Source organism: Acidovorax sp. 106 (assembly GCF_003663825.1).
Taxonomy (GTDB): Bacteria; Pseudomonadota; Gammaproteobacteria; order Burkholderiales; family Burkholderiaceae_C; genus Acidovorax.
In genome coordinates this window covers 897918-954225 of the sequence record NZ_RCCC01000001.1, presented here as the reverse complement: position 1 = coordinate 954225, position 56308 = coordinate 897918, and the positions used below count along the sequence as shown (strand labels likewise).

Sequence of the window (56308 nt, the reverse complement as noted above, 5' to 3'; positions counted from 1 at the left end):
ATGACCGCTGCACCTCCCCAGCTATGAAGCCCCAGAAAAGAGGGTTCTACTTGAGCTGTGAGTGCGTAGTGATGGCTGACCATTACAGCCAGAGCTGCAGCGATGCGGATGCAGTCAAAGTTATTTAATGAATACTCATTTTTCATTGCTGAAATTGGCTGAGTATTTTTGTAGTTCATAAAAAAGATTGTGATTTTAAATTTAATCGATGATTTGTAATCTATTCGGATTTCTTTGTTTTTTTGAAAACGATGTGTTTTGCGGCTACAAAGTTGAAAAATAGACCTCCAAGCGAACCAGCTGCAACGCCAATCAGTGGGGCTGATGTGGATTGAGTGGTGTTTATTGTGAGGATGTAGATGGAAAAATTTACTGCAGCTCCACCAAGCATGGATGCAATGTATTTGAGGTATTCATGAGCTAAAGACTGTTTTATGTCTTTTTCTTGAAATGTTATTTTTCGATTGATCGCCCATGTCGCAGATGCAGCTGTTAAAAATGAGGCGCATCTAGCGCCGTACCATCCAAGGTAGTCCGCCATTGCATAAAGTACGGTGCTGTCTACAACAAATCCGATAGTTCCCGTTATGGCGAAAAACAAAAACTGACGCGTTTGACTCATCTTTTGTCGATTTCTGATAATTTTTTTATTATATTTGCTGGCGTGTAGGATTGTACGAAATACAACGGTCTATTTTTTGTTTCATTAAATATTCTTCCGATATATTCGCCTAGTATTCCGATGAAAAGAAGTTGTATGCCGCCTAGGAATAGCATTGTTACTATCAATGTCGGGTATCCTGCCACCGGCTCGCCCCATGCAATGGTTTTTAATACTGTCCATATGCCAGCGCAAAAAGCCAGAAGTGAAACTAGTACTCCAAGGTAGGTTGCAATTTTGAGGGGTAAGATAGTGAATGAGGTGATTCCTTCTATCGCGAAATTCCATAATTTCCAATAGTTGAATTTTGTTTCTCCTGCGGCACGGGCTTCACGTCGGTAGTCAATTGCTTTTGATGGATAGCCGACCCAGGAAAAAATGCCTTTCATAAATCGATGGTGCTCTCGCAACTGCAGGATGGCATCTACAGTTCTACGACTCATGATTCGGTAGTCGCCGGTGTCTGCCGGGATATGGATATTTGATATCTTTCCCATCAGTTTATAAAACTGCGCCGCTGTATATTTTTTTAGCCAAGTTTCACCGTCACGGTGAGTGCGCCTTGCGTAAGCGATGTCAAAACCATTTTCCCAGGCGGAAATAAAATCAACAATCAGTTCTGGGGGGTCTTGCAAATCTGCGTCAATTACTATGATGGCGTCACCTCGGGCATGCTCCAAACCTGCGGTCATGGCGATCTCTTTGCCAAAGTTGCGTGATAGGTTGACGCTGCTGATGCGCTGATCACAGCTCTGTATATTATCAATGATGTTTTGAGTCGAGTCGCGGCTCCCATCGTTCACAAATACGATTTCCCAATCGTATTTTTCGATCGGCTTTATGATGCTATCAATGCGTGAATGAAAAATCGGCAGAACCAATTCTTCGTTATAAGCGGGGACAACGATGGATATGAGTTTTTTCATTGGGATTCTTTGCAGGAAATCTCAGTGACGCGCAACGTTCCGTAGCTTCGAGTTTCCTTGGAGGTGCAGCCTATGTCTGCCTGTAGTGTGCTAAGTGCGGCTTTCATTTGAGGTTCGAAGGCAGAATGACTGAAGAATATGAGATGCTGTTTTTGATCGGTGGTCTGCTTTAAATGGTTTACAAGTGGTGCGATATCGAAGGCATCCCACGTGTTTTTTTCTAGTTCACTCAGTGGGATGTGTTCTTTCAAGTAATGTTGAAAGTAGGCTTGCAGTATCGGTTGATGGCTAATTGGCATGATAATAATGTCGCCGGCTTGATATGCCTTGGCGACTGCTTCGGATGCTCCCTTCCACTCACCCCAGCCCTGTGGTTTTGGGGATGCGTTCCATACCAGTAGGCCGCCAATTGCAATGAATGGAATTGAAAATAGGCTAATATTCTTAATCCAGTTTGAAGTTTGTGTAAAAATTGCAGTCAGTAAAAGGCATCCCGGGATAATGAATATCATGTATCGTTCGTGCACGAACTCTGCGCGGCGGGTGCCAATGATTTGCACAATAAAGAAAAGGGTGCTAATTCCCAGAACGTATCCTGTAATTAGCTGCAAAGGGTGATTTTCTTTGCGCATTTTTCGATAGGCGAGGTAGCAGGCAATGAGGAGTAGCAGTGCGATCCAAAAATGAACCATTCCTATATGCCCTGGGCTAAAATTACGGATGAATGCAGTAAAGTTGCGTTTGAATGTCATTGCTAGCGACAGCGCATCCGGCGGAGCTGCATTTAGCTTTGTCATGATGCCAATCCACCCCAGTGCGATGTAAGCAAGGGCGGGAAGCAGTGCCAAAGACCATCGCGTAGAAACGCGTGTCAGTGCAGAAATACTGCGTGCTTGCAACGTGGGGACAGCAGTAAATGCTGCAACGCTGAGTACGAAAACCAAGCCGTAATAGTGATTTAATGCAAGTAACCCGCCGAGCGTGAGGAGTGTTACGGTTGGCCTCCCTTGGGCGAGGGTATGCGGAGCGGTTTCTATTTGCTTGATGAGTCGGGCGAACATCCAGGCAGTTAAGCAGGCTGAAAGTGCATAGTTGCGTGCATCTTGGCTGTAGATAATAAGGCAACCCGAGGTGGCCAAAAGCAGCATGTATACGATGCGTGTAGGCCGTGTGATGGTATGTGGCAGCGCGAAGACCGACAGCATTGTGACGATACCCAAGACGGCACTCAAGCTGCGAACAGCGAATTCCGATGTGCCCCACAGGTGGATCCATGGCACGAGCAGCACTTCATACAGAGGTGGATGGGGGTCTGCAAGTTTCCATGTCCAGAAACTGTCGGTAATTTGCAGGTGCGCCATGCTTCGCTCTGGAAGCAGAGGCCCATTCCATGGGCCTGACCGGGTGACTGCGCTTACCGAAAAAAGCTCATCGTCCCAGAAGCTAAATGCGCCCAGTTCGTAAAAGCGCAGCGAGGCCCCTATGACGAGCAATAGAGCCATGGTGAAGTAAAAAATTCCCTGCTTGTGTTTTTGAACTAATGCGGCAATCCGTGAAATTGGCATTTTTTAAATAGATTTGATTTATGTGTTTTTCGGCTTTGTTTGTTTTCACGCTACCGAGTCGAGGCATTCTTTGCAGGGCGGGGTGGTTATGCATTGACCTGCAAAGCCAACCCCGCATGCTCCCGCAGCGGATGAAAGTGAATCTTCGGAAACCGCTCCTGCGCCAACCGCACGTCGTATGGTGATGTGCACAGATAGGCCAGCGTGTCCGCCGCGTCGTGCGCCATACGCAGGGGGTAGGCGTTTTCAAACTCGCGCAGTTCAGCGGCGGTATTTGCGGTGATCCAGCGGGCGCCCGTGTACTGGCAGCCTTCCAGGCGCACGTCGGCGTCGTACTCGGCCTTCAGGCGGTGTTGCACCACTTCAAACTGCAGTTGGCCCACGGCGCCCAGCAGCATGTTGCCGCCCGCGTCGGGTTTGAAGACTTGAATGGCGCCTTCTTCGCCCAGCTGGGCCAGGCCTTGTTGCAGTTGCTTAGTGCGCAGCGGGTTTTTGAGCACCACGGTCATGAACATTTCGGGCGCGAAGAAGGGCAGGCCGGTGAACTGCAGGTTGGCGCCGTCAGTGATGGTGTCGCCCAGCTGCACGCCGCCGTGCGTGGTGAAGCCGATGATGTCGCCCGCGTAGGCTTCTTCCACCGCTTCACGGCGCTGGCTCATGAAGGTGACTACGCTGGTGGGGCGCAGTTCTTTGGCGGTGCGCTGCACCTTGAGCTTCATGCCAGGGGTGTACTTGCCCGAGGCCACGCGCACAAAGGCGATGCGGTCGCGGTGGTTGGCGTCCATGTTGGCCTGCACCTTGAACACGACGCCGGAGAAGCCTTCGTCCTCGGGCTGGATGGTTTTGACCACCGGCTGCTTGTTGACTTCGAGCGTGCTGATGCGGGGGCCGGGGGGCGGGGCCATATCCACCAGGGCATCAAGCACCTCCATCACCCCGAAGTTGTTCACACCGGAGCCAAAGAACACGGGGGTCAGCTTGCCCGCCAGGAAGGCTTCGTGGTCCCAGGCTGGCGATGCGCCCACGGCCAGTTCCATGCTTTCGAGCGCCGCATCGAACTCGGTGCCGAAGCGCGCGCGCAGCGTGGTTTCGTCTGACAAAGGGATGGCCTCAAAGTCCTGCGGGCGGCGCTCACTGCCCGACTCGAACACGGTCATGGTCTTGGTGCGCAGGTTGATGATGCCGCCGAAGGCCTTGCCTTGGCCCACAGGCCAAGTCATGGGGCAGCAGGGCATGCCCAGCTCGCGCTCGACTTCGTCCATGATGTCCAGCGGGTCGCGCACTTCGCGGTCCATCTTGTTCACGAAGGTGATGATGGGCGTGTCACGTTGGCGGCAAACCTCGATCAGGCGGCGGGTCTGCGCTTCCACACCGTTGGCGGCGTCGATCACCATCAGGGCCGAGTCCACGGCCGTGAGCACGCGGTAGGTGTCCTCGGAGAAGTCCTTGTGGCCGGGGGTGTCGAGCAAGTTGACCACATGGTCGCGGTAGGCCATCTGCATCACCGACGATGCGACCGAGATGCCGCGCTGCTTTTCAATCTCCATCCAGTCGGAGGTGGCGTGGCGGCTGGCCTTGCGGCCCTTCACGGCGCCGGCGATTTGGATGGCTCCCGAGAACAGCAGCAGCTTTTCCGTCAGCGTGGTCTTACCCGCGTCAGGGTGGGAGATGATGGCAAAGGTACGGCGGCGCCGGGTTTCTGGGGCGTGGGACACGGAAGTTCCTGGAATGGGAGGGCAAGCGCTGCAGGTTGCAGCATTGCCAGATCAGACTGTGCAAAGGTCTGTCGTTGCGCTGAAGAACAGCGCAGTTAACAATGATTTTACCTATGCGTGAAACTGCGGCTGCGCAGGTGGCTACCTGGTGTGCATGGTCTGCGCAGGCGCTGCAGGCTGAATCGTACCTTGGCCGTCTCCTCGATTTGTGTTCGGATAGTTACCCGTCACAAGCAGTGCCGGTTTGAGGTCTTGCTCCTATAATTCGCCCATCCGAGGAGCGTTGCAGCGTCCCCCAGCACAGGCGGGGCGTGAGGCTCGGAGTCATCAAGCAACGACGCTCATCCACTTTTCGTGTGGTGAGTTGCATCTTTCCCCGTCAAGTGGCTTTTCAAACATGCTTTGGAGCACACCATGAACGCACGCATCAACGCCCCGGTCAACACTGACTGCATCATTGCCGACATCGGCCTAGCTGAATGGGGCCGCAAGGAAATCCGCATCGCCGAAACCGAGATGCCCGGCCTGATGGCCATCCGCGAGGAATTCGCACCCAAACAGTCGCTCAAGGGCGCGCGCATCACGGGCTCGTTGCACATGACGATCCAGACCGCTGTGCTGATCGAGACGCTGCAAGCCCTGGGTGCCGAAGTGCGCTGGGCCTCTTGCAATATTTTCTCCACGCAAGACCATGCTGCTGCTGCCATCGCCGCTGCTGGCACTCCCGTGTTTGCCGTGAAGGGCGAGACGCTGGTCGACTACTGGGACTACACCCACCGCATTTTTGACTTTGGCGCTGCCGGCACAGAGGGCGAAGGCCCCAACCTGATTCTGGACGACGGCGGCGACGCCACGCTGCTGATGCACCTGGGCAAGCAGGCTGAAAAGGACCAGAAGGTACTGGACAACCCTGGCAGCGAAGAAGAGCGCATCTTGTTTGCCGCCATCAAGGCCAAGCTGGCGGTGGATGCCACCTGGTACAGCCGCAAGAGCGCCCAGATCATCGGTGTGACCGAAGAGACCACCACGGGTGTGCACCGCTTGAAGGAGATGTCGGCCAAGGGCAGCCTGATGTTCCGCGCCATCAACGTGAACGACTCGGTGACCAAGAGCAAGTTCGACAACCTGTACGGCTGCCGTGAATCGCTGGTGGACGGCATCAAGCGCGCCACGGACGTGATGATCGCTGGCAAGGTGGCTGTGGTGGCGGGCTACGGCGACGTGGGCAAGGGCTCGGCCCAGGCGCTGCGTGCCTTGAGCGCCCAAGTGTGGGTGACTGAGATCGACCCCATCAACGCCCTGCAAGCCGCCATGGAAGGCTACAAGGTCGTGACCATGGAATATGCCGCCGACAAGGCCGACATCTTCGTGACCACGACGGGCAACCGTGACGTGATCACGTTCGACCACATGAAGGCCATGAAGGACCAGGCCATCGTCTGCAACATCGGCCACTTCGACAACGAAATCCAGGTCGCCAAGCTCGAAGAGCACTGCCAGTGGGAAGAGATCAAGCCCCAGGTGGACCATGTGATTTTTGCCGACGGCAAGCGCATCATCTTGCTGGCCAAGGGCCGTCTGGTGAACCTGGGCTGCGGCACGGGCCACCCCAGCTTTGTGATGTCGTCGAGCTTTGCCAACCAGACGATTGCGCAGATTGAACTCTTCACGCACAGCGACTTCTATGAAAACGGCAAGGTCTATGTGCTGCCCAAGCACCTGGACGAAAAGGTGGCTCGCCTGCACCTGAAGAAGGTGGGCGCCATGCTGTCTGAACTGACGGACGAGCAAGCGGCCTACATCGGCGTGCCTAAGCAAGGCCCTTACAAGCCTGACACCTACCGCTATTGATGGCTAGGTGCGGTGTTTGCTCCTGATTTAGGAGCTGCTAGCGCTTATTGGATAAGCGCTAGCGCCTGTTTTTATTTGAATTGATTTGAATGTTCGTCGAATGACGAGAGAGAACGCATGCGCGCAGACGTATTTTTGGTGGAAGGCGGCCATGCGGCCACGCGCTCGCAAGCGCAGCGCTTGATCGCTTCGGGAGTGGAGTGGCGTCTGACGCCCCTGTCGCCCTGGAACAAAGTGGCCAAGAACGGGGATGACATTCCGTCGGTGGCCGAGGTGCGGCTGCTGGACGATGCCGAGGCCAAATACATCTCGCGTGGCGGGCTCAAGCTCGAAGGCGCTTTGCAGGCCACGGGCCTGGCCGTCCAAGGGCTGCGCTGCCTGGATGTGGGGCAGAGCACCGGGGGGTTCACGGATTGCCTGCTGCAGCACGGTGCGACCCAGGTGGTGGGCGTGGACGTGGGCCATGGGCAGTTGCACGATCGCCTGCGGGGCGATGTGCGCGTGGTGGGCGTGGAAGGGCTCAACGCCCGGGCGATGACGGCCGAGTCGCTGCTGGAAGGCTGCGAGGCGGCCTTGTCCGAAGAGCTGGTGCAAGACCATGAAGACAACGACACCCAGCCGGTGGCCCCCTACAGCTGGATGCGCAATGGCGGCTTGATCGATGAAGAGTACGACGACAGCGACGACGCCAAAGAGCAAGACGTAGAGACCTTCAAGGCCGAGCGAGCCGCCAAGGCCCGCGCGCGGGCTGAGGGCACCTTGCCCGTGGTGCGCCAGCGCCGAGAGGGGCGAGAGGATGTGCAGGTCACGCCCGTGTTCGACCTGGTAACGGGTGACCTGTCGTTCATCTCGCTGACCTTGGTGCTGCCTGCCTTGGTGCCACTGGTGGCGCCGCAGGGCCGTTTGCTCATGCTGGTCAAGCCGCAGTTTGAATTGCAGCCTGGCCAAGTCGGCAAAGGTGGCATTGTGCGTGACGAGGCGTTGTATGCCGTTGTCGAAAAGCGCATCCGAGATTGCTGTGCAGAGCTGGGCCTGCAGGTGCTTGCATGGCTGGAAAGCCCCATCCAAGGCGGCGACGGCAACCGGGAATTTTTTGTGGATGCAAGGAGGACGGCATGAACGCTGCCAAGACGGAAGCCACCGGATTCCCGGTGAGCCTGGAGTTTTTCCCCCCGAAAACGCCCGAAGGGGCCGAAAAGCTGCGCGCTGTGCGCCAGCGGCTGTATGCGCTGCACCCCGAGTTTTGCTCCGTGACCTACGGCGCTGGGGGATCCACGCAGGAGGGCACGTTCACCACGGTGCGTGAAATCCTCGCCGAGGGCGTGAGCGCCGCATCGCACTTTTCGTGCATCGGCGCCACCCGCCAGTCGGTGCGTGAGCAACTGGCTGTGCTCAAGGGCATGGGGGTTCGCCGCTTGGTCGCCTTGCGGGGCGATCTCCCCAGCGGCTACGGTGCGGGCGGAGAGTTCCAGTACGCCAGCGATCTGGTTACCTTCATCCGTGAAGAAACGGGGCGCGACTTCCACATTGAGGTGGCTGCTTACCCAGAAGTGCATCCCCAGGCACGTTCGCCAGAGGCAGACTTGAAGGCCTACGTGGCCAAGGTGCAGGCGGGTGCGGACGCCGCGATCACCCAGTATTTCTACAACAGCGATGCCTACTTCCGGTTTTTGGAAGATACCCAGAAGCTGGGCGCCAACATCCCTGTGGTGCCGGGGATCATGCCCATCTCCAGCTCTACGCAGTTGATGCGCTTCTCCGATGCTTGTGGTGCCGAAATCCCCCGCTGGATTCGCTTGCGCCTGCAAGGCTTTGGCGACGATACCGCCAGCATCAAGGCGTTTGGCCTGGACGTGGTTACGGACCTGTGTGATCAACTGCGCAGTGCTGGCGTGCCTGCCTTGCATTTCTACACCATGAACCAAAGCGCTGCGACTTTGGAAATCTGCCGCCGTCTGGAGCTGTAGGCGTGCCGCTGCGACAGGGCGCCTTCTGGGCGCAGGCACACTGCCGCGCGATGGGATCCCTGCACGCTGCGCTGGCACTGGCGTGGCGGTGTGGTGGCTGCGCAGCCCTTTGGGTCGGCTTGATTGCATCCACAGATGTGCTGGCGCAGGGCCTGGCGCCTGCGGCACTTGTTGCGGCCGGTGTGCCTGCCGTGCCTGCGACGCCAGAGGCCAGTCCCCCCGCTTTGGTGGATGCTCCTGCTCCGCCTCCAGTCTCGGGCGCGCGGCGCGCGGCACAGCGTTCATCCATTGATTTGCTGGCGGATGTAGATGGTGCTGAAGAGGTGGACGACGCCGATGTGCAGCCCAGCGAGACCGGGCTGGCTTCCTGGTATGGGCCAGGCTTTCACAAGCGGCGCACGGCCAGCGGGGAGCGCTTTGACATGCATGCCCTGACGGCCGCCCACCGCACGCTGCCGTTTGGCACGTTGGTCTGCGTGCGCAGCCAGGCCACGGGCCGTGGGGTGGTGGTGCGCATCAACGACCGCGGCCCCCATGTGGCCAACCGGGTGCTGGATTTAAGCCGTGGCGCGGCGTTGGCGCTGGGCATGGGCGGCTTGGGGCTTAAACCGGTGGATGTGTTTCCGCTGGGCTCGGGCGAAGACACTTGCCCGCCCAAGCGCCCTGAGTAGCTTGGAACAGGTTCCCAGGCCCGCCAGAAGGCCGGGCCTGAGCATGGTCAGCCCCCGGATTCCAGCGTATGCGTGGCGTGCTTGTCCTGGGCCAGCAACTCCACCATTTGTGGCAGCGCTTCTTTCAGTGCAGCTTTCAGTGTGAAGGGTGGGTTGATCAGGAACATGCCGCTGGCAGGCAGGCCCGGGCGCTTGACTTCGCCTGCCGCATCTTCCGTGATCTTGCTGGATTTGACGGTCAGCGTGGCATGCAGCCAGCTCTTGCCTGCCTTGGTGGCCATGGTCTTGAGTCGGCGGGGCAGGTCATGGGCCTCAGGGCGCGGAATGATGGGGTACCACACGGCGTACGTGCCAGTGGCAAAACGCTTGAGCGAATCGGCCACCATGTCCAGCACCTTGCCGTAGTCGCTCTTCATTTCATAGCTGGGATCGCACAGCAGCAAAGCACGACGGGCCGGTGGCGGTAAGAATTTTTTGATGCCTTCAAAGCCATCTTCATGCAGCACGGCCACTTGCCTGCCTGCATTGAGCTGGGCTACATTGCCCGCCAGTGCGCGCATGTCGGTGGGGTGCAACTCAAACACTTTGAGCTTGTCGTGTTCGCGCAGCAGCCGTTGGCTGATGAAGGGTGAGCCGGGATACACCTTGGTCTTGGTGCCCTGATTGAAGGCGCGCACCATGTCTACGTAGGCTGCCAGCGCTGGGGTCAGGGGCGGTACTTCCGGAGCGACCAGCCGTAAGATGCCATCGGCGGCTTCGGCGCTGGTGCTGGCGTAGTCGCCGTCCAGGCGGTACAAGCCGGCGCCCGCATGGGTGTCCAGCACGGTCAGTGCCGCATCTTTCTCCGTAAGGTATTGCAAAGTGGCAATCAAAACGGTGTGCTTGAGCACATCGGCATGGTTGCCCGCGTGGAAGGCGTGGCGGTAACTGAACATGTCGCTATGGTAACGATTGCGGGCCGTCTCTTGGGGCGTACCCCGATCTATCTCGGACAGCGGGGCGTCCGTTCAAGGCAAAATCGAGGGCATTCGGGCAGGCTGTGATGTTTTTGGCAGACAGTCTGCTTTTTGTTGCCTTTGTACCTGCGGTGATGCAGCATCATCGCCTTTGTCGGCGGGCTGGCGCTGGGCTGGTGCCCGCTGAATTTTGCTTTAGACGCTGGACTGCCACGCTTTTTTCACCATGACCGAACGTTCCAGTCAAACCTCTGCCAGCGGCGTAAGCCACGTCGATGCGCTGCCCCCTGGCACCCGCTTGGCGGAGTTCGAGATTCTGGCGTTGCTAGGGGTGGGTGGCTTTGGGATGGTCTACAAGGCGTTTGACCACTCGCTGCACCGCGCTGTCGCGATCAAGGAATACATGCCCTCGGCCCTGGCCGGACGTGCGCAGGGACAGTCGTTGTGGGTGCGCTCTTCATCAGACCAGCAGACCTTCCAGGCGGGCTTGGCTTCGTTTGTGGGCGAGGCGCGTCTTCTGGCGCAGTTTGACCACCCCTCCCTGGTGAAGGTGTTCCGGTTCTGGGAGGCGAACAACACGGCCTATATGGTCATGCCCCTGTACAGCGGCATGACGTTCAAGCAAGCCAGGGTGCAAATGCGCACACCGCCGCCAGAGGCTTGGCTGCGCAAGGTGCTGTGGTCGGTGGTCGGTGCCTTGCAGGTGTTGCATGAGGGCAAGACGCTGCACCGCGATATTTCACCGGACAATATTTTCTTGCAGGACTACGGCCCCCCAGTTTTGCTCGACTTGGGTGCTGCACGCCATGCCATCAACGACCAGGGGCGCCAGCACACCGCTGTTCTGAAGGTGAACTACGCGCCCATTGAGCAGTATTCTGAGTCCGATGAGGATCTGCGCCAGGGGCCGTGGAGCGACCTCTATTCTTTGGCGGCAGTGGTGCATGGCTGCCTGTGCAACGACACCCCGTTGCCCGCCACCTTGCGCTCCATCCGTGATCGCATGGTGCCGTTCTCGCGCGTGGCCAAGACTGTCAAGCGCCAATTGGGCGTGGAGTATTCCGCGCCCTTTGTCGCAGCCATCAGCCAGGCATTGGCATTGCGCCCTGAGGATCGGCCGCAGAGCATTGAGGCCTTTTTGCACGCCATGGAGATGGAGTCGCCCCCCGAGGGGGTTGCCGATTTCGACTTCCGGGCCGATTTGGGGGACATCTGGGTAGAGCCTGCCGATCAGCCAGGCCCTGGTTTGGTGACCCCGACGGTGGATGTGACCTCTGCGCCCAAAATCATCGCGGATATCCAGGCGCAGACGGAAAAGGTGTTGGGGGCGCAAGACGCTTCTGCCGCCAATGAAGCGCCCTTGCGTAAAGCCTCTGATGTGGATGCCTCGTATGCAGCCTCTGGGCCCGACACGGTGGTGGTAGATGCTGCAGACACCGTTTTCATGGACCCAGGGGACACCGTGGCGCAAGACGATCATGGGGCAAGCCATGCCGCAGACGCTCGCGCGGCGGCAGCTTCATCGCACAGGGTGCGTACCAGCAAGTCGGGCGGTGTGCAGGATGCGACGCCTCGGCGTGCGCATCGCGCCTCTGGGGCGCGGCGCAGCCGTGGCTTGGGCTGGGGCGTCGTCTTGGTGGCGTCTTTGTTGGTGGTCGGGGCTGCCGCTTGGTGGACCCACGGGCGCAAAGCGCCTGCGCAAGACGACATCATCACAGAGCTGGCACAGCCTGCTGCCGCACCACCGATGCTGGAGGCCTCGGCCCCGGACATGACTGCATCGGAGCCGCTGCTTGTGGCCAGCGAGGTCGTGGCCGCTGCTGCGTCGGCTGCGGCGGTAGATGCCTCCCCGGTCTCGACAGCCTCGGCTGCGGTCCAACCCGCAAAGCCAACGGCGCGCAGTGCTGCGGCCAAAAAAGCCCAACCCGAGCCAGCGCCTGCACCCCAGGTGGTGGAGATTCCACCCCCGCCGCCCCCGCCGCCGCCAGAACCCAAGCCCAGGCCCACCCCCGTACGGGCTCCGAGTCCCCAAGAGGTGTGTGCCAATGCGAGCTTTTTTGCCAAGCCCATGTGCATTCACCAGGAGTGCCAAAAGCCTTCACAGGCTGGGCTGGCCATCTGCGTCGAAACGCGCAAGCGCTACGAAGCGGATGAGCAGCGTGCGCGGCAAATGTCCAACTGAGTCGGTCATCTTGGGCGTTGGCTGCGCCTCGTTTCTTCGCTGAACAGCCTTTCTGACCGGTCGGCGTTCTTTCCGTCGGCAGGTCAGGCTTGTGCTACTTGCATTGAACTTCGTATAATGGCGGGCTTCGCAGCGATTTAGTGGCCCCGCGGCGAACACTTCTTACCACCTAAGAGGCTTCCTTCAGAGAAGCACCGACCGTGGAAAAGGGCCCTCAAACCCCTCTTGAAAAGAGAAACTCATGTCTACATTCAGCGCAAAGCCCGCTGAGGTCGTGCACGAGTGGTTTGTGGTTGACGCGACCAATAAGGTCCTCGGACGAGTAGCCAGCGAAGTTGCTCTCCGTTTGCGCGGCAAACACAAGGCCATTTACACGCCTCACGTCGATACCGGTGATTTCATCGTCGTTATCAACGCAGCACAACTCAAGGTCACTGGCACCAAGTCCCTGGACAAGGTGTATTACCGTCACTCGGGCTATCCCGGCGGTATCACAGCCACCAACTTCCGCGACATGCAAGCCAAGCACCCTGGTCGTGCTCTGGAAAAGGCTGTCAAGGGCATGCTGCCCAAGGGTCCCCTTGGTTACGCAATGATCAAGAAACTCAAGGTGTATGGCGGTGCAGAGCATCCCCACGCCGCCCAGCAGCCCAAAGTGCTGGAAATCTAAGGAGCCTTGAGATGATTGGTGAATGGAACAATGGCACCGGCCGTCGCAAGTCCAGCGTCGCCCGCGTGTTTCTGAAAAAAGGCTCCGGCAAGATCACTGTGAACGGCAAGGACATTCAGTCCTATTTCGGCCGCGAAACATCGATCATGATTGCTAAGCAACCTCTGGTGCTGACTAGCCATGTCGAAACTTTCGACATCCAGATCAATGTCCACGGTGGTGGCGAATCTGGTCAAGCTGGTGCTGCCCGTCACGGTATCACCCGTGCTCTGATTGATTACGACGCAACGCTCAAGCCCGCACTGAGCCAAGCCGGCTTCGTGACGCGTGACGCCCGTGAAGTGGAACGTAAGAAGGTCGGTCTGCGCTCTGCACGTCGTGCAAAGCAGTTCTCGAAGCGTTAATCTTCGCGACCTTGCGAGGCGGGGGCTTGCACCTGTCTCTCAAAAACCGCCTTCGGGCGGTTTTTTCGTTTATGGTGCGCACTTCGCAAAGAGGGATGGACCGTTCATGCGTTTTCGTTTGCTTCGCCGTCGTTTGACGATCAGTGCGCCCCGTGTGGCGGTGCGCAGCGCACTGCCTTGGCCTCTGCGCTGGCTGGTTCTGGCGTTGGTGATGGGGCTCAGTGGCGCAGCGGCGTTGTGGGCGTTCGAGTTTGGAAAATCCATCGCTGGCCTGGAATCCGGGACCCGTGATGACATCGTGCGCCTGCGCGCGGAGGTTGAAGAGCTGCGGGAGCAGTCGCAGCAACGCCAGACCTTGTCGCAGACCGCCGAGAGTCTGCTCACCGCTGACCGTGCGACCCTGGAGCGTTTGACGACCCAAGTGCGGCAACTGGAAACTGAAAACCGCATGCTGCGGGATGATCTGGGCTTTTTTGAAAAACTGATGCCGGTTTCCAATACGGATGGCGTAGCCATCCGGGGATTGCAGGCAGAAGTGGTGGGTGGGGTGCAATTGCGGTGGCAGGTGCTGGTGATCCAGGCTGCTGCCCGCAACGCGTCTGACTTCAAGGGGCGACTGGAGTTGGTGGTGACCGGCACCCGAGAGGGCAAGCCTTGGACGCAGATTTTGCCGCCCGAGGGGCAGCCGCTGCAATTTCGGCAGTACAGGCGTCTGGATGGCTTGCTTCCGTTGCCTGTGAATGTCGTGGTAAAAACCGTGACTGCCCGTGTCTTGGAGGGGCAGACGGTGCGTGCAAGCCAGGCCACTGAGTTGGATTGACATCGACGACGGGGTTTGGCTTCGACCCTGGTGCCCGCAGGCGCGCACGGGACAGTGCCAGCCGCTGCCAAGCATTCAGTAGACCTTGGATCACCTATGTGCGGGGCGCTTTGTGGCTTGCCCTGATCCCTTTCTTCATTGAGTGCCTTGATGTGCACTTCAGGAGTCCCTTTATGTTCTCGCGTAAAAAGCAGCCTCCCATCAAGAGCTTGATTGCCCATGGCACCCGGATTGAGGGCAATGTGCTGTTTGAGGAGGGCATTCGGATTGATGGCGATGTCATCGGTGATATCCGTGCTGCCACGGAGCAGCCCAGCATTCTGGTGATTTCGGAGACGGCGCGGGTGGAGGGGGCGGTGCATGCGGACCATGTCATCGTCAATGGTTCGGTGGTGGGCCCGGTGCATGCTGCCGAGCTGCTGGAGCTGCAGCCTAAGGCTCGCATCACAGGCAACGTGCACTATCGTGCGCTGGAGATGCACCAGGGTGCCATGATTGCCGGCCAGCTCTTCCCTGCCGCTGTGTTGGTGGAAGAAAAGCCCCCACTCAAACTAGCGTCAAACAATTCCTGAGGCGGTGGCGCTGCCGTGTTGCAGTACCATCCCAGCCAAATACTGAACCCGGAGTTCCCCATGAGCGCTGTTGCCGAAAATGTCTCCACCGAGATGCCTGCCCCGATTTTGTTCACGGACAGTGCTGCCGCCAAGGTGGCCGATCTGATTGCTGAAGAGGGCAACCCCGATTTGAAGTTGCGGGTGTTTGTGCAGGGTGGCGGCTGCTCTGGCTTCCAATACGGCTTCACTTTCGATGAGATCACCAACGAAGACGACACTACCATGACCAAAAACGGTGTGTCTTTGTTGATCGACGCCATGAGCTACCAGTACCTAGTGGGTGCAGAGATCGACTACAAGGAAGACCTGCAAGGGGCTCAGTTCGTCATCAAGAACCCGAACGCCACCACGACCTGCGGTTGCGGTTCGAGCTTTTCGACCTGATAAGCAAATGCCTCCCCTTTTGGAGGGGGCTTACGCGGGGTAGATCGCCCCGAGTACACGGGCGCCTTGGGCGCCCGTGACGTTTGGCAGGCTGCCCGTCAGCCCTTGCAGGGTTTGGCGGGCCAGCCAGGCAAATGCGCTGGCTTCGACCTGCATGACAGGCAAGCCCAGTGCGTCCGAGGGTTGTATCAAGACGGGGGCCAATAGGGCCTGCAGTCGCCGCATGAGGTGGGTGTTCAATGCGCCCCCACCGCACACAGCCAGGCGGGTACCGCCTTGCCCGTGCATCGTGGCACTGTCAGCACAGGCGCGGGCCGTGAATTCGGTGAGCGTGGCCTGTACATCTGCAGGTGGGATGTTGGGGTGCGCCTCCAACTTGTCATCCAGCCAGCGCACATTGAAAAGGTCGCGCCCGGTGCTTTTGGGCGGCAACTTCTGCAAAAACGGCTCCTGCAGGAAGTCGGCCAACAGCCCTGGGTGTACCGAGCCGCTCGCAGCCCACTGGCCTTGCGCGTCGTAGGGGTGGCCTGTGTGCAACTGGCACCAGTGGTCCATGAGTGCATTGCCCGGGCCGCAATCAAAGCCGATGACGGGGCCGTGGGCGGGCAGGATGCTGATGTTGGAGATGCCGCCGATGTTCAGCGCCATCACTGTCTCTGTGGTGCTCCCAAAGATGTCTTGGTGGAATGCGGGGACCAGCGGTGCGCCTTGGCCGCCTGCGGCAACGTCCCGGCTGCGAAAGTCGGCCACGACGGCGATGGCGGTGAGCTCTGCCAGCAGGGCGGGGTTTTGCAGCTGCAGGGTGTAGCCCGTGCCGTCAAATTCCTGGGGGCGATGCCGCACCGTCTGGCCATGGGCGCCTATCGCGCGCACTTCGCCCGCCTGGATATGGGTGTCCTGGAGCAGGGTGTTGACCAGCTCGGCGTAGATGCGTGACACCGCATTGCCTGCCAGTGCAGCGCGGTGCAGCTCGTCGTGGCCTGGGGTGTTGAGTGCGAGGAGGTCGCTCTTGAGCCCCTCTGGGAAGGGCTGGGCGCGGTAGCCCAAGACCTGGAGTTGGGGCCCTGCAAAGTCCACCAACACTGCATCGGCACCATCGAGGGAGGTGCCAGACATCAGGCCAATATAAAGCTCGCGCATGGATTGGGCCGTCAAGCGGTGTGAGGCAAGCTGCGGGCCCGCAGGGGCTGGCCGAGTGGGCTTTGCGTTACTGGGCGCTGGCTTGCTGAATCAGCTCTGCCGACGACAGCTGGACGCGCATGGCAGATGCCAGTCGGTCAAATGCAGCGCGGGCGGAGGCCGACACGGGGGCGGCCGCTTCGCTTTGCTGTGCGATGGTTTGCGGATCCTGGTGCTGGCCGTTGATGCGGAATTCGAAATGCAGGTGCGGGCCCGTGGCCCAGCCGGTGGAGCCCACGGCCCCCACGGTTTGCCCTTGCGAAACCGATTGCCCGTTCTTCACGTCGATGCGGCTCAAATGCGCATAGACGGTGACGTGCTGGTTGCGGTGCTTGATGAAGATGACGTTGCCAAAACCGTTTTGCACGCCAGCAAACTCCACCACCCCATCGCCCACCGTGCGCACTGCGGTGCCTGTGGGGGCTGCGTAGTCGGTGCCCAGGTGGGCACGCCAGGTTTGCAAAATGGGGTGCAGTCGCATCTTGAAGCCGCTGGTCACCCGGGAGAACTCGACCGGCGAGGCCAGGTAGGCGCGGCGCATGCTCTCACCTTCTAGGGTGTAGTAGGCTCCCTTGGAGGCTTCGGTCTCCTGGAACCAGACGGCTTGGTGGGTCTTGCCGTTGTTGCGGAACTCGGTGCTCAGCACGCGGCCGCTGCGCAGGGGCTCGCCATCGGCCTCCAGCGTTTCGTACACCACGGCAAAGCGGTCTTCCTTGCGCAGTGAGCGGTGAAAGTCGATGTTGCCCGAGAAGATCTCGGCGACCTGCACAGCCACGCCATCGGGGATGTTGGCGGCGTCGGTGGCGGCAAAGAGGGAGCTGCGGATCACGCCCCCGGCCAGGCGCGTGCCTTTGGTCAGTGGTGCGGTTTCGATGCGCGAGGAAAAACGCTCGTCCTGGCGCTCTACCACCAGGCGGCGGAAGGTGCCGCTGTCATCGGGGGCCCAGCGTGCGGTCAGACGCACCAGGCGGTGGTCGTCGGTGGTCTCGGCCGAAATCAGCCGGCCCGCTCGTCCCAGCAAATTTTGTCGCACAGCATTGTCAGAACGCAAAAAAGCGGCCGCTGCCGGGTCTGCCACGCCCATGCGCTGCAGCAGAGACTCTGCGGTGTCGCTGCTGCGGGTTTGTTCAGAGCGGTACAGCGAAAAACCGGGGGCGTCGAGCGATTCCAGGGCCAGGTTTTCTGCCAGGGATTCAACGGGGTAGCTCACCGTCTTGGTGGGCAGCTCAGAGGCATCGGGCCCCAGCGAGGCCACGGCGAATGCGCCACCGCCGCCTGTGAGCAGCAGGGCTGCGATGGCGGCAGTGATACGTCGGGGGTGTTTTTGAGCGGTCTGGGACAGTCGATCAAGCAAAGCCAAGCTGGCGGTGGTCAAGCCGTGAATCAATGTTCTATCCCCAGAGGTGAGTGTGTCTTCGCTCAGGACCTGAGCCAAAGGCCCAGCGGAAGTCGAAGGCACAGCAATGCAAACAAGGCAGTTTTCAGCGGGTGAAACCCTGGCTGAAACGGCGGGCCTACTAGAATCCGCCTTTGCAATGGAGCCCGAGTATAGCGGCGCGTCATGCTCAGACATCGAAAAAAACCCTTATGAATCAATCAGCTGTTACAACAAGCCCGCTGTCCGATGGTGTACGCCAGGCCCTCGAAATTTCGCTGCGTGGCGTGGAAGAATTGCTGCCACAGGATGAGTGGACCAAGAAGCTGGTGCGCTCGGAATCCACCGGTCAACCCCTGCGCATCAAGCTGGGCCTGGACCCCACGGCCCCCGACATTCATATCGGCCACACCGTGGTGCTCAACAAGATGCGGCAGTTGCAAGATCTGGGCCACCAGGTGATCTTCCTGATCGGTGACTTCACCACCTTGATCGGTGACCCTTCCGGGCGCAACAGCACGCGCCCGCCGCTCACGCCCGAGCAAATCAAGTTCAACGCAGAGACCTACTACACGCAGGCAGCCAAGGTGCTGGACCCTGCGCGCACGGAGATCCGCTACAACAGCGAGTGGTGTGATGCCCTGGGTTCGCGGGGCATGATTCAGCTGTCGGCCAAGTACACGGTGGCGCGCATGATGGAGCGCAACGATTTTCACCAGCGTTTTACCGATGGCAGTTCCATCAGCCTGCACGAATTTTTGTACCCGCTGCTCCAGGGTTACGACTCGGTCGCCTTGAAGAGTGACCTGGAACTGGGCGGCACGGACCAGAAGTTCAATTTGCTGATGGGGCGCCACCTTCAGCAGGAGTATGGACAAGAGCCGCAGTGCGTGCTCACCATGCCACTCTTGGTGGGGTTGGATGGCGTGGACAAGATGTCCAAGTCCAAGAACAACTACATCGGCATCACAGAAGCGCCCAACACCATGTTTGCCAAGGTGCTGTCGATTTCGGACACGCTGATGTGGGACTGGTACACGCTGCTGTCGTTCAAGAGCCTGGCCGAGATCGCCGCGCTCAAGGCCGAGATCGCCGGTGGGCGCAACCCCAAGGACGCCAAGGTGATGCTGGCCAAAGAGATCACCACGCGTTTTCACAGCGCAGCGGCGGCCGATGCGGCGGAGCAGGATTTCATCAACCGCAGCAAGGGCGGCGTGCCAGACAACATCCCCGAAGTGGCGCTGACGGGCGCGCCACTGGGCATTGGCGCTTTGCTCAAGCAGGCCAACCTGGCCCCCTCGGGCAGCGAGGCCAACCGCCTGATCGATGGCGGCGGTGTGCGTGTGGACGGCAACGTGGTCAGCGACAAGGGCCTTAAGCTGGATGCTGGCACCTACGTGGTGCAGGTGGGCAAGCGCAAGTTTGCGCGTGTGCAGTTGGGCTGATTCGGATTTAGGTAAAAAAGGGCGCTAGCGCCCTTGAAATAAGCGCAAAAAGCTATCAAAAGTGTAGCGTTTTGCGCTTTTTTTATGGGCCCCACGGCTTGGCACAACCACAGCGTCAACGGCTTTGGACTCCTGAAGCGGGCTTTTTGCTGCCCGTTCCTATTTCTGCCAGCGCAAAGGGGGCTCTGCCGCCGCCGGGCGGGCTGCTGGTGGGAGGCTGCTGACCACCTGGTTGCGGCCCTGCTGCTTGCCCCGGTACAGCGCCTCGTCGGCACGGTGCACTGCGTCCAGCAAGCCTTCGTACGCCTGCACGGTGGCCACGCCGATCGTGACGGTGACCTGCAAAGGCTGCGTATGGCCAGGTTTGAACAGGTCTGCGCTGATGGCCTGGCGCAGTCGCTCTGCCAGGTGGTCGGCGCCCGGAGCGTCGGTGTCGGGCAGCAGGATCAGGAATTCCTCACCGCCCCAGCGGCAAATGCTGTCGCTGGCGCGTGTCACCCCCAGCGCTCGGCGGTAAAAGTCCTGCAGCACTTGATCGCCCGCCTTGTGCCCCAGGGTGTCGTTGATGCGCTTGAAATGATCAATGTCGCACAGCAGCAGGGCAATGGTTTGTGCTTGCCGGGGCTGGCGGGCCAGCTCTGCGCGGCCTATTTCCATGAGCCTGCGGCGGTTGATGGCGCCGGTGAGGGGGTCGGTCGATGCCTGTCGGGTCAACACCGCTTGCGCCTGGGTCACCACGTTGTAGTAGCCCCGTGACAAGATGATGAACGCCAGCAGCAAGGTGACGATGTTCTGGTAGCGCAGCAGGCTTTCCAGCGTGTTGCCCAGGGCGTGGATGGGCTCGTTCTGGCTGCTCCAGCCGTCCAGCCCCAGGTAGATGAACGACAGGCACACCGCAATCGTGTACTTGAGGGTTTTGTGGTCGCTCGACGACAGTATGGCCACCGGGATGACCGGCAGCATCAGGTAGTGAAACCCGCTGCCCCAGCCGACAAACACCGTGGCAGCCACGGCGTGCACGGTGATTTCACCAATCAGCAGTAACGTGGCCGACCGCAGGTGCCCTTCGGGGCGGGCCAGCCAGAACGCCAGCGCATGCGTGGCCACGCTCAGCAAATTCAGCGCCGCCAGGGCATCGACGCTGGCCCAGGCAAACAGCGCGATGTACAGGCTGTGCACCAGCACGCACAGCGCAGACGCATGCCGGATCAGCAGGCGAAAGTTGTCTGGTGGGGGCTCGATGGTGTGCATGGTGCCAATGGGGCTGGTGTGGCGTGTGTGGCGGGTGGTTGTGGATGCGGTGTCTGGCGTGGCTGCAGGCTCTTAGGCCCCAGTGTCCACCTGCGTGGCCGGGTTGTGGCTGGTGTTTTCACGGGGGCCTTGGCGCCGGTTGACGGTGCCCTGCGAGATCGCCCACAGGGCTCCTCCTTGAACAGGTTCTCAGTCCAGGTGGTCTTGCGTATCGGGGTCGGGCACATCGCCAATGGCGGCGCGGGTGGCGGCGGCCTGGGTCTCCAGCCAGGCGCTGAAGGCCTGCACCTCGGGCCGGTGCCCGCTGCGCGGGCCCACCAGCATCCAGTAGGCCAGCGGCGAATCCAGCCGGTGTCCCGGCAGCACCTCGATCAGGTCGCCCGAGGCCAGCGCGTCGGCAATCAGCGGCATGCGGGCCAGCGCCAGGCCCTGGCCGCTGAGCGTGGCCTGCACGATCTGGTGCGCGTAGTTGAAGTACAGCCAGCGCTGGGGCTGCAGCTTGGGGCACTGCTGCACATCAAACCAGCGCCGCCAGCTCAGCCACTCCAGGTGCTGGGTGCGGTGCGCGTCGCCTGCTTCAATCAGGGTGAACTGCGCCAGGTCGGCCGGTTTGCGGATGGGGGGCGCTGTTTTCAGCAGCCAGGGGCTGGCCACCACGGCCAGTTGCTCGCCACACAGGCGGCGTGCGCCCTGCATGCCGGGGCCGGGCAGGGCGTAGCGCAGGGCAATGTCCACGTCCGAGGTGTCCAGGTCCACGCTCACGTCGCTGGCATCAATGCGCAGGTCAATGCCCGGGTGCTGGTGCTGAAACTCTTCCATGCGCGGAATCAACCACATCGACGCAAAGCTGGCCCAGGTGGTGATGGCCACGCTTTTGCGCCCGGCGGTCTGGCGCACCAGGCGCACGGCGGCGTCCATGCGCTCCAGGGCGGGCACCACGGCGCGCTGCAGTTGCGCGCCCGCGCTGGTCAGCTCCACCGCACGGGTGTGGCGCAGAAACAGGGGCACGCCCACTTCTTCCTCCAACGCCTGGATCTGGCGGCTCACGGCCGATTGGGTCAATGCCATCTCGTCGGCAGCGGCCCGAAAGTTCAGGTGCCGGGCCACTGCCAGGAAGGCGCGCCAGTGCCCCACGGCGACGGGGCGGGTGCGTTGGATGGCGGGGGCATTGGGGTCGTTGGGCATGGCGCGGCGGTGGGTGTATTCATGCGGTCTTCGCATCAATAGCGTAGCGCGTTTTCATTGGACGCAAAGGGTTTGGAGCCGGATCATTGGGCCTCATTACAGCCCTTCGTGGCAGAAAGGAGTCCCACATGCCAAGCCATGTCGTTCCCGCATCGCAATCCTCCGTGAGTCCCGCCAGCCTCACCCGCCCTGCCGCCTCGTTGGCAGGATGCTGGAAGCTGGAGGCGCGCCGCGCCCTCTCACTGCACCCGCGTGAGCCTGGCGTGTTGGAGATCGCCCAAGGGCGGGCCTGGGTCACGCTGACCGGGGCGGCGCAGGCGCTGCCCGCAGACCATGTGCTGCACGCCGGAGACCGCCTCAGTCTGGCGCCCGGTCAGCACGCGGTGGTCGAGGCCTGGGGGCCGCCCGGCGCGGTGGATGCCGCTGCTGCACTGGCCTTTCGTTGGGACTGTGCCCCGCCCGTGGCGTCCCCTGCAGCATCTGCGCCTGTGCACGCTGAGGGGGTAGCCGCCGTTGCCGCGGGGGTGTGCTGGGACCGGGCCGTGGTGCAACCCTTGCGCGATCTGCGGCTGGCCCTGGGGCAGGGCAGCCGTGCTGTGGTGGGTGCAGCGGCCGATGCGGCGGGCGCGGTCGGTCGGCTGCTGCTGGGCTTGGCGCGGTTTGCAACCTACCGCCTGGCAGGAGCGTGGCCGCGCAGGCTGGCCTGACTGTACAAAGACGGTTATTTCAATGAAATAGGCTGCCAGCGCTTATCAATAAAGCGCTGGCAGCTTCTATTTTGATAGCATTTGATGGGCGGGCCGTGGGCACTTGCTCGCAGCCATTGGCGCCGATAATGGGGGCAGGCCTGCGCAGTGGCGGCACTGCGGGCCACTCCATACACCCCATTCCATGACGCAACTCGACATCCTCATCATGGCGGCCGGCAAGGGCACGCGCATGAAAAGCCGCACCCCCAAAGTGCTGCAACGCCTGGCTGGGCGCCCGCTGCTGCACCATGTGCTGGACCAGGCGGCCCACTTGCAGGCCCGCAGCGCCATCGTCATCACGGGGCACGGTGCTACAGAAGTAGAAGCAGCTACCGCTGGTGCAGCAAGCGCTGCAGGCAGTTTTGACCTTAAGTTTGTGCGGCAAGAACCGCAGCTGGGCACGGGCCACGCGGTGCAGCAGGCGGTGCCCCACCTGCGTGACGACGGCACAGCGGTCGTCCTCTCGGGCGATGTGCCCCTGACCCAGGCCGACACCCTGCGCGCCCTGGTGGCTGCCAGCGAAGGTGGCAAGCTGGCGCTGCTGACGGTGACACTGCCCGACCCCACAGGCTATGGCCGCATCGTGCGCAATGCCGACGGCGCCGTGCAAGGCATCGTCGAGCACAAGGACGCCACCGACGCCCAGCGCGCCATCACCGAGGTGTACAGCGGCATCATGGCCGTGCCCGCAAGGCTGCTCACGCCCTGGCTGGCGCGTCTGACCAATAACAATGCCCAGGGCGAGTACTACCTCACCGACATCGTCGCCATGGCCGTGGCCGACGGCGTGCCCGTGGTGGCCCACCGCATCACCGACGCGCTGCAGGTGGCGGGCGTGAACAGCCCGCTGCAACTGGCCGAGCTGGAGCGCGCGCACCAGCTGCGCCGGGCTCGCGCCTTGATGGAGCAGGGCGTGCGCCTGGCCGACCCCGCCCGCTTTGACCTGCGCGACGACGCCCGCACCGGTGTGCGTGGCGAGCTGGTCTGCGGGCAGGACGTGGAGATCGACGTGAACTGCGTCTTCACCGGCCGCGTGGAGCTGGGCGAGGGCGTGAGCATTGGCGCGAACTGTTGCATTGCCAACGCACGCATCGCGGCGGGCGCAGTCATCCACCCCTACACCCACATCGACGGTGAAAAGGCCGGTGCCACCGTGGGCGAGGGCGCCTTGATCGGCCCCTTTGCCCGCCTGCGCCCCGGCGCACAGCTGGGCCGCGAAGTGCACATCGGCAACTTTGTGGAAGTGAAGAACAGCACGCTGGCCGACGGCGCCAAGGCCAACCACCTCGCCTACCTGGGCGACGCGACGGTGGGCGAGCGCGTGAACTACGGCGCGGGCAGCATCACCGCCAACTACGACGGCGCCAACAAGCACCGCACGGTGATCGAGGCCGATGTGCACGTGGGCAGCAACTGTGTGCTGGTGGCCCCGGTGACGATTGGCGCGGGTGGCACGGTGGGCGGCGGCAGCACCATCACCAAGAGCACCGAGCCTGGCGCGCTGAGCGTGGCGCGGGGCAAGCAGGTCAGCATTGCCCACTGGCCCCGCCCAAAAAAATGAGGTATCCCCTGAGGCGCTTTGCGCCTTCCCCCTCAAGGAGGACGACAGCCTTTGCTGCGGGGCGGCCCTTGCTGGCTGTCCTCGCCTGTCATGTCGTGCACGGTGCGGTGGTTGCTCGTTGCGCCGTGCACGCTTCTGTGGTCTATGGGGGAGGATGAAGTGACCGGTGCAGACCTGACCCCCGACCTCACCCCTGACCCGTTGCGCGCCGCACTGGCCGCCAGCCAGCAGCAGGTGGCCGACATGGCGGCTGCGCAAGAGGCGTTCTTGCGCGTGGTCTCGCACGACCTGCGTGCGCCGCTGCGCCACATCACGTCCTACGGCAAGCTGGTGCGCGAGGTGCTGGGCGACCTGCCTGCCGACGTGCTGCAAAGCCCGCCGCTGCAAGAGGCGCAAGAGTTCGTCGGCACCATGGAGCAATCGGCCCGCCGCATGGCGCTGATGCTGGACGGGCTGCAGGCCCTGTCGCGTGTGGGCCGTGCGCCGCTGCAACTGCAGCCGGTAGACCTGGCTGCGGCGGTGGCCAAGGCGCGGGCCGCACTGCCAGCGTTGGCGGGTGCCAATGCCGCGCCATGGAACGTGGCTGCCGACCTGCCCGCCCTGCACGCCGACCCGGCCCTGCTGCACGAATTGCTGGTGCAGGTGCTGGGCAATGCCCTCAAGTTCAGCCAACACCAGCCAAACGCCACCATTGCTGTGCGCGCCGTGCCCGCAGAACGCGGCGCTGGCTGGGTGGCGTGGGAGGTGCAAGACAACGGCGTGGGCTTCAACCCCGAGCGCGCTGCGGGCCTGTTCGGCATCTTCCAGCGCCTGCACCGCGAAACTGAATTTGACGGCGTGGGCGCAGGCCTGGCCGTGTGCCGTGCCATTGCCGAGCGCCATGGCGCCCACATCACCGCCACGGCGGCCGTGGGGCAGGGGTGCACCGTGCGGCTGGAGTGGCCAGCGATGGTGGTCTAATTTGCTATTAAAAATATAGCAGCTAGCGCTTATTTATCAAGCGCTAGAGGCACTTTTGTCTCAAACTTCGCGCGCTTGGTGCTGAAGAACGCCTTCACATTGCGCACGTTCGCATCGGTGGTGAACAGCCGCTGCGACAGCGCCAGGTAGCCCGGCATGTCGCGCGTGTGCACCACCAGCACAAAGTCGGGCCCCGGCGACACGCGCCAGCATTGCTGCACCTCGGCATCGGCCACGGCGCGGGCTTCGAAGGCGTCTAGCGCCTCGGTGCTTTGGTGGTCCAGGCTCACCTCCACAATGCAGGCCAGCCCATGGCCCTGCACGGCGGCCAGCCGGTCGGGCTGTAGCAGGGCCACCTGCCGCTCGATCAGCCCCACATCGTGCAGCCGCTTCACGCGCCGCAGGCAGGTGGGGGGCGACACGTGTACCCGTTCTGCCAAGGCCTGGTTGCTTTGGGCGGCATCGTGCTGCAGCAGGTCCAGCAGCTGCAGGTCGATGGCATCTAGTGATATGGGTTCCATAATTGATTGATTTTTGAAATTTAATTTCTCTGTATTGAATTGTAGAAATTAAATTTCAAAATTAATGATATTTTGAGTGCATATTTCTTTTTTGCCTGCCTACCATCGCCCCATCGGTTTTAACGGAGGCATCCACCATGTGCGGCATCGTCGGCGCGGTATCCACGCGCAACATCGTTCCTATCCTTGTGCAGGGCCTGCAACGGCTCGAATACCGCGGCTATGACTCGTGCGGCGTGGCGGTGCATGCCGCCAGCCTCGATGCCTCGCGCAACGGCACCCCCCAGGGCGGCTTGCAGCGCGCCCGCAGCACCGCCCGCGTGGCCGAGCTGCTGGAGCAGGTGGCCACCGAGCACATCGACGGCGCCACCGGCATCGCCCACACCCGCTGGGCCACGCACGGCGCGCCCGCCATGCATAACGCTCACCCCCACTTCAGCCACGGCACGGGCGATGCCGCCACGCAGCCCGGCCAAGCGGGTCGTGTTGCCCTTGTCCACAACGGCATCATCGAAAACCACGAAGAACTGCGCGCCGCCCTGCAGGCACGCGGCTACGTGTTTGTGAGCCAGACCGACACCGAAGTCATTGCCCACCTGGTCGACAGCCTCTACCAAGGCGATTTGTTTGAGGCCGTGCAGGCCGCCGTGGCCCAGTTGCACGGCGCCTACGCCATCGCCGTCATCCACAAAGACGAACCCCACCGCGTGGTGGGCGCGCGCGCAGGCTCGCCGCTGATCTTGGGTGTGGGCAAGGACGGAGCAGAACACTTCCTGGCCAGCGACGCCATGGCCCTGGCGGGTGTCACCGACCAGATCGTGTACCTGGAAGAAGGCGACTTGGTGGACCTGCAACTGGGCCGCTACTGGATCGTGGGCAAGGACGGCAATGCGTTGACGCCCGCACAGCGCCCCGTGCGCACTGTGTTGGCCCACAGCGGCGCGGCCGAGCTGGGTCCGTATCGCCACTACATGCAAAAAGAAATCTTCGAGCAGCCCCGTGCCATTGCCGACACGCTTGAAGGCGTGGAAGGCATCGTGCCCGAGCTGTTCGACGGCGCAGGCCTGCACGGCGAGCCCGGTGCCGCAGCCTGGCGCGTGTTCAAGGAGATCGACAACGTCCTCATCCTGGCCTGCGGCACCAGCTACTACAGCGGCTGCGCCGCCAAATACTGGCTCGAAGACATTGCGGGCATCCCCACCCAGGTGGAAGTGGCCAGCGAATACCGCTACCGCACCAGCGTGCCCAACCCGCGCACCTTGGTCGTCACCATCAGCCAAAGCGGCGAAACCGCCGACACCCTGGCCGCGCTGCGCCATGCGCAAAGCCTGGGCATGCAACACACGCTCACCATCTGCAACGTCGCCACCAGCGCCATGGTGCGCGAATGCAAGCTCGCCTACATCACCCGTGCGGGCGTGGAGATTGGCGTGGCCAGCACCAAGGCCTTCACCACCCAGCTGGCAGGCCTTTTCTTGCTGACGCTGGCCCTCGCCCAAAGCAAGGGCCGCCTGACCGAGGCGCAAGAGGCCGAGCACCTCAAAGCCATGCGCCACCTGCCCGTGGCCCTGCAAGCCGTGCTGGCCCTGGAGCCACAAATCATCAGCTGGGCCGAAGACTTTGCGCGCATGGAAAACGCCCTCTTCTTGGGCCGGGGCCTGCACTATCCCATCGCGCTCGAAGGCGCACTCAAGCTCAAGGAAATCAGCTACATCCACGCCGAGGCCTACCCGGCGGGTGAACTCAAGCACGGCCCGCTGGCCCTGGTGACCAGCGCCATGCCGGTGGTGACCGTGGCGCCCAACGACGCACTGCTGGAAAAGCTCAAGAGCAACATGCAAGAAGTGCGCGCCCGCGCCGGTGTGCTCTACGTGCTTGCCGACGCCGACACCCACATCGAAAGCGCCGAAGGCCTGCACGTGATCCGCATGCCCGAGCACTACGGCCCCCTGAGCCCGCTGCTGCACGTGGTGCCGCTGCAGCTGCTGGCCTACCACACCGCCTGCGCACGCGGCACCGATGTGGACAAGCCGCGCAACCTGGCAAAAAGCGTGACGGTGGAGTGAGGCTTAGAAACGGTGGGTGACGCTTGATCGTAAAAATAAACTCTGTAACCTGAAAATAAAACCTGTAGGGGTGCTGCGCACCGATATGTATGGTTTCCAAGCGCCTCAGTTGAGGCGCTTTTTTGTTTCCTGATCTCAAAGGTCTACAGGGAGTTGGATGGGCTATTTCAGGCTGGTTGCCGTCGTTCAGACCGCAGTCATGGAGCGACTGCTGCGAACAAGAGCCGTCGGCGGGGAGATCCGTGCACTATGCTGACACTCAGGAGCCGCCTTAGCTAAGGAGTCAATCGCTTCTGCCAGTGCCCGATCGGTTTCATCCAGAGGATCACGTACGGCTATTTTTGCCCAATAGAGTCATGCTGCATTCACCTTCGCACTTGCGCGCAAGGTAGTCAGAGTGGTCCAAGAAGCCTTCGCAGTAGTGCGAGCAGGCTGAAGCACGGTGGGTAGGCAACGACTCTCCACCCCAGAGTTACCGCTTCATTCCCAAAGGCGGTACTCTCTACATCTCCCTTGCCTTCAAAGCCGCATTTCGTTGCGCAAACCGCACCGTCCACTCAGCCATCGGCATAAAGCTGGGGTCAGAACGCACAACGCGCTCTGTCTGGGCCCAGATGGCTTCGTCGGTCTGATCCAGGTCCAAGGGGTCGCCATGTGGTTGACTCACGTACCAAGGGGTGTCCAGGTAAATCTCGACCGTGTTGTCTTCCGGGTCCATGCAGTAGAGGGATATCGCATTGCCGTGATTGAGGCCGCGCATCTTTGTTGCACCCAGCCCCAGTGCGCGGTGGCGGGCCTCGCGCAGGTGGTCGAGGGTCTGGACTTTGAAGGACAGTTGCATCACCGTGCTGGGTGCGTCCGCTCCGCGGCCTCCAGCCAGTGCCAACTGGTGGTGCTGGTCGTCACGCCCGCTCAGGAACACGATCTCGAACCGGAAGGTCACGCCTTCGCCACGGTCGGTTTCCTGCATGTCGAACACACCGGTGTAGAAGGTCTTCATCACCTCCAGGTCGCGGCAGAAGATGCCGCAGTGGGACAGGTTGGCGGTATAGGGTGGGTTCACGGTGTCTGACTCCATGGGTTCAGGGGATGAGGACCAGCTTGCCGAGCGTGCCACCGCTGTCCAGAAGCTCGTGGGCCCGGCGGGCCTCAGCCAGCGGCATGCGCGTGGCGCGCGGCGTACGCACCTGTCCGCTGGCCATGAGGGCGATGGCCTGCTCCATCAATCCACGGCGTTGCGCCACATCGGCGTCCACTGCGTGGATGGAGAAGGTACGAATGGCGAGGCTTTTGGCAAGCAGCTTGCGCAACTCGTCGAACACGTCGGCGGTGGGCGGGCCGCCCAGGATGTTGTACGACACGGCCATGCCAGACGGCGCGAGCGAGCGCAGGCACGCAATGAAGAGGGCGCCGCCCACGTGATCGAACGCCAGGTCCACGCCTCGGCCATCGGTCAGCTCCATCACCCGCTTCGGCAGCGCCTGCACGTCGCCGTCCACCAGGTCCGTCACACCGTTTTCCAGTGCGAACGTGCGCTTTTCGGGCGTGGAGGCGGTGCCGATCACCCGCAGGCCGCGCGAGCGCGCCACCTGCGCGAGCGCTGTAGCCACTCCACCGGCAGCGCCAGGCACCAGAATGGCCTGGGCCGGCAGATTGCCATTGCTGGCCAGCAGTGCGAGGGCCAGCTGGAAATTACCCAGGTTTACCGCGTCTTCCCAAGCGATGCTGGCTGGCAGCACAAAAGGCACCGACTCAGGCACACAGATTGCCTGCACATAGCAGCCACCGCGCTGGGGCAGCTCGCGCGCGCTCACCAGCACCCGATCCCCCACCTGCAGCCGCACCACGCCTGGTCCCACCGCGTCCACCACGCCAGCCAGCTCGTTGCCGGGGATGGCGGGCAGCGGAGGCATCCACTTGTAGGTTCCGTTGCGGATCAACACGTCCGGGCCGCCAGCACCGATGGCATGCGCTCGCACGCGTACCTGGCCGGGGCCGGGCTGGGGCATCGGCAGATCGACCCAGGAAAGTACTTCCGGGCCGCCTGTGACCCGCAATTGCACGGCTTTCATCGTGCCTTCAGAAGAGATCGCCATCTTGACCCTCAGCGCTGGCCGTCGTGCACGGAGACCTGCTCGCGCGTGAGCCCGCCAAGGCGCGCATGGATGCGACCGCCATCGGCCATCACCAGCGCAAAGAGGATCTCGTCGGGCCGCGGTGCGTCCTGGATGCCGACCTCGGCACTGTTGAAATGGCTACGGACATAGGCCGCATGGATGTAGTGCAGCGGTACCATCAATCGGTAGCCCGTCGCCGCGACGACCTTGGCCGACGGCACGATGGCCTTGGGCTCGCCCAGCACATGTCGCATCGCCCAGCCGCCGGCTTCGTGCCAGACGGCGCCGTGTTCTAGCTCGCCGTTGGCACCAACAATCGCGGCCTTGCTGTAGGCCTGTACGTTGTCCTTGCCCAGCACCGAGACAAGTTCTTCGGCAAGCGTCGTGCCCAGGCTGCGCAGCTCGGCCATGAAAGGCAGGAGGTCCGGCTCATACCGGCCCGCATAGGGATTGCGAATCACGGCACAGGCAGAGGCGACACGCAATGGTGTCTCCGGCGGTGGCCCGCCCTCGTGGTACACCGTTTCAATGGTCAAGCTGCGCTTGCGGATAGCGATCAAAGTCATGCAATAAGTCCTTCGATGAAATGGGTGGCAATCATTGTTTGGGTATCTTGGCGTCGGCCACCACCTGCTGCCATTTTTCGATTTCGTGGCTCACCATGGTTTTCATTTCTTCGGGGGTGCTGCCTCGTGCCTCGCCCCCCATGTCTTCCAGGCGCTGGCGCACGGCAGGCGCTTGCAGTGCGCGGAGAACCTCGGCATGAAGGCGATCCACGACCGCGCGGGGCGTGCCGGCCGGGGCCATCAAACCCGCCCACGACCGCACGTCGTACCCTGCCACGCCTTGTTCCGCCACGGTAGGAACGTTGGGCAGGCCAGACCACCGCTGTAGCCCCGTGGTGGCGATGGCCCGCAGTTTGCCCGCCTGGATGTTGGTCAACACCGCTGTGGGGGGCGCGATGATGAAAGGCACATCGCCGGCCAGTAGGGCGGTGATCGATGCGGCGTCGCCCCGATAGGGCACGTGCAGCAGGCTGACGCGTGCCATCTTGGCCAGCAGCTCGCCCGCTAGATGGTGGGTTGAGCCCACACCTGCAGTGCCGTACCCCACAGTTCCAGGCGCTGCCTGTGCATTGGCGATCACCTCGCGCAAATTCTGAATTTTTGAGCTTGCGTTGACCACAACCAAGAAGGGGAAGAAGGTGATGGTGGACACCATCTCGAAGTCAGCCACCGATTTGTAGGGCAGCGTGTTGTACAGGGCGCCCGCCACGGCATGACCACCGGTGGCCAATAGCAGCGTGGACCCGTCAGGTTTGGCGCGTGCCACCGTGGTGGCCGCGATGGTTCCGCCGGCGCCCGACTGCGCTTCCACCACGACTGGCTGGCCCAAGGCTTTGGCCATTTCCGTTCCAACGGCGCGCGCGATGGCGTCAGCGTTGCCCCCGGGGGCAAACCCTTGGTAGAGCTTGATGGCTCGCTCGGGGTACACCTGGGCCCAGGCCGGCAAAGCCGGCCATCCAAGGACGGCCGTGCCACAGGCGGCCAGGACATGTCTTCTATGCATCGCTTTTGTCTCCTTGGGCGGCGGCCGCATGGGGCCTGACTCTGCCCTTGCAGGGGTTGTGTGGAAGATCGAAAAGGGTCGGCGGACGGCGGGTATCAGCCCTGCGCAACCACTGGGTTGCGCAGTACGCCAATGGCTTCGATTTCCACTTCCACCACGTCACCTGGCTTCATGAAATGCTGCGGCTTCTTGCTCCAGCCCACGCCAGCTGGAGTGCCGGTGATGATCACGTCACCGGGTACCAGCGTGAAGATGGTGGAGGCGTAGGCAATCAGTCGGGGGATGGAGAAGATCATGTGTCCGGTGTGGCTGGACTGCACCACGGCACCGTTCAGGCGTGTCTCCAGCTTGAGTTCCCGGCCTGGCGCGATCTCGTCGGCCGTCACCATCCAGGGGCCGAAGGCACCGGTGGATTCAAAGTTCTTCCCAGACGCGATCTGCTTGGCGTGAAACTGCCACTCGCGCACGCTGGCGTCGTTGTAGCAGCTGTAGCCGGCAATGTGAGACCAGGCGTCTGCTTCGCAGATGTCGCGACCTTCCTTGCCGATCACCACGGCCAGCTCGCCTTCCCAGTCCAGCGAATCCGAAACATGCGGGCGGACGATGGGGCCCTGGTGGGGCGTCTGCGAACGCCACACGCGCAAGAAGATCGGTGGCTGCTCGGACAACTCGCGCTGCATGCCTGCGGCGAGCACTTCCTGGTGGTGGTCCATGTAGTTGCGTACCGCGCAGACGATTTTTTCTGGGCGGGGAATCACAGGCAAGAAGGTCACTTCAGCCAGCTTCACGTCAGCCTTGAGCCCCTCTACCAGCGCATCACGGCTCTGGAAGTCCGGGCTGGCAATGAAGTCGGCCAAGGTGGCGTGACCAGTGCGGCCTGCCAGTTCGGCCACGCCATCGCCGAGGACGACTCCCCAGGTTTCGCGGCCGCCGATTGAGTAGGACATCAGTTTCATGGGTTTCCTTAGAGAGGGATGGAAAAGAGGTGCTGAGAGGATCGATTCAACAAATCCTGCATCTCTCAGGTAAATGCATGAAGTTATTTTTATGCATAAAACATGTTTAATGCATAGTGGTTTTTACCGAGCAATTTCCGGGAACTTGTGTAAAACAGGCCGCAGAAGCCTGCGCAGCCAACGTCAGGAACAGGTGCATCCAGAAGCAAAAAAGCCCGCTGGCGTTAGGCCTGCGGGCTTTTTTTGCGGGAGCGGAGTGCGTTGACGAATGAGAGGATCGTGCGAGGAAAGACGGTCTCTATTGGCGCGCCCAAACACAGGCCTGGTGCGCAATGGCGCGGGGCCTCTTAGAATTTTTTGAGTTGCGCTTAGCCGCCGCGATCAGGTTCCATCTTGCTCAGCACTGCCAGCACATTGCGCTCTGTGCCCAAGATATGCTCTCGCAGCAGCGCGCAAGCGGTGTCCGCGTCACGTCGCAAAGTGGCATCCATGAGCTTGCGGTGCTCACTGGATTTGTTCTTGAAGGTTTTCCGATAGCGTGCAGAAAAACGCCGGTAGCGCTCAGCCTGGTCAAAGAGGCTGGCACTCCAGGTGCGCAGGCGCTCCGAGGGACCCGCCGATATCAGGGCCATGTGAAAGGCCGTGTGTACGTCGGTCCATCCCTGATCCAAAACAACCGGCCCGTCGCTGAGTCGGCCTTCCGCCTTTTCCAATCGGTGGAAGGCTGCTACGACCTGTGCTTCCCAAGCGTCATCCCCGTGCTCGATGGACTCGCGCAGCGCCTGCACATCGAGCATGACTCGCATGCGGGTGATATCAATCAAATCTTCTGCAGAGATCGCGGTGACACGAAAACCCCGGCGCTCGTCAGCGCGGATCAACCCTTCCTGGGCTAAGCGGCTCAGGGCTTCCCGCAGGGGGCTGCTGGAAAAACCGTAGGCGGCTTGCAACTCATCGAGCTTGAGTTTGGACCCAGGGCTGTAGGTGCCGCTCAACACATCCCTGCGCAGTTGTGCAAAGGCTTGATCCACCAGGGGCGGGGTGCGCTGAGGCGCGTCATTTTTATACATGTTTTGAATTTTATGCATAAACTTGGGCCATTGAAATATGGAGAAAACCTCAGTGACCACCGCTTCGTCCCCCTCCCCCGTGCGCCTTTTGGCCATCTCGGGCAGCATCCGCCGCGCCTCGCATTGCACCGCCGTACTGCGCAGCCTGCAGCCTCTGCTGCCGCCTGAGGCGACCTTGGAGTTGTTCCCACTCGACGAGATTCCCTTGTACAACGCCGATCTGGATGGGGATCAACCGCCCGTTGCAGTAGCTCAGCTCAAGCGGGCGATCGAGAGCGCCGACGGCCTGGTTTTCTGCTCGCCAGAATACAACTACGGCATACCGGGCGTACTCAAGAATGCCATTGACTGGGCATCGCGCCCGGGCTTCGCATCGCCGCTCAAGGGCAAGCCTGCGCTCATCATGACTGCATCCCCAGGCACAGCTGGGGGCGTGCGCGCACAAGCCCAGATTCGTGATGCACTGGCAGCTACGTTAGCGCGGCCATTGGTGCGTCAACATATCGCCATTGCTGGTGTGGCGACGCGTATCCAAGAAGGTCAGTTGGTGGACAAACCAACCTTGGACATTATCCAGGCAGGCTTACACGAACTGATTGAAGAGAGCCGCTGGATTGCGACTCGCTCCACCCAAACCTGAATCCACGCGGTGCGCCGCCCCATCTTCTTTCTGGTCGCGACGGTGGATATGGCGCAGCAGGGTTTGAACTACGGGCGTTTTGCGATTGACCCTGTCGAGTGTCCAGAGTGCGGAGGTATTTTTAGGGTCAAGGTTGTTGGCCACAGAACCAGATCGTCACTCAGCACCCCCTGTAGTGAAGCCACGATGCTGTCGGCCTCCTCCTCGTGCACAACCCCTGGTCCGTGAGGGTGGGTGTCCATAAGGGTGCAGGCAACTTGCCCCTTGGGATCCGTGTAGCCAAAGCAGCTGTGATGGAGCCCTATGGAGAAAGTGATTCGATTGTTCAGGATTGGTCCGTCTGCGCTGCTCGCCTGTGCAACGGCCTTTGCGCCAATTGCATGCCCGCTCGTAGGCTTCATGTGAACAAACTGAAGATGACTCAAGTACCAGACTGGCGTCTTGAACTCAGGATTCACCTTCGTGAGCCTGTACGCCAGGCATTGGCGTTCAACCAAGTGGGATTTAAGATTTATTTGACCAGAGTCCCGGGCCGCTTTGAACTTGATCTCGGCTTGTCGCAATGCTTCTATGAGGCCGCTATTTGACCGCGAATCTTGCAAGTCAGATGCGCACCAGATCCGGATCTTCTTTTGAAGTTGTGCGGACGCCTTGGCATGCTGGCGTGCCGAGTGAAGGTGTCTCTCTGCGGAATGCGGAGTATCAGCGCAGATGGCACCCCAAGGTAACAAGAAGAGCACGCCCAGAAGGGCCTGCCTAAGAGCCTGCCCCTCGGAGTAGGCAGCGTGCACTAGACGATCTTCTGTCATCAACGAACGTGATTTATTGGTTGAGAGCGACAGATGCCGAGCTTTGTAGCTGGACCTGAGTACTGGTCCGCGTCCCGACGAACTGGGCAGTAGCAATACCGCCCTGTGTCGGTTGAGTTGTCAGGAAAGCGCAGGAAGCGACGCCTGCAGCATCTGTGGTTGCAGTACAGCTATCGCTTCCGACCGACAGGCTGAGCTTGACCATTGCGTTCGCGACAGGCCCATAAGGGTCCGAGACGCGAATCAGTCCTGCCACGTTGCTGGTGCCGTTCGAACCGGTGCGCTTGCTAGCAGCTACTTCAGTGGTCGTCGTGAGCCACACAGGATTTATCACTGTGGCGTCAAGCGCGTTAACCTTCGCTGCTGAGCACTCACGAAGAATCGACAAAGAACGAAGCGTGCTGGCGTTTCCGACGAGGAATGGGTTCTTTACCCCCGTTGTGCCTTTGTTGATGGCATCGAGCTTGGCCAGCGATCCGTCTGCAAACGGATGGGTGTGGATTGTTCCATCCACGTTCTCGGTGACGGCCAACTGATAAAGCCGCTCTGAGCCATCGAGATATGCCTTGGCGAGCGGTAGCGTGGTTGGCGTTCCGGTGCCACCCCAAAAGATGAGCTTGTAGGTCTTACCGCTCAGTTGCGCCGGCAATATGCCCGAGAACGTTCCGGGAGTGTGGCCGGGAGTAGACAGCACCGTTAAGTTCAAGCCATCTACTGCCAGTGTCTGGGGTGTCATAGTCCCGGTGCTCAGCGAGGTGGTGACGATAGACCCAGAAAACACTGCTGCGTTGCGCGCGTTGGCCGCGGTAAGTGCCGCAGCGTCTTCCGAGCCAATGTACACAGGGCCGCCATAGGTGTCCTGCATGAATTTTGCGCCGTTGTAATGGTCTCCGTGACCGTGTGTCGGCATGATTCCTTTGAGCGAGGCGGGATTGATGCCAGCAGATACCAGACCAGGGATCGTCAGAGTCTTGGCGTCATCCGTACTGTTCTGCGCATCCAAAAGGAAATAGCCATTGGGTGTCTTCAGGATGTACTGCCCCACCCAGCGGCGTCCCGTGTAATAGAGGTTGTCAAACATCTTGGTCATAGGAACGACCGTTGTGTCCTGAAGCTCAGGCGGGGCACCTGCGTTCTCGACGGAGTAACACCATTGGCGACGCTGTTCTCCCGCGAATTCCTTTCCGGCATTGGCCGTTGCAGCGTCGAGATGTCGCTGATATTCACTCGTGCCTGCGGGAGATTGAGTTGCCACCGGTGCTGCAGCTGCAGGCAATGTGAGCGTAGCGTCGAGAAAGGGAGCCGTGAATGAATTGTCAGATCCACCACAAGCAGTGATGAGCGCGCTGGTGCCAATGCACGCAGCCAAAGAGAGCTTGGCAGTGCCGAGCGAGAGGGGATTGAATCGCCGCATTGATGAATGTCTCCAGAGTTTTTTCTACTTCGCCCTTTGCGCGCTCCGGACATCGACATGGACGTCCAGGGACCCTCTGCACAAATCACCGCGTCGTGTGCATCTGCGGTCTCGGGCGGTCTGCGGCGTTGCAAATACTCGCAATAGCTACGGCTATTGCTGCGTTTTGCGCCTTGCAGCCCATCCCGATCCGCAGCGCCCACTTTCCGCTCGATTCGTGCAGATGATCCCTAGGGTCAAGCGAGCAAAGTGGTCGAAGTCTGATTCGTGGTGATCAAAAATCCAATCGACAAATTCTTATCAACTCGTTAGCGTTCCTTCGGAATGAATCGCCCCGGCGTCGCCGAGGCTGTTTGGTCTAAGTCAGATCACCATCTCAATGTTCTGACTGGCGAGTTGCCGGTATTTGGTTGCCTCAGCCCCAGCAGGCGGGATGTACCCTTTGGGGCGAGCAGGCGATGATGGTTAAACCACGATACGCCTTTGAGCGTAGCGAACTCAGCTAAGTCGTTGGTTTTTTATAGCGCCCGGTGGAAATTCAATTCGGCTTTGGACATGCCGTTGACTGTCACTCCCAAACGCAAAGCGTGTTGACAAAGTGCAATCACCAGGAATTCATTTGCTGAGGAATTCTGATGAGTGGGCAAGTATTGATTGCTTGCGGTTGTAGGTCTGCCTCAAACAAACTGAGGTGGAGTTCAAACCAAAGGAGATCGTCTATGGGCCAACTTGTTTACGCCGCCAAAGTCACGCACATTCCCCGACTCATCATGTCGGAGCAGCCAGGGCCGCTGCACGGCTGCCGCCGTGATGCCACAGATGGATTATTGGAGGTGGGCCGCCAAATCACCGAAGCTGAGGCAGACACCGTCGTTATCTTGGACACGCACTGGCTGAGCAATGCTGCTTACCATGTCAACGGAGCGGCGCAATTTGACGGGGTTTTCACAAGCAGTGAGTTCCCGACGCAGTTGAGCGAGCTTCCCTACTCGTACCCGGGCAACCCTGGGTTGGCATTTGCCATGGCCCACTGCGCCAGTGCGGCGGGCGTCAAGACGATTGCGCATCAAAAGTCACACCTCGGGCTGGAGTACGGAACGCTTGTGCCGCTGCACTTCATGCAGCTCGACAAGAGCATCCGCATCATTTCGGTGTCTGGCTGGTGCGCATTCGCGACGATCGACGAAAGCCGCCGGGTGGGCGCCGCGTTTCGCCAAGCCATTGAAGCATCGGAAAACCGCGTTGCCCTGATCGCCAGCGGCTCGCTCTCCCACAGGATTCACGACAATCAGGACGTTCTGGACCGACCATACGAGATCAGCGACGAATTCAATCGGCAATGCGATCTGCGCACCCTGGAATTGTGGCAGGCCGGCCGCTGGGCCGAGTTCTCAGCAATGCTCCCGAGCTATGCCAAGGCGTGCACTGGCGAGGGATGGATGCACGACACGGCGATGCTGCTGGGCTCCCTGGGCTGGGCGAACTACAAGGCGCACGCCAACCTGGTCACGCCGTATTTTGTGGCTTCAGGGACGGGACAGGTTATCGCGCAGTTGCCCGTGGAGCCCGTGTCTGCCGAGCTTGAACAGCTTGCCACTGCTGAAGCCATTCTTTGAGAAACTCGGCAAACGCCTCTGCCGCCGGAGGCGATGCGCGCACCGTGGACCGGTAAATGCAGACCTGCCGGATCGCTTCTGGCTCTTTGACTCGCCGCATGACCAGGCCCAACGGCATGGCCATGACGGAGATATAGGCGGGCGCCAACGTCGCCGCCAGCCCTTGGGCCGCAATACCCAGGGCGGTGGAAACGTTGTCCACCACATCCACCGGAAACACCCGCGAACCCTCCGGGGCGTTGAGGCGCATTTGCGCAACGCTTCGCTCATGGTCGCGTCCGGCGGAAACGATGTGGGCGTTGCGCAGATCCGCCCATTTCAGGGACTTGCGCTGCGCCAAAGGGTGCGCAGGCGAGCACCACAGTACCCAGGGACTGTCAAAGACGGGGATGGCCTCAACGTGTTCGATGCCGCTGCGATCTGGCCCCACAGCCAAGTCCAGGTCGCCGCTGGCGACGCGATCCAAGAGGTCATCGACCGGGGTATCCCTGATGCGAATGACGACCTTCGGACGGGCTTCGCAGAAGGCTTTGATGGCGGCAGGAAGAATGGCCCCCGCAAGCACCAGGGGCGCGCCAACGCGCACGACCCCGGAGGCCCTGTTTCTGACGTCAGAGGCTGCAGATTCGGCCATGTGAACGTGTCTCAGCACTGATTTGACCGAGCCCAGAAAGTCTCTGCCAGCACTGGACAGCTCTACGCGCCTCGTGCTGCGATCAAACACACGAAAACCAATGGTGGACTCCAGCTCCGCAACGAGTTGACTGACCGCAGATGAAGACAGGCCCATCTGCTCGCTTGCAGCCGCAAAGCTGCGCATTTCAGCAACGCTGGAGAAGGCTTCGAACTGCCTGAGGGTGAACCGTGTGAGAGCCATGCGTGAATTTTGCGGCTTGCGCCTTGCGCTAGGTCAGATCAATTGGACACTTTTACTTATTAATTCACCACTATTTGTCGATTGTCAATCGCAATTCACAGCCAGATACTCCGGGCCTGCCATCAGCACCGACCAGGCCCATACCGTGAACCTCAGCCCCGCATTGCATGCATCGCTGGCGCGTCAGCTGCACGAGTCGCAGCGCACACGCTCCCAGCTTGAACAGTTCTCTCGTCTTCATCCCACCATGGATATCGAAGACAGCTATGCCATCCAGAGCGCCTGGATGGAACTGCGCAAACAGGATGGCCGCAAGGTCATCGGCCACAAGATCGGCTTGACCTCCCGGGCCATGCAGATCTCGTCCCAGATCACGGAGCCTGACTACGGGACGCTGCTCGACGACATGCTGATCGCTGACGGATCGGAAATTCGGACCGACCGCTTCATCCTGCCCCGCCTGGAGGTGGAGTTCGCGTTCATCCTCTCCAAGCCCCTCCAAGGGCCGGAGATCACCATGTTTGATGTTCTCAATGCGACCGACTATGTTGTCCCGGCGCTGGAACTCATTGATGCGCGCATCGAGCAGTTTGACCGGCACACCCGCTCGCCGCGCAAGGTGCTGGACACGATCGCGGACAACGCGGCCAATGGCGCCATCATTCTGGGTAGTCGCCCGATGCGCCCAAATGAGGTGGACTGGCGTTGGGCCGGTGCCCTGTTGTTCAAGAACGGGGTGATCGAGGAGTCGGGCCTCGGTGCGGCCGTACTCAACCACCCCGCCAACGGTGTCGCATGGCTGGCCAACCGGCTCGCGCCCTACGGGCAATCGCTCGCGGCTGGCGAAATCGTTCTGGGCGGCTCCTTCACGAGACCTGTCGCCTACGCAGTCGGCGATGTGTTCCATGCGGACTACGGTTCCCTGGGCTCGATCTCTGGGAGATTTGTATGACCCAGACGCCACGCAATACGTTCAAGGACGCACTTCAGGCGGGTCGCCAGCTTGCAGGCCTGTGGCTTGGGCTCGCAGATCCCTACGCAACGGAGGTGTGCGCGGGACTTGGCTACGACTGGCTGCTGATCGATGGAGAGCACGGCCCGAACGACCTGCGTTCTATGCTGGGCGGGCTTCAGGCGGCGGCGCCCTACGACACGGAGGCGGTCGTGCGTATTCCGCACGGCGATTCCGCGCTCATCAAACAAGTGCTGGAAATCGGCGCGCGCACCCTGCTGGTTCCGATGGTGGAGACCGCAGAAGCTGCAAGCGCGCTGGCGTCAGCGATGCGCTATCCGCCGCAGGGTATTCGCGGCGTGGGCAGCGGCCTGGCCCGGTCCTCTCGCTGGAGCCGGTATCCCAATTATCTGCACGAAGCCAATGACCGGGTCTGCCTCCTGGTTCAGGTCGAGACGGCGGATGCCCTCGCACAGCTGGATGCCATTGCGCAGGTCGAAGGTGTGGACGGCGTGTTCATCGGCCCTGCCGATCTGTCTGCGTCCATGGGCTACCTGGGGCAGCCATCGCACCCTGATGTCAAGGCTGCCATCGAGAAGGCCATTCAGACCATACGCTCGCACGGCAAGGCGGCCGGCATCCTCTGCACCGACGAAGCCCTGGCGCGCCACTACACCTCGGCGGGTGCGCAGTTTGTCGCCATCGGGGTCGATACGACGCTGCTTTCGCAGGCTGCCCGGGCCTTGCTGCAACGCTATCGCAACGACCTTGCGCCTACCGGCCCCGAGGTGCGCAATGGGTACTGAGCTGCACACGGCGCTGCGTGCCGCATTTGCCGGACGCCTCTTCATGGAGGCGGGGGAGATGGCGCCGTTCCTCACGGACTGGCGTGGCAAATGGACCGGGACTGCGTTGGCGGTGGTGCAACCCGACAGCCCCCAGGACGTAGCGCACGTCATGCGGTGGTGCCATGAACGGCGCATTCCGGTGGTGCCCCAAGGCGGCAACACCGGACTGTCCGGCGGGGCCACGCCCGACGCATCGGGCCGCTCCGTTGTTCTGTCGCTGTCTCGGCTCCAGAGCGTCCGCTCGGTTGATCTCCAGAACAACACCGTCACCGTCGATGCGGGCGTCACACTGCTGGCGCTCCAGGAGGCCGCACAGGCACAAGGCCGGATGTTCCCGCTGAGCCTGGCCGCCGAGGGGAGCTGCACCATCGGCGGCAACCTGGCCAGCAACGCCGGGGGCGTGCAGGTGCTCCGCTACGGCAACGCGCGAGAGCTTTGCCTGGGGCTGGAGGTGGTGACGGCAGAGGGTGAGCTGTGGAACGGCCTTCGGGGTCTGCGCAAGGACAACACCGGCTATGACCTGCGCGATCTGTACATCGGTAGCGAAGGCACGCTCGGCATCATCACGGGCGCAACCCTGAAGCTCTTCCCCCCGCCAAGGTCTCAGGTCGTCGCATGCATGGCAGTGCCTGCCCCCGCACAAGCGGTCGAGCTGCTGACCTTCGCGCAGGCGCGCCTGGGTGCCGCGCTCACCGCGTTCGAGTTGATGAGCGACACCTGCCTGCAACTGGTCGAGAAGCATGTTCCGGGAAGCCGCATTCCGTTTGCAGAGCGCAGTCCGTGGTACGTGCTGCTGGAGCTGTCCGGGGAGCTGGATGACGCGCAGGCCACCTCCAGCATGGAGTCGCTGCTGGAGGCTGCGTTCGACCAGTCTTTGATCACAGACGCAGCGCTGTCTTCCAACTTGTCGCAGTTGCAGACCCTGTGGGCGCTGCGCGAGAACATCTCCGAGGCGCAAGGAGCCGAAGGCAAAACCATCAAGCACGACATTTCGCTGCCTGCGTCGCGCATTGCCGAGTTCATTGGGTCCACCGATGCGGCCATCCGGGCGCAGTCCAGTGGGGTCCGCCTCGTGGTCTTTGGCCATTTGGGCGACGGAAACCTGCACTACAACCTGTCTCCTGTCGAGGGTGCCTCCCCCGCAGAATTTCTGGCACTGGAGCCAGCGATGAATCGATTGGTTCACGACGCAGTGCATGCGCGTGGCGGCTCCATCTCTGCAGAGCACGGGCTCGGCGTGCTCCGCCGCGACGAGTCGGCTCGCTACAAGTCGCCCGTGGAGATCGACCTGATGCGCCGCATCAAAGCTGCGCTCGATCCGCATGGCTTGCTCAACCCCGGCAAGTTGCTGCCCTGATCGTCTTCTTCTTTTTCCAACATGGATGGGAATCCCAATGAATAGCGCACCCCTGGTCGTGGCCGGCATCCCCGTTTCACCAGACCACTACATCGACGGCCAAAGAATAGGTTCTACCGAAACCTTCGAGCTGCATTGCCCGATTGACCAACACTTGCTGGGCCAAGTGTCGGAAGGTCTTGCCGAGCATGTGGACCAGGCGATTCAGGCGGCGCAACGCGCATTTTCGGCCTGGGCAGCGCTGGGGGCCGAGGGCCGCAAGCCCTATCTGGACCGGTTTGCTGAAGAGATTGGCAAGCGAGCAGACGCCTTGTGCCAGCTGGAAAGCAACGATGCAGGGGTGCTCCTCTCGCGCATGCGCCACGGCGTGGCCCCACGCGCCATGCTGAATATCAAGTGGTTTGCGGAACGTGCGCTGGGGCTGCAAGATCGCACGCTGGAAACGGAGCAAGCCACCCATCTGGTTCGGCATGACCCGGCGGGCGTGGTTGCCATCATCACCCCGTGGAACGCGCCGCTCATGCTGTCCACCTGGAAGTTGGGCCCCGCACTGGCATCGGGCAATACCTGTGTGCTCAAGCCACCAGAGTGGGCGCCCTTGACCTGTTCGCTGCTGGCCGATGCGGCCCACGCTGCGGGCCTGCCCCCTGGTGTGTTCAACGTGGTGCAAGGAAGCGGCGCAAAGACCGGCGCCAAGCTGGTCAGCGACCCGCGCCTTGCTCGGATCTCGTTCACGGGCTCGGTGCCTACCGCAAAATGGATCGCGGGGGCTGCCGGTGCCAACTTGGTGCCGTGCAGCCTGGAGTTGGGGGGCAAGAGCGCCTTCATCGTGCTGGAAGACGCCGATATCGACAGCGCTGCAGCCACCGGGGCTCTCATGTACCGAAACGCCGGCCAGGTGTGTCTGGCTGGCACCCGCTTCCTGGTGCACCAGACGATCGCCGACCGCTACATCGCGGCGCTGCGCGGCTATGTGGAGAAGCTCAACATTGGCGACCCGCGTGACGAAGCGACGGAGGTGGGGCCGCTGATTCATCCCCGGCAGCTGGAACGTGTCGCCGCGTTTGTGGACCGGGCCGTGGCCGGTGGCGCACGCGTGCTGTGGGGCGGCGCTCGCCATCCATTCGGCGCGCAGTACTACCAGCCCACCATGCTGACCGACCTGCGCCAGGACGACGAGATCGTGCAGAACGAGGTGTTTGGTCCAGTGCTCACGCTGCAGACCTTCAGCTCCGATGAAGAAGCCATCGAGATGGCGAACGGCACCGACTACGGCCTTGGGGGCGTGTGCTACGGCGAGCAGGGGCACGCCGTGGCTGTGGCCGAGCGAGTCCGCACCGGCTTTATCTGGGTCAACAGCTTCGGCATCCGCGATCTGGCGGCGCCGTTTGGTGGGATCAAGCGCTCAGGGGTCGGCCGTGAAGGCGGCGAGTGGAGCTTCGAGTTCTTCTGCGATGTCAAGGACGTGGTCATTCCTAAAAGGCCTTTCAAGGCCAGCTTCAGCCACCGTTGAGTTTCAGCCGGGTTTGTCGCATCACAAGGAGACAACAATGAACAACGAGAACACATCCCGGCGCCAGCTTCTCATGGGTTGCGCAGCGCTTGGCTTTGGCGGCATAGCGCTCAGCGGATGCGCGTCATCGACGGCCACGGCGATTGCCAATGCCACGGGAGATACCCCCATCGCGACCGTGGCACAGGGGAAGCTGGCCGGCCGGAGGCAAGGGCCAGTGCTGTCTTTCCAGCGCATCCCTTACGCAGCCAATCCGTACCTGGAGGCCAACCGGTTCAAGGCACCCCAGCCTGTGACCGCATGGACGGGCGTTCGCGATGCGTCCAGCGCAGGGCCCATGCCTCCCCAGCCTTCTCGCGGAGCCGATGGAGGCATGTCGGGCGCTGCTGACGATTTGACGCTGAACATCTGGGCCCCCGCCGACGCCCGGGGCGCGCCGGTCCTGGTCTGGTTGCCTGGTGGCGCCTTCTATCGCGTGGACGCTGGTGAGTCGTGGTACGACGGCAGCGCCTATGCCCGCGCAGGTGTGGTGGTGGTGACCGTCAATTACCGCGTGGGCATCGACGGATTCATGTGGGTCGAAGGCATGCCGCCCAACCGGGGCTTTCTGGACCAGATAGCTGCCCTCCAATGGGTGCGGCAGAACATCGCGGCCTTCGGGGGGGATGCCGCCAACGTCACCCTGGCCGGGCAGTCTGCCGGAGCCCAGAGTGTGATGGCCCTGATGGGCATGCCTGCAGCAAAAGGGCTGTTCCACAAAGCCATCGCACAGAGCCCACCACAGAACCACTTGACCCCTGAGCAGGCCCGCCGTATCGCGGTGGCGACCGCCGCAACGCTGGGTGTAGAGCCCACGGCCAAAGCGCTGGCCGGTGTGCCACTGGCCGCGCTCGTCGCGGGCGCGGAGCGCATGGTGGCCGACTTGCGCGACCGGGCCAAGTGGGGCGGTATCGGCGGTCAGCCCCCCTACCTGCCCGTGGTGGACGGCACGCTGCTCACAGACCCTCCGCTGGCCTCGCTAACCCGGCATGCGCACACAGCAATTCCGCTGCTGATCGGCAGCACCGACGACGAAGCCCGCTTGTACCTGGTGCCTGGCGGCGCCATTGATCGGATCTCAGTACAGGCATTCGCGGGTGTGCTGGGAGGGGCTGGTCTGACTTCCAACGCGCCGAATGTCTACGCCCAAGTGCGTACCAGCGCATCACCCGGCGACATGCTGGCGGCGCTGGAGTCCGACAGCACGTTCCGCATGCCAGCGCAGCGCTACGCAGAAAACCGGGTCGCAGCAGGCGCTCCGACCTGGAACTACCAGTTTGCGTGGCAATCGCCGGGTTTTGGCGGCCGGCTGGGCGCCGCCCATGTGGTGGATGTGCCTTACGTCTTCAACACCCTGGCCAGCACGCAGGCCGGCCCCTTCCTGGGAGGTCAGGGCCACCAGCCGCTGGCAGACACCATGTTTGGGCACTGGCTGCGATTCGTCAAAACCGGCGATCCTGGATGGGCACGCTACGACCTCGCCACCCGCCCGACCATGCGTTTTGACACCCGCTCTGCGGTGGTTGCCGATCCCCTGGCGGACCGGCGGCAACTGTGGGCAGGCAAGAAATTCAACTGATCTGCTGCCTGGATGGCCGCTTCTAGGAGACTCTCGATGGGAAAAATCGTTGGCGCCGCCGTGGTGTCGCACCACCCTGGCCTGATGCAGTGCGAAGAGTTTCGCGTGCTGCAAGGTGCAGGGTCAGACTCCGACCTGATCTCGGGATATGCCCGACTTCGGGAGCGGATCAAGGCAGTGAAACCAGATGCCGTACTGATCTTCGATTCGCACTGGTTCACCACAGGCTACCACCTAGTGGATGGGGGTGAGAAGTTCGAGGGTAGCTATATCTCGGACGAAATGCCCTGGTATCTGAATGGCATTCCCTACAGCTACCTGGGCTGCCCTGACCTCGCCGTCCAGGTGGAAGCTGTTTCGCGGGAACGGAAAGGTTACGTGCGTAACATCCGCCATCCCGAACTGGGAAAGCAGTACGCAACGATCAACCTGGTCAAGCACCTGCACATGGAATTGAGCAAGACCCCGGTCCTGACCGTCAGCTCTTGCCAGAACTGCGAGTGGCCTCAGTTCCTCCAATCGGGCGAAGACATCGGCGAAGCCATTCGCCGAAGCGACCTCAATGTGGTGCTGCTCGCCTCGGGGGCGCTCAGCCACAAGTTCAACGGCATTGATTGGCGCCCGAACCACCCACGCATCTTCCACGAAAGCAATGTGTCTCGTCCCGAGAACATTGAAAGCGACAAGGCGGCCATTGAACTCATGCGCCAGGGGCGCCATGACGAGATCCTCGCGCGTTGGGACGACGACTACCGTCGCAAACCATGGGAGGCGTTTGGAGCGCACTACCTGCAGATGCTCGGAGCCATGGGCGGTGCCGCCTGCCGCGCCAAAGGCGAGCCGCTGTCAGCCTACGAAAACGCTCGCGGCACCGGAAACATTCACGTCTGGTTCGATGTCTCGGAGGCAGCAAGCCAAGGCGATGCCGATGCAGCGGGCCAGCTCGCTGCCGCCTGATGCCTCCCGCCCCGTCACCACCACCAACACATTGAGCACCATGAATTTCGAGTTTCCCATCTCCGATGTACCCTCCGTCATGCGCGGCCCCCGGGTTGAGCGCCGTCGCGCTTTGGTGGGCGGCAGCGCATTTTGGGGAACCCTGATCGAGGGTGGTCCCGATGCAGGCCGCTTGCAGCTTGACGACGGCCGGGTGCTGGACGCCCAGGCGCTGAACTACCTGCCGCCCGTCAACCCCAGTAAGATCATTGCCGTCCATATCTCGTACAGCTCGCGCAGCTACGAGACGCGCCAAAAAAACAAGCCAACAGAGTCGCCGACGTATTTCACCAAGCCGCCCACTTCGCTGAACGGGCATAGGGGTCAAATCCTCAAACCGGCCGATTGCCAGTACCTGAACTACGAGGGCGAATACGGCGTGGTGATCGGCAAGACCTGCCGCAACGTCACACCTGATGAGGCATGGGGCTACATCGAAGGTTTCTGCCCCGCACTCGACATGGGTCTGCAGAACTTTCGCGATACCGACCAGGGATCGATGCTGCGTGTGAAGGGCGCGGACACGCTGTTGCCCATCGGCCCTGGATTGGTGCGCGGGGTCAACCTGTTTGAGCAAACCCTTCGAACCTATGTGAACGGCCTGGTCGTTCAGGAAGCCCACATCGGCGAAGAAACCATCTGGGGCCCCCATTACGTCATCGCCGATCTTGCGCGTCACATCACGCTGGTGGCTGGCGACGTGATCCTGATGGGAACCCCTTGCCACTCGCGATCCGTAGATCCCGGCGATTTCGTCGAGTGCGAGATCACCGGTATCGGCCGGGTGGCAGGAACGGTGGTGGAAATTGCGGCTCCTCGCGCCAGCGCACTGGGCGTGGGGCATCAACCCACCGATACGGCAGAGGTTCGGCGCGTGGCGCTGGGATTCGACGAGCGTGTACCAGACCGCTTCAAGCAGAACCTCGCCGAGGCCAGAAAGAGCAAGAAGGGCTGAGCTCTTGCATCCACTCAACGCCTTACGCAAGGAGACATATCCAATGAAAACACGTCGACAACTGATCTCGCAGATGGCATGGGGCCTGGCCGCCACCGCCGTACCTTTTGCAGCCCGTGCGAACACGCTGGAGAGCGCCAAGATCATTGCCGGTTTCGCGCCCGGCGGAACGATCGATACTGAAGCCCGCCGTGTCGCCGCTCACCTGGCCGGAACCTATGCCAAGGCGGTCGTCGTTGACAACCGCCCGGGTGCCGGGGGGCAAATTGCGATCTCCGCCTTGAAGGCCTCGCCCGCCGATGGCAGCACCTTGCTGGTGACGCCGATGTCGATGCTCGGCATCTACCCCCATACCTACAAGAAGCTGCCTTACGACCCGCTTGTGGATCTGACGCCAGTGTCAACGGCCGTGCAGGTGGACATGGGTTTTGCCGTGGGCCCCCTGGTTCCCGCCTCCGTCACCACGGTCCCCGAATTTCTTGCCTGGTGCAATGCCAATCCGACACAGGCGAACTTCGGCTCCCCCGCGCCCGGCTCTGTCCCCCACTTCGTCGGGGTGCTCATCGGACGTGCGGGCAAGGTGGATCTGCGCCACATCGGCTTCCGTGGCACGCAGCCAGCCATCATGGATCTGGTGGGTGGGCAGATTGCAGCCGTGTCAGCGCCCGTGGGCGAGTTTCTGCCCCACCTGCCTGGCGGCAAGTTGCGAGTCCTTGCGACCAGTGGCGCCGCGCGCAACAAGTTCGTCCCGCAAGTCGCCACTCTGGCCGAGCAAGGGTACAAGTCGCTGGTCTATGGCGAGTGGCACGGTTTCTTCCTGCCCGGCAAGGCCAGCGCGGCTGTGGTCAACCAGGCCAACGCCGAAATCCGCAAGGCGCTTGGTGCGAAAGACGTTGTGGACGGGCTCGCGGCCATGGGCCTCGAAGTCCGCGCCTCCTCGCCCGAGGAACTCGCGGCAGCGTTGAAGGCCGATCTGGAGCGTTGGGGCCCCATCGTCAAATCCATCGGTTTCACGGCCGATGCTTGAGTCGCCATCGCACCTCGCCTCCAGTCTCTACGCCCTGAAACTGCAAACGGTTTGCATCGTCGGGGCGGGGGCGATTGGCAGTCTCATTGGTGCATCCACGGGGCCACGGGGAATGTGCGGGTAGGCACGGAACAGCAGTAACACTTCGCGCCGTCGCGGTGGGAACTTTTCCATGGTTTCTCCCCCCCCGCGTCAGCACGCGCGGCTGTGCCAGGATGAATTCACTGGACGGCGCAGTCAGAGGTGTGCCGATGGTGGCGGGCGTGCGGACCCATTCCTGCGCCACCTTGCGGCGGCGTGCTTCGTCGAAGCACAGGTTGCGGGCCACGCGAAGGAGCAGGGTGCGGGGCGATTCGATGCTGCCGTTGTTCTTGGCCTCATCCGATACTGCATCGCTGGTGGAGCCGGTACGGCCGGCGCCCAGCGACTTCCTGGCCTGTGCGAACACCTGCTTGAAGCTCGTCTGTGCGATGTCGGCCGCATAGTGAGAGTCCCTCAAGTCGCGAGTGAGCTGCCGACGCAAGTCCGCATAGTGAGCTACCAGTTCCTGAACGAGGTCACTCATCCGGCCGCCTTCTCGCAAGCATGGACGATAGGCCCTGGAAATCGGCCGCGGGTCATGCAGGCAAGTCATCGCCTTCTACGGAGAAGGAACGATGAAGCTGCGTTGCTGGCACTGCGCTTCGGTGATTTTGGGGTATTAATAAGAATTGTTCCTATTAAGTGTGTCGCCAAGCCTGTGTCCAGGGAGCAAAGAACAGCCGTCGCGCGCGGCACGCGCTGGGCCGCCCGCGTTGGCTGACCCGGCAGCCGCGCAATCGCATTCTCCAGCGCCTGGGCGATCTCTTCAGAACCTCTGTTCAAGATTTTTCATGGTCTCATAAGCATCCCGATTGCGTTCCAAAGCGATGATCCCCTGGAAGATCGCAAACAGGCTCTTGGAGCCGTACCTTGCGACGTCTTTGCTCCCCACTCCTTTCATCTTGCAGAGCCAAAGAAACGGGAAGAAGGCCATCTGGCAGGTTGTTGGGAGGTACGGTAAGCAAGTACCAGCAGCGGTGATGACGCGCCTTGCACTGGACCGTGCACTGCCAGCCAGAGGATAGACAGGGTGTGTGAGGCGCATCGGCAACGGCAGTGCCCACGCGAGTTGCTGTTTTCCAGCGTGATGATGCTGGTTACGCTGGGGCTGCCGCCTTCGCTGCATGCCGCTGCACTCAAGATGACCGATCGCCTGCTGGTGTCTCTGGCGGCGCTGTAAACCAAGGTCAAACACATGGAACCCGCCCTGCTGCAGGCATTGGTACGGGGCAGTGCCCAGCGCTTTTGAGATGCCGTGCTCACCGCCGTGCTCCCTCTCCTTCGCTTTGATTAGGGAACCATCGGTGGTGCAAGCGGCCCAATAGCTTGCGCAATTCGCTGTACCACAGCACACCACTGGCCATTGCTATGCAAGTCAGCCATTGGTTGGCCGAAAGTGGCGTCGTTCCAAACGCCACGTTGAGTATTCCCACGTGTACCACAGCAACCTGCAATGCGGCCGATAGCGAGACTGCGCCCCATAGCCATACGTTCGTGAACAGCCCCTCGAAGGCGCTAGCGGTAGCTGAACGGGCGTTGAAGCAGTTGAACAAGTGCGCTATCACAAGCACCGTGAAACCCGCCGTCCGAGAGGTGGTGATGTCCAGTGACCCCGCGATCAGACCACCGGGCAGGTACAGGTCCATCGTCAGTAGCACCAGCATGGCGACCACTAAGCCGATCCCGCAGATGTCGATCCACATGCGGCCAGCAATCACGCGCTCGCTGCGTGGGCGCGGCTTGCTTGCCATCACATTGCTGTTGGCCGGGTCCAGTCCCATGGCCATTGCAGGCCATGAATCGGTGACCAGGTTGAGCCACAGGATTTGTGTGGCAAGCAGTGGCAAGACCATGGCGCTGCCCGGGTCTACGAGACCGATCACGCCCGCGCCCACCACGCCCAGGAACACCGTGAGAACCTCTCCCATGTTGGAAGACAGCAGGTAACGCAGGAACTTGCGGATGTTCTCGAAAATCGTACGGCCTTCGCGCACGGCCTGCACGATGGTGGCGAAGTTGTCGTCGGCCAGCACCATGCGAGCCGCCTGTTTGGTCACGTCGGTGCCAGTCAGACCCATGGCGATGCCGATGTCGGCAGCCTTGAGCGCGGGGGCGTCGTTCACCCCGTCGCCCGTCATGGCCACGATCTCGCCGCTGGCTTGCAAGGCCGCTACCACGCTCAGTTTGTGCCGCGGTGAAACGCGTGCGTACACGTTGGTCACGCGGACTGCGGCAGCCAACGCCTTGGCATCCAGAGCGTCCAGGTCCAGCCCTGTAAGCACCCGTTCGCCGGTCTTGGCGATGCCCAGGTCGGTGGCAATGCGCGCCGCCGTGCGTGGGTGGTCACCGGTGATCATGACGACCCGGATGCCAGCGCGGTGGGCCTCTCGGATAGCGAGCATGGCCTCCTCGCGTGGTGGGTCGATCATGCCCACGGTGCCGACGTAAACCAGTCCCACCTCGAGCGCATCGCCGGACTGGGCATCTTCTTGCGGCGCGAGCGGGCGGTATGCCACCCCCAGCGGGCGCAACGCGGCGTCTGACAACCCATCCACATCAGCCAGAATTTTCATACGGGCGGCAGCGTTCAGGGCTTGCAGCCCCGTGCCTACGCGCTGGTGTGTGCAGTGTGCCAGCAGCACGTCCGGCGCGCCCTTGCTGAGTAGCCGCAGGCCTGTGCCTGGTGGGGCATCTCGCACAATGACCGACATCATCTTGCGCTCCGATGTGAACGGGATCTCGGTGACGCGTTGCGCGGGTTGCTCGCTGACGGTCGTTCCGGGAACCAGCTTGCGCTCCGCCACTAGGAAGGCCGCATCGGTGGGGTCACCCTGGATTTGCCAGGCACCGTCTTGTGCCTGTAGCAGCGAGGCGTTGCCCGCCTGACTTCCGCCCTGAAGCACCATGGCCTGCTCATCGTAAAGGGTGCCTGCTGTCAACGCAGTGCCCTGCCATTGCACCTGGCCCGTTGGGGCATAGCCCGCGCCTGTGACCTGTGTGGCGCCCGAAGCCGTCACGATGCGCTCGATGCTCATTTCTGCGCGGGTCAGGGTGCCGGTCTTGTCCGAGCATATGACCGATGCGCAGCCCAGTGTCTCTACGGAAGAGAGGTTTCGCACGATGGCCTTGCGCCGCGCCATGCGCTGCACGCCCAGCGCCAACACCACCGAGAGAATGGCTGGCAGCCCCTCAGGCACCGCAGCCACCGCCAGCGAAACGCCGAGCAATAGCACCTCTATCCAGCTGGCCAGGTCGGTAGGCGGTGTCATCAGGACGATGGTGAGCACCACTACCGCCGCGATGGCCAGCACCCCGATGCCCAGCACGCGTCCGATGTGGGAGATCTCCGTTTGCAGTGGCGTGGGCTTTTCTTGCGTGGTGTCCAGCAGGTGGGCGATGTGGCCGATCTCGGTGTCCATGGCGGTGGCGGTGACCACCGCACGGCCTGTGCCTTGCGCGACCGTGGTGCCTTTGAAGACCATACACAGCCGGTCGCCCAGGGGCGCGTCGGCCTGCAGGGCAGCTGGGTCTTTGAGAACCGCCTGGCTCTCGCCGGTGAGCGAGGACTCCTGCGTGCGCAGGGCTGCTGCCCAGGTCAAGCGTGCATCGGCACCCACAGCATCGCCTTCGCCCAACACCAGCAGGTCGCCGCACACCAGATCCTCGCTGCGCACGCGCTGCAGTCGGCCGTCGCGCAGGACGTTGGCGCTCACCGCCGTCATGTTCACCAGTGCTGCGACGGCTTGGCGCGCCCTGGCCTGCTGCACGAAGCCCAGCACGCCGTTGAGCAAAGCCACCAGCGCCACCACCAGCGCATCCACGGGCCATCCCGTTGCGCCATCGATCCTCCATGCCGCCAGCGCAACAACGATGGCGCCCAGCAGCAGGTAAATGAGCGGGTCGTTGAACTGAGACAGCAATAGGCGCCAGGCGGGCTGCGGTGGCGTAGCGCGCAACTGGTTCGGCCCGTCCTGGCGCAGGCGCTCCGATGCATCCTGTGCGCTCAAGCCTTTGTCTGCGTCGCTGGCCAGGGCCTGGAGTACTGCGGCGGCCGACAGTCGGGACGGATCGCGCAAGGGGCGCTGTGTGGGAGCTTTCATGAGGGCGGGTGTGTACGTCCTCGCGGCTGCATCACATACGGCTTTCGGTGACTTTCATGCCCTCGATCGATGCACCAAATTCCAGCCCAGCGTTTGCCAGCACGAAGCCCACCACCGGCGCGCGCATGGTGGCGGTATCGACGTGACCGTTGGCGCCGATGCTGGCCAGAGCCACGGTGGCATCCAGGCCCACGGTCCATCCCTGGCTAGCCAGGAACTTTTCCAGCGCCTGCTGGGTAGTAAACAGGTAGATGATCGCCTTGGACTGCGCGCCGAACTGTGGGCCTAGCGAACCACCAGCGATGCTGTAGTAGCGCTGGGTTTGGCCATTGATTTGCAGTGCACCGCGTCCGTATTCGGCACCGATCACAAAGCTGCCGCCGACTACGGATGGGAAGATGAGCATGCCCTTGGAGGTATCGACCATCTCACGCGCACCCGGCACGGTGCTGTATAGCTTGGACAACGTGGCGTCGATCTGCGCATCCACCGAGGCATTTGAGGATGCGGTGCTAGCGTGGTCCTGCGGGCCGCTGGTGGTGCAACCGATGAGGGCGATGCCGCAGATGGCCAGGGCAGCCGCCGCAGCGAAGGGGCGAAATTGGAGGGTTGTCATAACGAAGTTCCTTAGAGGGCACATGGCGAGAGGCTGGCGCGCTGGCCTTGTGAGCAGTGCGCACTGTGCTCCAGCTTGGCGGCTCTGGCGCCCTGCGTCTGTCCGTCAGCGCACAGACGCCCGCTGGTCCAGCCGCCAAGCTAGGGCGATGGACTACGCCGCGCTATGAAATACAAGGACTACTACGCTACGCTCGGCGTTGCGCGCGATGCGGAACTCGATCAGATCAAACAGGCCTACCGCAAGCTTGCAAGACGCTACCACCCGGACATGTCAAAGGCGCCCAATGCTGAGGCCTTGTTCAAAGAGGCCGCCGAAGCCTATGCCACCTTGAAGAACCCTGCCAAGCGCGCTGCCTATGACGCGCTGGGACAGCACTCTTCGGGAGAGGAGTTCGCGCCGTCGCCGCCGTGGAAACAGGCGCACGCTTCTGAGGAGCCTGACGTTGATGAAATGAATTTGGCTGACTTGTTCGCTGCGATGGCGAGCAGACAGGGGCACGGGTATGCGCAGGAGACCGTGCGGGGGCAAGACCACGAAACCCATGCCCGGATCAGCCTACAGGATGCTCACCGTGGCACCACCTTGCACCTGGACCTTGCCGATGCCCAGGGGCGGCGCACGCTGGAGGTGACGATCCCGCCTGGCGTGCACGACGGCCAGACACTGCGGCTGCGCGGAAAAGGGGGGCGTGGCCGCCATGGTGGGCTCGACGGGGACATCTACTTGCACCTCACGCTGGCGCCTGACAGGCAGTTCCGTGCAGAGCGTCATGACCTGTACTTCGAGCTTGCGCTGACACCCTGGGAGGCCACGCTGGGGGCTGAGATCCAGGTGCCGACGCTGGATGCCCCAGTGCTGCTGACCGTGCCGGCAGGAACGCGCGGCGGAGCGCGACTGCGCTTGCGTGGCCGTGGCTTGGCCGATGGCCGTGGTGGGCGCGGTGACTTGTATGCCACGGTGCGGATCGAGGTACCCACCACACTGACTGAGCGTGAGCGTCAATTGTTCACCGAGCTTGCCCAAGCCTCGCGCTTTGATCCGCGAGTGGCTGCATCACAGGAGTCGCCGCATGCACGAAACGTCTGAAATAGTCTGGCTTGATGCGCACGGAGTGCTGACCCTGCCCGAGTTGGCTGAGGTCTGCGCTCTGCAAGTAGGAGAGCTTCAGGAACTGGTGGAGGTCGGTGCGCTGAAACCGTTGCAGCGGGACGAGACGGCCTGCGTCTTCAGTGCCGAGGTCGTGATGCCGCTGCGCAAGGCCAGTCAGCTTCGCTGTGACTTCGACCTAGATCTGTTCACCGTGGGCTTGTTGCTAGAGCACCTTCTTCGCATTGACGCGCTGGAAATTCAGGTGCGAGCGCTCCAAACGCGCTTACCGTATCGTCCCTGAAGGCGTGCTGCGGCGCGTGTTCAGCATCGAGCAGACAAGCAGCACTGTAGGCGCCAGCAGTGTTTTCCATGCAATCCACTCTTGCATTCAGTGCATGCCTCGGGCGCGTAGGGTCATATGGCTAAAAGACTGAACGCAGGGATCAGCGATTGCAGCTTCGACTCCAGCTTTTTTCTGATGCGACGACAGCCCATGAGGGTGTAGATATTGTCCGAAAAGCAGGCGGAATTTGAGGCCGTATCAGCAGCCCCGTCTGCCAGAGGCTTGGGGCCTCAGTTAGGGCGGCAGCGCTTGCAGCGTGAGATCACTGGCCCATAGCAAGCACGGGACGTGTGGTGGGTCGCAAAGTCGGGTAACTTCGGTGCTGCACCTTCCTTGACCCGGGCATTTGCCCATCATCCATCCCTAATGCACATGACCCGCGCCGCCGCAGCCCTTGCCACTATGGTCCATGGCCCACTGACTCCCCCCGATACCAGCATCGCAGACTTGCTTTCACACTGCGCGCGCTTGACCCCTCTGGGAGAGCCCGCATGAGCGCGATCCAACCCCTGGCCGCCAGCGACACCCTTGGCGAGGCCGCACCTGTGCCGCGCACCTACGGGTTGGTGGCGCACCGGCGGCACCGCACCGCGCATAGCAGCGCGCACACCTGCGCCTTGGCGCATTGGGCCCACGCAAGCGAGCCCGCTGTGCGGGCCCTGCAACTGCGCATTGCCGCTGTGGGTGGGGCTGCCGATGCGCTGGAGCGGCTGGGCTTGCTGCAGACCTTGCCCGCACCGCACCGCCTGCCGTATGGGCACGAGGGCGGGCTGATGAAGCTGGTCTCCCGCGTGGCTGGGGGCATCCGGCCTGAGGATGAGCTGGCCGGTGTGGTCTACCTGATGGACCCGCTGGACCCATCATCGCTGTACCCCGAGGCGCAGGCGCTCAAGCGCCAGTGCGTCACCCACCGCAAGCCGCTGCTGCTCACCGTGGCTGCGGCCATTGAATGGATGGCGGTGGAGTGGGCCAACGCCGGTGGCCCTGCGCTGCGTGGCGACACGGCAGGCAGCATCCGGCCCCTGGCGCAGCAGGCGCTGGCCTTGATTGCGCACGACTCCATGAAAGCGCGCATGGTGGAGTTTGCGGACCAGCATTTCGAAGTGCTGTCGCGCACGCCGGTGCGCTACGCCACGGGCACCACGGGGCGCAAGCTCAATGAACTGGCCTGGGCCCGGGGTTGGCCTGCCGAAACGCCCTGGGTCCACCCGTTTCGCAGCGGCCCCATGGGCGGCGATGCCCAGATTGCCGAGCTGGTGCTGGACCGCCGCTGCCAGAAGGTGATCTTTTTTGAAGACGTGCACGTGGCCCGCCAGCACGAGGCGGATATCCAGCTGCTGGAGCGCGCCGTGTGCTCGGTGGGCGATGAGGCCGCCTGCCTGCACACCTTTGACATGGCCGACGCTTGGGCGAAGGCCTGGCGGTAGCGTGGGGCCTTGGGCTTTCGGCTGCCCTTGGTTGGCCCGTGCGGCAGGGGCGGCACTGGCGGCCACGCCGGGTGCGTTCAGGTCCTTGGTGCCGCCCGGCTCAGTGCAACGTGCGTATTTGCGCGGGGCCGAATCCATGCAATGGAATTTCAATGAAATAGGCCTGTAAGGCTATTGGATAAAGCGCTGGCAGCTATATTTTTGGTAGCGATTGCCACATGGTGGATGACGCTCTTTCAAATTGAAATATCCGTTCGGGCTGAGCTTGTCGAGACCTCGCGCAGCGCTCGGACAAGCCCCGCGCAAACGGTTCACGTGAGTGCATGCCGAACCCATCATGCAGCCGCCCTGAGGGGGCAAGGCGCGTGTTTGGCCCCTCCCCGTTAGGGCTGCATCCCCTGCCATACGAGGGCCATTGGCAATGCCTGTGGTGCACAGCTCACCCGCTTGCAACGCACGTGCCGTGCTTGCCGCAGGATCTGTGGACTGCACGGATTGGTTTTGTAGGCACCTGTCCCGTCTGCGTTCGTTGCCGAACAGACGGGTATGCAGGCGCGTCACACACTGACTCCTCTACAACGAATGGAGTAGTGAACATGAAGACCGATTCGCAACTGCAGCAGGACGTGATGGCAGA

Annotated in this window: 51 protein-coding genes, 2 pseudogenes and 1 riboswitch (2 of these 54 only partly in view); of the genes and pseudogenes, 30 read left to right on the top strand and 23 right to left on the bottom strand. The window is 61.8% G+C overall.

Annotation, left to right across the window (positions count from 1 at the left end):
• The 5 genes from C8C98_RS04230 to C8C98_RS04210 form a co-directional block, all read right to left on the bottom strand.
• On the bottom strand, positions 1-179 hold the beginning of the coding sequence (locus tag C8C98_RS04230; protein ID WP_121453266.1) for an acyltransferase. 859 nt of this gene lie to the left of the window's left edge; 179 of the gene's 1038 nt are visible here — the first part of the coding sequence; it begins with the start codon at positions 177-179; its stop codon lies beyond the left edge, outside the window.
• Positions 180-220: 41 nt separating this feature from the next.
• The gene (locus C8C98_RS04225) at positions 221-622 is read right to left on the bottom strand and encodes a GtrA family protein (protein WP_121453265.1); all 402 of its coding nucleotides are present in this window, start codon (positions 620-622) and stop codon (positions 221-223) included.
• Positions 619-1587 carry a glycosyltransferase family 2 protein gene (locus tag C8C98_RS04220; protein ID WP_121453264.1) on the bottom strand — a complete coding sequence of 323 codons (969 nt, stop codon included), beginning with the start codon at positions 1585-1587 and terminating at the stop codon, positions 619-621. The genes C8C98_RS04225 and C8C98_RS04220 overlap by 4 nt, the downstream gene beginning before the upstream one ends.
• On the bottom strand, positions 1584-3152 hold the full coding sequence (locus tag C8C98_RS04215; protein WP_121453263.1) for a hypothetical protein: 1569 nt from the start codon (positions 3150-3152) through the stop codon (positions 1584-1586). The genes C8C98_RS04220 and C8C98_RS04215 overlap by 4 nt, the downstream gene beginning before the upstream one ends.
• Positions 3153-3238: 86 nt before the next feature.
• Positions 3239-4867 carry a peptide chain release factor 3 gene (locus tag C8C98_RS04210; protein ID WP_121453262.1) on the bottom strand — a complete coding sequence of 543 codons (1629 nt, stop codon included), beginning with the start codon at positions 4865-4867 and terminating at the stop codon, positions 3239-3241.
• Positions 4868-5136: 269 nt separating this feature from the next.
• Positions 5137-5217, top strand: a riboswitch (S-adenosyl-L-homocysteine riboswitch).
• Positions 5218-5281: 64 nt separating this feature from the next.
• On the opposite strand from C8C98_RS04210, the gene ahcY reads away from it, so the two are divergent.
• From ahcY to C8C98_RS21985, 4 genes are all read left to right on the top strand, one after another.
• Positions 5282-6718 carry an adenosylhomocysteinase gene (ahcY, locus tag C8C98_RS04205; protein WP_121453261.1) on the top strand — a complete coding sequence of 479 codons (1437 nt, stop codon included), beginning with the start codon at positions 5282-5284 and terminating at the stop codon, positions 6716-6718.
• A 117-nt stretch (positions 6719-6835) separates the two neighbouring features.
• Positions 6836-7837, top strand: a complete 1002-nt coding sequence (locus tag C8C98_RS04200; protein WP_121453260.1) for a TlyA family RNA methyltransferase — start codon at positions 6836-6838, stop codon at positions 7835-7837.
• On the top strand, positions 7834-8685 hold the full coding sequence (metF, locus tag C8C98_RS04195; RefSeq protein WP_121453259.1) for a methylenetetrahydrofolate reductase [NAD(P)H]: 852 nt from the start codon (positions 7834-7836) through the stop codon (positions 8683-8685). The genes C8C98_RS04200 and metF overlap by 4 nt, the downstream gene beginning before the upstream one ends.
• Positions 8686-8735: 50 nt before the next feature.
• Positions 8736-9356, top strand: a complete 621-nt coding sequence (locus C8C98_RS21985; protein WP_233574448.1) for a septal ring lytic transglycosylase RlpA family protein — start codon at positions 8736-8738, stop codon at positions 9354-9356.
• 47 nt (positions 9357-9403) lie between these two features.
• On the opposite strand, the gene C8C98_RS04185 is transcribed toward C8C98_RS21985, so the two are convergent.
• On the bottom strand, positions 9404-10291 hold the full coding sequence (locus C8C98_RS04185) for a 23S rRNA (adenine(2030)-N(6))-methyltransferase RlmJ (RefSeq protein WP_099656681.1): 888 nt from the start codon (positions 10289-10291) through the stop codon (positions 9404-9406).
• A 247-nt stretch (positions 10292-10538) separates the two neighbouring features.
• Between C8C98_RS04185 and C8C98_RS04180 the strand changes: the two genes are divergently transcribed.
• From C8C98_RS04180 to erpA, 6 genes are all read left to right on the top strand, one after another.
• The gene (locus tag C8C98_RS04180) at positions 10539-12494 is read left to right on the top strand and encodes a serine/threonine-protein kinase (RefSeq protein ID WP_121453258.1); all 1956 of its coding nucleotides are present in this window, start codon (positions 10539-10541) and stop codon (positions 12492-12494) included.
• Positions 12495-12735: 241 nt separating this feature from the next.
• On the top strand, positions 12736-13164 hold the full coding sequence (rplM, locus tag C8C98_RS04175; RefSeq protein WP_099656679.1) for a 50S ribosomal protein L13: 429 nt from the start codon (positions 12736-12738) through the stop codon (positions 13162-13164).
• 11 nt (positions 13165-13175) lie between these two features.
• Positions 13176-13568, top strand: a complete 393-nt coding sequence (gene rpsI / locus C8C98_RS04170; RefSeq protein WP_121453257.1) for a 30S ribosomal protein S9 — start codon at positions 13176-13178, stop codon at positions 13566-13568.
• A gap of 106 nt (positions 13569-13674) precedes the next feature.
• Positions 13675-14388, top strand: a complete 714-nt coding sequence (locus C8C98_RS04165) for a DUF6776 family protein (protein WP_121453256.1) — start codon at positions 13675-13677, stop codon at positions 14386-14388.
• A gap of 173 nt (positions 14389-14561) precedes the next feature.
• Positions 14562-14960, top strand: a complete 399-nt coding sequence (locus C8C98_RS04160) for a polymer-forming cytoskeletal protein (RefSeq protein WP_121453255.1) — start codon at positions 14562-14564, stop codon at positions 14958-14960.
• A 60-nt stretch (positions 14961-15020) separates the two neighbouring features.
• The gene (gene erpA / locus C8C98_RS04155) at positions 15021-15386 is read left to right on the top strand and encodes an iron-sulfur cluster insertion protein ErpA (RefSeq protein WP_099656675.1); all 366 of its coding nucleotides are present in this window, start codon (positions 15021-15023) and stop codon (positions 15384-15386) included.
• A 30-nt stretch (positions 15387-15416) separates the two neighbouring features.
• Here erpA and C8C98_RS04150 read toward each other — a convergent pair whose 3' ends face one another.
• Positions 15417-16526 carry an anhydro-N-acetylmuramic acid kinase gene (locus C8C98_RS04150; RefSeq protein ID WP_121453254.1) on the bottom strand — a complete coding sequence of 370 codons (1110 nt, stop codon included), beginning with the start codon at positions 16524-16526 and terminating at the stop codon, positions 15417-15419.
• A 67-nt stretch (positions 16527-16593) separates the two neighbouring features.
• Positions 16594-17952, bottom strand: coding sequence for a M23 family metallopeptidase (locus C8C98_RS04145; protein WP_121453253.1), 1359 nt, complete (start codon positions 17950-17952; stop codon positions 16594-16596).
• 200 nt (positions 17953-18152) lie between these two features.
• On the opposite strand from C8C98_RS04145, the gene tyrS reads away from it, so the two are divergent.
• Positions 18153-19385: a tyrosine--tRNA ligase gene (tyrS, locus tag C8C98_RS04140; protein WP_121453252.1), complete on the top strand. Its 1233-nt coding sequence runs from the start codon at positions 18153-18155 to the stop codon at positions 19383-19385.
• Between the two features lie 159 nt (positions 19386-19544).
• Here tyrS and C8C98_RS04135 read toward each other — a convergent pair whose 3' ends face one another.
• Together C8C98_RS04135 and C8C98_RS04130 are read right to left on the bottom strand one after the other, a co-directional pair.
• Positions 19545-20636, bottom strand: a complete 1092-nt coding sequence (locus C8C98_RS04135) for a diguanylate cyclase (protein ID WP_121453251.1) — start codon at positions 20634-20636, stop codon at positions 19545-19547.
• A gap of 189 nt (positions 20637-20825) precedes the next feature.
• Positions 20826-21821: a LysR substrate-binding domain-containing protein gene (locus C8C98_RS04130; RefSeq protein ID WP_121453250.1), complete on the bottom strand. Its 996-nt coding sequence runs from the start codon at positions 21819-21821 to the stop codon at positions 20826-20828.
• A gap of 128 nt (positions 21822-21949) precedes the next feature.
• Here C8C98_RS04130 and C8C98_RS04125 point away from each other — a divergent pair, with 128 nt between their 5' ends.
• The 3 genes from C8C98_RS04125 to C8C98_RS04115 all read left to right on the top strand — a co-directional run bounded on the left by C8C98_RS04125 (position 21950) and on the right by C8C98_RS04115 (position 25091).
• Positions 21950-22528: a DUF2917 domain-containing protein gene (locus C8C98_RS04125; RefSeq protein ID WP_121453249.1), complete on the top strand. Its 579-nt coding sequence runs from the start codon at positions 21950-21952 to the stop codon at positions 22526-22528.
• A 184-nt stretch (positions 22529-22712) separates the two neighbouring features.
• Positions 22713-24131, top strand: a complete 1419-nt coding sequence (gene glmU, locus C8C98_RS04120; RefSeq protein ID WP_121453248.1) for a bifunctional UDP-N-acetylglucosamine diphosphorylase/glucosamine-1-phosphate N-acetyltransferase GlmU — start codon at positions 22713-22715, stop codon at positions 24129-24131.
• Between the two features lie 144 nt (positions 24132-24275).
• Positions 24276-25091: an ATP-binding protein gene (locus C8C98_RS04115; protein ID WP_121453247.1), complete on the top strand. Its 816-nt coding sequence runs from the start codon at positions 24276-24278 to the stop codon at positions 25089-25091.
• Positions 25092-25120: 29 nt separating this feature from the next.
• Here the strand turns inward: C8C98_RS04115 and C8C98_RS04110 are convergent, their stop codons facing one another.
• Positions 25121-25612, bottom strand: a complete 492-nt coding sequence (locus C8C98_RS04110) for an Lrp/AsnC family transcriptional regulator (protein WP_121453246.1) — start codon at positions 25610-25612, stop codon at positions 25121-25123.
• 137 nt (positions 25613-25749) lie between these two features.
• Here C8C98_RS04110 and glmS point away from each other — a divergent pair, with 137 nt between their 5' ends.
• The gene (gene glmS, locus C8C98_RS04105) at positions 25750-27678 is read left to right on the top strand and encodes a glutamine--fructose-6-phosphate transaminase (isomerizing) (RefSeq protein ID WP_121453245.1); all 1929 of its coding nucleotides are present in this window, start codon (positions 25750-25752) and stop codon (positions 27676-27678) included.
• Between the two features lie 502 nt (positions 27679-28180).
• On the opposite strand, the gene C8C98_RS04100 is transcribed toward glmS, so the two are convergent.
• The 6 genes from C8C98_RS04100 to C8C98_RS04075 form a co-directional block, all read right to left on the bottom strand.
• Positions 28181-28741 carry a VOC family protein gene (locus C8C98_RS04100; RefSeq protein ID WP_121456011.1) on the bottom strand — a complete coding sequence of 187 codons (561 nt, stop codon included), beginning with the start codon at positions 28739-28741 and terminating at the stop codon, positions 28181-28183.
• A gap of 19 nt (positions 28742-28760) precedes the next feature.
• A complete protein-coding gene (locus C8C98_RS04095) occupies positions 28761-29774 on the bottom strand; it encodes a zinc-dependent alcohol dehydrogenase family protein (RefSeq protein WP_121453244.1) in 1014 nt (337 codons plus the stop codon).
• A gap of 8 nt (positions 29775-29782) precedes the next feature.
• A complete protein-coding gene (locus C8C98_RS04090) occupies positions 29783-30361 on the bottom strand; it encodes an amino acid synthesis family protein (protein ID WP_121453243.1) in 579 nt (192 codons plus the stop codon).
• A gap of 31 nt (positions 30362-30392) precedes the next feature.
• Complete coding sequence (locus C8C98_RS04085; RefSeq protein ID WP_121453242.1) at positions 30393-31364, bottom strand: tripartite tricarboxylate transporter substrate binding protein; 972 nt, start codon at positions 31362-31364, stop codon at positions 30393-30395.
• Between the two features lie 95 nt (positions 31365-31459).
• A complete protein-coding gene (locus C8C98_RS04080; RefSeq protein ID WP_121453241.1) occupies positions 31460-32320 on the bottom strand; it encodes a fumarylacetoacetate hydrolase family protein in 861 nt (286 codons plus the stop codon).
• A gap of 368 nt (positions 32321-32688) precedes the next feature.
• Entirely contained in the window at positions 32689-33408 is a 720-nt protein-coding gene (locus C8C98_RS04075; RefSeq protein ID WP_121453240.1) for a GntR family transcriptional regulator, read from the bottom strand.
• A 19-nt stretch (positions 33409-33427) separates the two neighbouring features.
• Here C8C98_RS04075 and C8C98_RS04070 point away from each other — a divergent pair, with 19 nt between their 5' ends.
• Positions 33428-34030 carry an NADPH-dependent FMN reductase gene (locus C8C98_RS04070; protein ID WP_121453239.1) on the top strand — a complete coding sequence of 201 codons (603 nt, stop codon included), beginning with the start codon at positions 33428-33430 and terminating at the stop codon, positions 34028-34030.
• A gap of 822 nt (positions 34031-34852) precedes the next feature.
• Here the strand turns inward: C8C98_RS04070 and C8C98_RS04060 are convergent.
• Complete coding sequence (locus tag C8C98_RS04060) at positions 34853-36253, bottom strand: MBL fold metallo-hydrolase (protein ID WP_121453237.1); 1401 nt, start codon at positions 36251-36253, stop codon at positions 34853-34855.
• 363 nt (positions 36254-36616) lie between these two features.
• Positions 36617-36831, bottom strand: a pseudogene (locus C8C98_RS21980) (IS3 family transposase); the annotation flags it as partial.
• A 141-nt stretch (positions 36832-36972) separates the two neighbouring features.
• On the opposite strand from C8C98_RS21980, the gene hpaD reads away from it, so the two are divergent.
• Positions 36973-37869, top strand: coding sequence for a 3,4-dihydroxyphenylacetate 2,3-dioxygenase (gene hpaD, locus C8C98_RS04055; RefSeq protein WP_121453236.1), 897 nt, complete (start codon positions 36973-36975; stop codon positions 37867-37869).
• On the opposite strand, the gene C8C98_RS04050 is transcribed toward hpaD, so the two are convergent.
• Entirely contained in the window at positions 37796-38746 is a 951-nt protein-coding gene (locus tag C8C98_RS04050; RefSeq protein ID WP_121453235.1) for a LysR family transcriptional regulator, read from the bottom strand. The two genes, hpaD and C8C98_RS04050, sit on opposite strands and share 74 nt — an antisense overlap.
• Positions 38747-38891: 145 nt before the next feature.
• On the opposite strand from C8C98_RS04050, the gene hpaH reads away from it, so the two are divergent.
• From hpaH to C8C98_RS04010, 8 genes are read left to right on the top strand one after another with little or no spacing between them, the layout of a single operon-like run.
• Complete coding sequence (hpaH, locus tag C8C98_RS04045; RefSeq protein WP_233574447.1) at positions 38892-39698, top strand: 2-oxo-hept-4-ene-1,7-dioate hydratase; 807 nt, start codon at positions 38892-38894, stop codon at positions 39696-39698.
• On the top strand, positions 39695-40504 hold the full coding sequence (hpaI, locus tag C8C98_RS04040; RefSeq protein ID WP_121453233.1) for a 4-hydroxy-2-oxoheptanedioate aldolase: 810 nt from the start codon (positions 39695-39697) through the stop codon (positions 40502-40504). The genes hpaH and hpaI overlap by 4 nt, the downstream gene beginning before the upstream one ends.
• Positions 40494-41903, top strand: a complete 1410-nt coding sequence (locus tag C8C98_RS04035) for an FAD-binding oxidoreductase (protein ID WP_121453232.1) — start codon at positions 40494-40496, stop codon at positions 41901-41903. Before hpaI ends, C8C98_RS04035 begins: the two co-directional genes overlap by 11 nt.
• A 37-nt stretch (positions 41904-41940) precedes the next feature.
• Positions 41941-43416, top strand: a complete 1476-nt coding sequence (locus tag C8C98_RS04030) for an aldehyde dehydrogenase family protein (RefSeq protein WP_121453231.1) — start codon at positions 41941-41943, stop codon at positions 43414-43416.
• A gap of 37 nt (positions 43417-43453) precedes the next feature.
• Positions 43454-45034, top strand: a complete 1581-nt coding sequence (locus tag C8C98_RS04025) for a carboxylesterase/lipase family protein (protein ID WP_233574446.1) — start codon at positions 43454-43456, stop codon at positions 45032-45034.
• Positions 45035-45070: 36 nt separating this feature from the next.
• Positions 45071-45991 (top strand): extradiol ring-cleavage dioxygenase, encoded by a 921-nt coding sequence (locus C8C98_RS04020; RefSeq protein WP_121453230.1) that lies wholly within the window; start codon positions 45071-45073, stop codon positions 45989-45991.
• A gap of 40 nt (positions 45992-46031) precedes the next feature.
• Positions 46032-46985 (top strand): fumarylacetoacetate hydrolase family protein, encoded by a 954-nt coding sequence (locus tag C8C98_RS04015; RefSeq protein WP_121456009.1) that lies wholly within the window; start codon positions 46032-46034, stop codon positions 46983-46985.
• A 43-nt stretch (positions 46986-47028) separates the two neighbouring features.
• On the top strand, positions 47029-48012 hold the full coding sequence (locus C8C98_RS04010) for a Bug family tripartite tricarboxylate transporter substrate binding protein (protein ID WP_121453229.1): 984 nt from the start codon (positions 47029-47031) through the stop codon (positions 48010-48012).
• Here the strand turns inward: C8C98_RS04010 and C8C98_RS04005 are convergent.
• Positions 47996-48577, bottom strand: a complete 582-nt coding sequence (locus C8C98_RS04005; RefSeq protein WP_199726545.1) for an RNA polymerase sigma factor — start codon at positions 48575-48577, stop codon at positions 47996-47998. The genes C8C98_RS04010 and C8C98_RS04005 overlap by 17 nt on opposite strands.
• Before the next feature lie 496 nt (positions 48578-49073).
• On the opposite strand from C8C98_RS04005, the pseudogene C8C98_RS21975 reads away from it, so the two are divergent.
• A pseudogene (locus C8C98_RS21975) lies at positions 49074-49336 on the top strand (IS4 family transposase); the annotation flags it as partial.
• Between the two features lie 16 nt (positions 49337-49352).
• Here the strand turns inward: C8C98_RS21975 and C8C98_RS04000 are convergent.
• Entirely contained in the window at positions 49353-52193 is a 2841-nt protein-coding gene (locus C8C98_RS04000; RefSeq protein WP_121453228.1) for a cation-translocating P-type ATPase, read from the bottom strand.
• Positions 52194-52224: 31 nt separating this feature from the next.
• Positions 52225-52809 (bottom strand): YSC84-related protein, encoded by a 585-nt coding sequence (locus C8C98_RS03995; RefSeq protein ID WP_121453227.1) that lies wholly within the window; start codon positions 52807-52809, stop codon positions 52225-52227.
• 165 nt (positions 52810-52974) lie between these two features.
• On the opposite strand from C8C98_RS03995, the gene C8C98_RS03990 reads away from it, so the two are divergent.
• The 4 genes from C8C98_RS03990 to C8C98_RS03975 all read left to right on the top strand — a co-directional run.
• Positions 52975-53898: a DnaJ C-terminal domain-containing protein gene (locus C8C98_RS03990; protein WP_121453226.1), complete on the top strand. Its 924-nt coding sequence runs from the start codon at positions 52975-52977 to the stop codon at positions 53896-53898.
• Positions 53882-54202: a chaperone modulator CbpM gene (locus tag C8C98_RS03985; RefSeq protein ID WP_121453225.1), complete on the top strand. Its 321-nt coding sequence runs from the start codon at positions 53882-53884 to the stop codon at positions 54200-54202. The genes C8C98_RS03990 and C8C98_RS03985 overlap by 17 nt, the downstream gene beginning before the upstream one ends.
• A 533-nt stretch (positions 54203-54735) precedes the next feature.
• Positions 54736-55671, top strand: a complete 936-nt coding sequence (locus C8C98_RS03980; RefSeq protein ID WP_233574445.1) for a methylglyoxal synthase — start codon at positions 54736-54738, stop codon at positions 55669-55671.
• Positions 55672-56267: 596 nt separating this feature from the next.
• Positions 56268-56308, top strand: partial view of a BON domain-containing protein gene (locus C8C98_RS03975; protein ID WP_121453224.1) — the start only. Its footprint extends 613 nt past the window's final position; only the first 41 of its 654 coding nucleotides appear in the window; the start codon lies at positions 56268-56270; its stop codon lies off the right edge, out of view.

Excerpts from the sequence above, each read along its gene's own strand:
- C8C98_RS04160 (WP_121453255.1), top strand. The coding sequence starts at position 14,562 with ATGTTCTCGCGTAAAAAGCAGCCTCCCATCAAGAGCTTGATTGCCCAT.
- C8C98_RS04020 (WP_121453230.1), top strand. The coding sequence starts at position 45,071 with ATGGGAAAAATCGTTGGCGCCGCCGTGGTGTCGCACCACCCTGGCCTG.
- C8C98_RS04060 (WP_121453237.1), bottom strand. The coding sequence starts at position 36,253 with ATGCGGCGATTCAATCCCCTCTCGCTCGGCACTGCCAAGCTCTCTTTG.
- metF (WP_121453259.1), top strand. The coding sequence starts at position 7,834 with ATGAACGCTGCCAAGACGGAAGCCACCGGATTCCCGGTGAGCCTGGAG.
- C8C98_RS03985 (WP_121453225.1), top strand. The coding sequence starts at position 53,882 with ATGCACGAAACGTCTGAAATAGTCTGGCTTGATGCGCACGGAGTGCTG.
- C8C98_RS04085 (WP_121453242.1), bottom strand. The coding sequence starts at position 31,364 with ATGCATAGAAGACATGTCCTGGCCGCCTGTGGCACGGCCGTCCTTGGA.
- tyrS (WP_121453252.1), top strand. The coding sequence starts at position 18,153 with ATGAATCAATCAGCTGTTACAACAAGCCCGCTGTCCGATGGTGTACGC.
- C8C98_RS04080 (WP_121453241.1), bottom strand. The coding sequence starts at position 32,320 with ATGAAACTGATGTCCTACTCAATCGGCGGCCGCGAAACCTGGGGAGTC.
- C8C98_RS04200 (WP_121453260.1), top strand. The coding sequence starts at position 6,836 with ATGCGCGCAGACGTATTTTTGGTGGAAGGCGGCCATGCGGCCACGCGC.
- erpA (WP_099656675.1), top strand. The coding sequence starts at position 15,021 with ATGAGCGCTGTTGCCGAAAATGTCTCCACCGAGATGCCTGCCCCGATT.
- C8C98_RS03995 (WP_121453227.1), bottom strand. The coding sequence starts at position 52,809 with ATGACAACCCTCCAATTTCGCCCCTTCGCTGCGGCGGCTGCCCTGGCC.
- glmU (WP_121453248.1), top strand. The coding sequence starts at position 22,713 with ATGACGCAACTCGACATCCTCATCATGGCGGCCGGCAAGGGCACGCGC.
- ahcY (WP_121453261.1), top strand. The coding sequence starts at position 5,282 with ATGAACGCACGCATCAACGCCCCGGTCAACACTGACTGCATCATTGCC.
- C8C98_RS04010 (WP_121453229.1), top strand. The coding sequence starts at position 47,029 with ATGAAAACACGTCGACAACTGATCTCGCAGATGGCATGGGGCCTGGCC.
- C8C98_RS03980 (WP_233574445.1), top strand. The coding sequence starts at position 54,736 with ATGAGCGCGATCCAACCCCTGGCCGCCAGCGACACCCTTGGCGAGGCC.
- C8C98_RS03990 (WP_121453226.1), top strand. The coding sequence starts at position 52,975 with ATGAAATACAAGGACTACTACGCTACGCTCGGCGTTGCGCGCGATGCG.
- rpsI (WP_121453257.1), top strand. The coding sequence starts at position 13,176 with ATGATTGGTGAATGGAACAATGGCACCGGCCGTCGCAAGTCCAGCGTC.
- C8C98_RS04075 (WP_121453240.1), bottom strand. The coding sequence starts at position 33,408 with ATGCATAAAATTCAAAACATGTATAAAAATGACGCGCCTCAGCGCACC.
- C8C98_RS04165 (WP_121453256.1), top strand. The coding sequence starts at position 13,675 with ATGCGTTTTCGTTTGCTTCGCCGTCGTTTGACGATCAGTGCGCCCCGT.
- glmS (WP_121453245.1), top strand. The coding sequence starts at position 25,750 with ATGTGCGGCATCGTCGGCGCGGTATCCACGCGCAACATCGTTCCTATC.
- C8C98_RS04000 (WP_121453228.1), bottom strand. The coding sequence starts at position 52,193 with ATGAAAGCTCCCACACAGCGCCCCTTGCGCGATCCGTCCCGACTGTCG.
- hpaI (WP_121453233.1), top strand. The coding sequence starts at position 39,695 with ATGACCCAGACGCCACGCAATACGTTCAAGGACGCACTTCAGGCGGGT.
- C8C98_RS04090 (WP_121453243.1), bottom strand. The coding sequence starts at position 30,361 with ATGACTTTGATCGCTATCCGCAAGCGCAGCTTGACCATTGAAACGGTG.
- hpaD (WP_121453236.1), top strand. The coding sequence starts at position 36,973 with ATGGGCCAACTTGTTTACGCCGCCAAAGTCACGCACATTCCCCGACTC.
- C8C98_RS04220 (WP_121453264.1), bottom strand. The coding sequence starts at position 1,587 with ATGAAAAAACTCATATCCATCGTTGTCCCCGCTTATAACGAAGAATTG.
- C8C98_RS21985 (WP_233574448.1), top strand. The coding sequence starts at position 8,736 with ATGGGATCCCTGCACGCTGCGCTGGCACTGGCGTGGCGGTGTGGTGGC.
- C8C98_RS04185 (WP_099656681.1), bottom strand. The coding sequence starts at position 10,291 with ATGTTCAGTTACCGCCACGCCTTCCACGCGGGCAACCATGCCGATGTG.
- C8C98_RS04225 (WP_121453265.1), bottom strand. The coding sequence starts at position 622 with ATGAGTCAAACGCGTCAGTTTTTGTTTTTCGCCATAACGGGAACTATC.
- C8C98_RS04115 (WP_121453247.1), top strand. The coding sequence starts at position 24,276 with ATGGGGGAGGATGAAGTGACCGGTGCAGACCTGACCCCCGACCTCACC.
- C8C98_RS04180 (WP_121453258.1), top strand. The coding sequence starts at position 10,539 with ATGACCGAACGTTCCAGTCAAACCTCTGCCAGCGGCGTAAGCCACGTC.
- C8C98_RS04025 (WP_233574446.1), top strand. The coding sequence starts at position 43,454 with ATGAACAACGAGAACACATCCCGGCGCCAGCTTCTCATGGGTTGCGCA.
- C8C98_RS04125 (WP_121453249.1), top strand. The coding sequence starts at position 21,950 with ATGCCAAGCCATGTCGTTCCCGCATCGCAATCCTCCGTGAGTCCCGCC.
- C8C98_RS04135 (WP_121453251.1), bottom strand. The coding sequence starts at position 20,636 with ATGCACACCATCGAGCCCCCACCAGACAACTTTCGCCTGCTGATCCGG.
- C8C98_RS04015 (WP_121456009.1), top strand. The coding sequence starts at position 46,032 with ATGAATTTCGAGTTTCCCATCTCCGATGTACCCTCCGTCATGCGCGGC.
- C8C98_RS04215 (WP_121453263.1), bottom strand. The coding sequence starts at position 3,152 with ATGCCAATTTCACGGATTGCCGCATTAGTTCAAAAACACAAGCAGGGA.
- rplM (WP_099656679.1), top strand. The coding sequence starts at position 12,736 with ATGTCTACATTCAGCGCAAAGCCCGCTGAGGTCGTGCACGAGTGGTTT.
- C8C98_RS04035 (WP_121453232.1), top strand. The coding sequence starts at position 40,494 with ATGGGTACTGAGCTGCACACGGCGCTGCGTGCCGCATTTGCCGGACGC.
- C8C98_RS04130 (WP_121453250.1), bottom strand. The coding sequence starts at position 21,821 with ATGCCCAACGACCCCAATGCCCCCGCCATCCAACGCACCCGCCCCGTC.
- C8C98_RS04005 (WP_199726545.1), bottom strand. The coding sequence starts at position 48,577 with ATGAGTGACCTCGTTCAGGAACTGGTAGCTCACTATGCGGACTTGCGT.
- C8C98_RS04070 (WP_121453239.1), top strand. The coding sequence starts at position 33,428 with ATGGAGAAAACCTCAGTGACCACCGCTTCGTCCCCCTCCCCCGTGCGC.
- C8C98_RS04030 (WP_121453231.1), top strand. The coding sequence starts at position 41,941 with ATGAATAGCGCACCCCTGGTCGTGGCCGGCATCCCCGTTTCACCAGAC.
- C8C98_RS04095 (WP_121453244.1), bottom strand. The coding sequence starts at position 29,774 with ATGGCGATCTCTTCTGAAGGCACGATGAAAGCCGTGCAATTGCGGGTC.
- C8C98_RS04050 (WP_121453235.1), bottom strand. The coding sequence starts at position 38,746 with ATGGCTCTCACACGGTTCACCCTCAGGCAGTTCGAAGCCTTCTCCAGC.
- C8C98_RS04110 (WP_121453246.1), bottom strand. The coding sequence starts at position 25,612 with ATGGAACCCATATCACTAGATGCCATCGACCTGCAGCTGCTGGACCTG.
- C8C98_RS04150 (WP_121453254.1), bottom strand. The coding sequence starts at position 16,526 with ATGCGCGAGCTTTATATTGGCCTGATGTCTGGCACCTCCCTCGATGGT.